Genomic DNA, 57,027 nt, shown 5'->3' with positions numbered 1-57,027 from the left:
AGCTAAAAGAATAAGGATAACAAGCCCAATTAAAGAGAGCACAAGCCCTGCAATGGCTAATCCTTTAGGAGTTTTAGTAACACCTATACCTGAAAGGACAAGTCCTAAAAGCCAGATAATCCACCCTAAAACAGGAACCCAACCTAAGAATACAGCTATTAAAGCTAATACGAAACCAGCAGTGCCTATTCCGTTGCTCTTAGAGGAGTTTTGGATAATGATGGTTGGGTTGTTTTCTTTAGCAGTTTGCTGTTCTTGAGAAACAGATTGCTCTTGTGTTGAAGTTGTATTTTCTTCCATAAAAAACTGAAAATTAAAATTACTCCCTACTCTGTTAAAGGCTTTTCGGGGTGTCGCCTTTTGCTATTTAAAATCGGTTGCAAAGATATGAAATATTATGATATGAAGGAAATTATTTTAACAAAAAATTAAGTTTTCTTTTATAACAAGTGTTTTTTCCACTCTTTCCAATGGTATTTCTTGGCGTAGATATACAATAAAAGAGGGAAGCAGAGCAATAGAGGAGCCCATACACTGAAGCCTAAAGAGGGTTCTGAGACATCACGCAAGACGGAAGGAACTTGGAAAACTGTCCAGTCGGAAGTTACTAAAAGAGCTGTAAAAAGGTTGTTGGCGGTGTGAAACCCTAAAGCTAACTCTAAGCCATCGTCCATTAAGGTAGTGATACCTAAGAACAAACCTGTACCTATGTAATAGATAAGCAAGCTGTATCCTAATTTTTCTACCTCGGGGTTGGCAATGTGCATTAGTCCGAAGGTGATAGAGGTAAAAAGCAAAGGAAACCACGCATTACGCATAGCAAGTCCTAAGCCTTGCATTAGGTAGCCTCGAAAGAATATTTCTTCAAAAGCGGTTTGCAGAGGAATGAACAGCACTACTATCACGAGTAGTTTTAAGAAAGGTATCCACTGAAAATTCCAAATATAATCATCGGGGTTAAAAAATAAGTAGTCGATACAAGTTATGCCTATGGTTACGCCTCCCCACAATAAGAAAGCAAACCAAAAACGCTTCCAACTGATACGGGGTCGCGCCGTGATAAGTGCTACCAAAGGCTGGCGATGTATGAACTTCACCCATAGTAACAATAACCCTAAGAAGATAGCAAAGATAACTAAGTTCTCAAACAAGAATTGTAATTCTCCTTTTTGGGCAATTTCCGACTGTATAAGTGTAGTAGTATCAAAAAACTGTGCTACTAAAAAGTTCAACCCTGTAAAGGCAAAGAACAGGGTTGGAACTATAATATAAAGCCACTTAGGGCTCTGTGATAATCTTCCGTTTTTAAGATACATAGCTTTATTGTGTAATGATTCCTATTTCGGCATACGATACTCTATTGGTATCATCTACAGTTTTGGTAGCGGTAAGCTTGATATAACGGGCTTTCTCGGCAGGGAAGGTAATGCGTTGTTCAATAGGATTGTTCTTGATATTGCCAAATTCTCCCTCACTTAGCTTCTTCCAATGAACATTATCAGCGCTCACTTCAAAAATGTAATGACTGATAGTGCCTTCAGCCCAGCGGTCTTGTGAAGGCAAATAGGTAAATCCTTTTAGGTTTAACAGCTCTCCTAAATCAATAGTAATGGCAGTCGGTGTATTGCCCTTTTCTTGAGCAAACCACGTATTAGGTTTCTCATCAATTACTTTCTGGATATCAGAGGAAGCAGAAGATAACACTTTCCACTTTGCTTTGGGGATATCCAATGCGTAAGAAGCTACTTCACTGTACAATTGCTGCTTGCGGTCATAGGCTACAAATTTTAAAGAAGTAGGCTGAGTAACGGGGAAAGGAGCTGTATAACGCAACGACTGTTCAGTAGGCTGACTGCCGTCTAAAGTATAATAAATTTCAGTTTCAGTATCAGCGGGAGTGAGGGTTACTAGACCATTCTTATCACGAGAAAGCTGAGGAGTTACCAATAACACAGGTGCATTGTATAACCCTATATTGCTAATCAATGGCGAACCTTTAGCTTCTAAAACTGTGAAACGTACCTTAGTAGCTGTTACTGATGGGAAGCGTAGTAATCGCTTGTAGCCAATAGTTGTTTGTTCATCTATAGTTTCCCATTTGCCATCTTTTTGGTATTCTAATTTAAACTTCTTTACACGTTGCCCCAATGGGATATACTCTTGTGCCATAAAACGGTTGAAGGTAGTAGGCTTGGTAAAGTTTAGTTCTATAGAAGCTTCTGTTACTCCTTCGTCGGTTGTCCAATAGGTATTTTTATCACTATCGGTAGTTTTTTCAGCTTTAAATTGCTTGTTATTTTTACGAATATTAGAAGCCGTTACAGAGGCATCAGTTACGAGGTTACGTGCAAAATCTGCTTCTATAACTTTTTTGAGTTCCATAAGTCTCTTGATGTCATTTTCGTGTACTAAGCCACGTCTATCCACGGGAAGATTCAGTAATAAGTTGTAACCGCGACCTACTGAAGCGTAGTATATGTCTACCATTTTTTCTAATGGACGCACTTGGTGGTCTTCTCGTGCGTGGTAATACCAACCTGGGCGAATAGATACATCAGCTTCGGCAGGAATCCAATTTACGCCATTTTCATCACCTTCACCCAAATGATGTAAGTGGTCTTTTCCTTGTAGAGAAGGGTTAGAGGTAAAAGGATTCCAGTTAGTACGAGTACCAAAGCCTTTTTCATTACCTATCCAGCGAATATCCGGACCTTCATCACCAAAGATAGTAGCATTAGGCTGCAATTCGCGTACTATGGCAAATGTTTTATCCCACTGATAATAAGTATGAGCATCAATAGTACGAGTTTCGTTAGCTCCACCGTAATAACCTGAACCACCGTTGGCACCGTCAAACCATACTTCAAATATTTCACCGTAATTGGTAAGTAATTCTCGTAGTTGGTTATGGAAATAGGTAACGTAGGCTTCTCTACCATACTCAGCGTGGTTTCTATCCCAAGGTGATAAATATACTCCAAATTTAAGTCCTGCTTTGTGGCAGGCTTCTGAAAGCTCTTTTATAACATCGCCTTTGCCGTTTTTCCAAGGTGAGTTTTTTACAGAATGCTCGGTGTACTTTGATGGCCATAAGCAGAAACCATCGTGGTGCTTAGCCGTGATAATAACACCTTTCATACCAGCGTCTTTAATCACTTTCACCCACTGATTTACATCTAATTCGGTAGGGTTGAATAAAACAGGGTCTTCGCCACCTGTGCCCCATTCCATATCGGTAAAGGTGTTCATATTAAAGTGGATAAAAGCATAATATTCCATCTCGTGCCACGGCAACTGACGTGCGGAAGGAATAGCTCCCACTGACTTGGGGGCTTCAATACTTTTGCAAGCCACCATAAATAAAGCGGTGACTAATAAGATTAATTTTTTCATTGTGTACAGTATTTAAACTTCTTTGTTATAAAGTTTTCATAAGTGGTGCAAAGATATAGAATATTTTTTTACTATCAAAATAAAATTCTAAAGATTGTACCTTGTATTAATATCTCAATAAAATTATTTTAACTTTTCTCTTGTGTTACTATGTGTTACTAAATAAAAAAGAGGCTATTCTCTTATGAAAATAGTCTCTTAAATGTTTTTTTCTTTCCTCTTACTGATTAGAGAACTTTTGTATCGCTTCTTCTAAAACATCGTACACTCGGTCTAATTGAGCATCTGTAATGATGTAAGGGGGCAAAATGTAGATAATATTTCCCACCGGACGCAGTATTACGCCCTCTGAGATAAAGAAGTTGTACAGTTTATCCCTGAATGAGCCGTAGTAGTCAGTATTTTGAGAGGTTTTGAGGTCGAATGCCAAAATAACACCTAAGGTACGTGCATTCTCTACCGATGGATATTTCGCAATACGGGCTAAAAACTCCTGATGACGGCGTGCAATGCGTTTTAAGTTGGCTTGCATTTCGTCACTTTCCAATATGCGAATAGCTTCTAAGGCAATCGCACAGCCCGTGGGGTTTGCCGTAAAGGTATGTCCGTGGAAAAGAGCTTTGTTCACGTCTTCACTGTAAAAACCGTCGAATATCTCTTGGGTAGCAGTAGTTACTGCAAGCGGAATCGTTCCTCCTGTAAGAGCTTTCGATAAGCACATAATATCGGGTTTATGAGTGAGATAGTCCGAAGCAAAAGTGCGCCCTGTACGCCCGAAGCCTGTCATTACCTCGTCGGCAATGGTAATCACACCATTTTCTTGTGCGATATGAATCAGCTTGTCTAAGGCATCAGGTTCATAGATTTGCATTCCTGAGGCTCCTTGTACTAAGGCTTCAAATATAAAGGCGGCAGGGTGATGTTCGGCAATCACTTCTTTTAGTTTTTTAGCAGCTGCATCGCTTCCTTTTTTGGGTAACGGTATGCGCACTACTTTCAACAAGTGTTCTTTAAAAGCATCAGCAAAGAATGAAATACCCGAAGCTGCCATAGCGGCAAAGGTATCTCCGTGAAATGCATCTTCAAAAGCAACTACCGTAAAGCGTTTCTCGCCTTTATTGAAAAAGTACTGTAAAGCCATCTTGATACCTACTTCTACTGCTGTCGAACCGTTGTCCGAGAAGAATACTTTCTGTTGGTTTTTAGGCAGGATACTGATGAGCTTTTCAGCAAGCTCTACCGCAGGTCGGTGTGTAAAGCCACCAAAGAGTACGTGCTCTAACTGGGTGAGTTGTTTGTAGGCAGCTTGGGCTAATCGCTCGTTGCTATGCCCATAGGGGTTCACCCACCAACTGGCAATGGCATCTATGTATTCTTTGCCGTCCTCGTCCCAAAGGAGAGCATCTTTTCCTTTCACGATTCCGATAGGTTTGGCAGCCGTTTGATGTTGGGTATACGGGTGCCACAAATGTTTTTCGTCTCGCTGTTGTAAATTCATTTTTTCGATTGTATAATGGTTTTGGTTATAATATCTTTTTCCATATTCCAGCCTCTCGCCGGACTGTATTCGCGCCCGTACAAGATGATTTGCACGTGCAGTTTGTTCCATTTTTCTTTGGGGAAGAGTCGTTTGGCATCTTTCTCTGTTTGCACTACCGAGCTACCGTCGGAAAGTTTCCAGCGGTGCATCAGTCGGTGTATATGGGTATCAACGGGGAAGGTCGGAATGCCAAAGGCTTGTGCAAGAACAACGCTGGCAGTTTTATGTCCTACTGAGGGGAGAGCCTCTAAAGCCTCAAAGGTTTGAGGAACTTCGCCGTTGTATTTGTCTATGAGTATTTGGGAAAGCCCGTGAATACCTTTAGATTTCATAGGGGCAAGCCCTAAGGGTTTGATAATCTCCTGTATTTCGTCTACCGAAAGTAGTACCATATCATACGGATTGTCCGCTTTGCTAAATAGAATAGGCGTGATTTGGTTCACCCGTGCATCGGTAGTTTGTGCCGATAAGAGTACGGCTATCAGTAGCGTATAAGGGTCTTTGTGTTGTAGGGGTATAGTAATTTCAGGATAGATACTTTCCAGTGTATCAATGATAAAGTTTACTTTTTCAGCTTTTTTCATTTCTCTTCTCTAATAATACAACATTCTCTACGTGGTAGGTTTGTGGAAACATATCCACGGGCTGAACTTTGGTTACTTTATAAGTTACATCAAGCAAGGAAAGGTCTCGCGCTTGCGTTGCACTATTGCAACTTACATATACTATCTTTTTGGGGGCTATTTGAAGAATTTTAGCTACTACATCTTTGTGCATACCGTCGCGAGGAGGGTCGGTGATAATCACATCAGGGGTGCCGTTTTCTTCTATAAAAGTGTCGTTGAAAATGTTTTTCATATCTCCCACGTAAAAAGTAACATTCTCAATACCATTGGCAAAAGCATTGTCTTTGGCATCTGCTATAGCCTCTGGTACAGCTTCTACCCCTATCACTTTTTTCGCTTTTTTGGCTACAAATTGCGCAATAGTGCCCGTCCCTGTATAAAGGTCGTACACTAATTCATCGCCCTTTAAATCGGCAAAGTTACGAGCTACTTGGTACAGCTTGTACGCTTGTGCCGAGTTAGTTTGGTAAAACGACTTGGCATTGATTTTAAATCGCAACCCTTCCATTTCCTCATAAATACAGTCAGTACCTTTATAGCAAATAAGTTCTTGGTCATAAATAGCATCGTTGCCTTTGCTATTGATACAGTATTGCAAAGAGGTAATCATCGGGAATGTCTCTGCAATATGGTCAAGGAGCAGTGTAATTTTAGGGTCGTTGCGGAAGAACTGTATCACTACCATTATTTGCCCAATGGAGCTAATGCGTATCATCATAGTACGCAATAAGCCTGTTTGTTGTCTCGGACTGTAAAAAGGCATTTCGTTCGCCAAGGCAAAACGCTTTACCTCCAAGCGTATCGCGTTAGAAGGGTCGGCTTGCAAGTAACATTTGTCTATGTCCAAAATCTTGTCCCAAGCTCCTGCTATGTGAAAACCTAAGGCATTCCGATTGTCTATTTCGTCGGCTTTCTTAATTTCATCGGGAGTAAGCCAGCGCATATCCGAAAAAGAAAACTCCATTTTGTTGCGGTAGTAATAAGTCTCGTCAGAGCCTATGATAGGCATCACAGCAGGAATTTCTATCCTACCTAACCGTACTAAGTTGTTTTCTACTTCTTTCTGCTTGTAAAATAGCTGACTTTGGTAGTTCATATCTTGCCATTTGCAACCGCCACAATAGCCAAAGTGAGAACATACGGGCGTTACTCGTTGTTCTGATAGTTGGTGATATTTAGTTACAAAACCTTCATAATAAGCCGATTTCTTCTTGGTGGTCTGCACATCTACTACATCACCAGGAATAGCGTTACTTATAAATATCACACGTCCGTCAGGGGCTTTAGCAATGCTTTTGCCTTTGGCTCCTGCATCAATCACGGTTACATTTTCAATGGTTATATGCTTATTTTTGCTCATTATGGGTGCAAAGGTACAAAATAATTGCGAATTACAAATGCTTTCATTATATTCAAACTTCCTCCAAGATTCTCCAATATTCCCACTAACCTACTAATTTCCTAATTATTCCTTCTTCTTTCCGTCATACTTCCCCCTATTGCCTATGGCCTGATGCCTAGTGCCTTTTCTCTTTCTTTCGCCTCGTAACCCCGTTTTTAACATTTTTGATGTTGTCGTATTATGATGTGAATCAATCATTTATATACCCTTTCTATACCAATCGTCCAAGATTCGTATAAGCTTCCTATAAGCTCTCTATAAGCTAACTGTACCCTCCTTACACCCTTTTTTCATCAAAAATCCTTCCAACTCACTTTTTATATTTTTCGTTTTCCTCCGATAACTCAGACCAGTCCAATTTGTCCGACAAGTCAGACCCGTCAAAAAACCTTTTTTATCACTACCCATTTGCTAATTTCCTAATTCTCTAATTTTCTATTGCCCGTCGTGCTACGACCTTTGCCAAAGTTAATGTTCCAAAAAGTTACTTCACAAGGCACAGCCTCATTCCTCTAACTCAAGCTCGTACCCCATTTACTAATTCTCTAATTTTCTAATTTTCTCATTCTCTAATTTTCTCATTCTCTAATTTTCTCATTCTCTAATTTTCTCATTCTCTAATTTTCTCATTCTCTCATTTTCTCATTCTCTCATTTTCTCATTCTCTCATTTTCTCATTCTCTCATTTTCTCATTGGTATTATTGGCGTTACCTTTCATTTATATCATCAATTACGTCCTATTGAAGTCTTTTTTGTATTTTTGCAACGCTATTTATAGAAGAAATATGTACGATAAAGTCCGAGCCATAGTTATTTCAAGTCTCAAATACAGCGATAACAGTCTTATAGTGAAGTGCTTCACTCAAACGATGGGTACTCGTAGCTATTTGTTACAAGGCGTTTTAGCACAGAAGAAAGGGAACTTAAAAACAGCCCTTTTTCAGCCTTTTATGCTGTTAGAACTGGTGGCTACCCATAAAAATAACGGTACGTTAGGACGTGTAAAGGAAGCTAAGATAGCCGTCCCTTATTACTCGTTACATACTGATATGTACAAGAGTGCTGTAAGTATGTTTCTTTCTGAAGTATGTGCTTTTGTTTGCACATCTGAAGCTCCCGATGAAGAAATGTTTTTGTTTTTAGAACAGAAGCTCCTTTTTTTTGATAGAAACGACTTCTCTGCCAATTTTCACTTAAAGTTTCTGCTTGATATCACTCGCTATCTTGGCTTTTACCCCGATACCACTCACGAGCATTTGCCCTCCTTTTCGTTGGAAGACGGTATTTTCACTACTACCGATGAAAGCAAATACACCATTGCAGGCACTACCTTGTTGCTATTCAAAACCCTCCTACACACCGATTATCCTCAGTTATCAACCGTTAAAAGCAATAAGAACGAGCGCAATGCATTGCTTTTTCAACTGCTTAAATACTACGAATGGCACTTCCCCAGTTTTAGACAAATAAAATCATTAGAGGTGCTACAAACGCTCTTTTAGCACTATTTTAACATAATACAATGCTGTTTTTTACTCCCACACTTAGCTAAAGTTTTAAACTTAGCCAAAGTTAATCATAACTAACAGTCTGTTAGATTTCTTATCTCAAATTTCCACTAATAAAAAAAACTCCAAGTAAAATCTTTTTTACTTGGAGTTTCTTGCGTTTATGAATTTATTGGAACAAAAATATTAAATGTCGATAGCTTCACCATAAGCAGCTGCTACTGCTTCTTTTACACCTTCGCTCATTGTAGGGTGTGGGTGTACCGCTTTGATGATTTCGTGTCCTGTAGTTTCCAATTTACGAGCTACTACCGCTTCAGCAATCATATCAGTAACGCCGGCGCCAATCATATGGCAACCTAACCATTCGCCATATTTAGCATCAAAGATTACTTTTATGAAGCCTTCAGTAGTACCCGCTGCATTTGCTTTTCCTGAGGCAGTGAATGGGAACTTACCTACTTTTATTTCATAGCCTTTTTCTTTAGCTTGTTTTTCGGTCAGACCTACTGAAGCAATTTCAGGAGTGCAGTAAGTACAACCAGGAATATTACCATAGTTAAGTGGTTCTACGTGCATTCCTTTAATCTTTTCAACGCAAATAATACCTTCTGCTGAAGCTACGTGTGCTAAGGCTTGACCAGGAACTACGTCACCAATAGCGTAATAACCAGGAACATTAGTTTGGTAGAATTCATTCACGAGGATTTTATCGCGTTCAGTTTTGATACCTACCGCTTCCAAACCGATATTTTCAATATTTGTTTTGATACCTACGGCTGAAAGCAAGATATCAGCTTCTAAAACTTCTTCGCCTTTGGCTGTTTTTACAAATGCTTTTACACCTTTGCCAGAAGTATCTACTTTGGTTACCTCAGCCGAAGTCATAATATTGATACCTGATTTTGTAAGGCTCTTTTCTAATTGTTTAGAGATATCCTCATCTTCCACAGGAACAATATTAGGCATAAACTCTACAATGGTTACTTCAGTACCCATAGCGTTATAGAAGTAAGCAAACTCAATACCGATAGCCCCACTACCTACTACAATCATTTTCTTAGGTTGCTCAGGGAGCGTAAGTGCTTGGCGGTAACCGATAATTTTCTTGCCGTCTTGAGGTAAAGCAGGCAACTCGCGTGAACGTGCTCCAGTAGCAATAATAATGTGGTCAGCACTGTATTCAGTTACTTTGCCATCTTTATCTTTTACGTCTACTTTCTTGCCAGCTTTTAGGGTACCATAGCCCATTATCACATCTATTTTGTTCTTTTTCATCAAGAACTGCACCCCTTTGCTCATTGTAGCAGCTACCTCGCGGCTACGTTTGATAACCGCATAAAAATCTTTGTCAAAAGACTCTTTTTTTACGGTGATACCATAGTTCTCAGCGTGCTTTAGGTATTCAAACACTTGCGCTGATTTTAACAAAGCTTTCGTAGGAATACAACCCCAGTTCAAACAAATACCACCGAGGTTTTCTTTTTCAATAACAGCGGTTTTAAACCCTAATTGAGAAGCGCGAATGGCAGTAACATACCCACCAGGACCACTTCCTAATACAATAACGTCGTATTTACTCATTTCTTTTAAAATTTATCAAGTTTGATATTAGGCTACAAAGTTACGAATAATATTTTGAATAAAAGCTACTTTAATCACTTTTTTATTTATATATAATTTTATATGTTTGAATAATAGCTATTTAAATCCTGATTGTCCGAAGTAAATCTCATTTACTTTATTGAAGTCTAAAAATCATAAAAACTCTAAAATCATTGCGTTTTTTTCAAAGTTTTATTACCTTAAAAAAGCAATTAGTATTTAGTTTTCTAAGATTATAACTTTGTCTTAGCTTCAGTTTAGCTTCGTCATTTGTTCGTCATTTGTTCGTCATTTGTTCGTCTTTTCTTCGTTCATTGTTCGTCTTTTCATTACCTGCCCGTGCGGCTCGCACCGTCATTTGTTCGTTCATTGTTTGTCTCATTTTTCCGTTACTACCCTCCCTCTCCTTGGGAGAAGTCTCCGAATAGGAGAGTATGTGGCTGGGGTGAGGATATTTTGTTCGTTCATTCTTTTCCTAAAAATCGGAGTTTTTCACCATTTGTCTAATTCAAAACGAAGAGAGCAAGAGGGTTCATAGCTATATGTTTTTTGCGAGAAGTTCTACAACCTTGTTGTTCGGGAAAAACTCTTTTAATACTACTTTCAGTACCGTATAGGCGGGAATAGCCACTACCATTCCTGTTATCCCGAAAAGCGTACCACTGATAAGGGTAATGAGGAAAATCTCTAAGGCAGTAGATTTTACTGAATTAGAGAAAATAAGCGGTTGAGAAAAGAAATTATCAATAAACTGACCTATTATGAACCCTATCAACACATAGATAGTAGTAGGCAGACTTACCGTCATAAAATCGTTTTGTAGGTTGCTACTCATTGTAAGCAAAGCCATTAATATAAAACCTATCATTGGGCCTATATAAGGAATAAGGTTCAGTAAAGCGCATAAAAGGGCTATGATAAACGCATTTTCTACCCCGAAAATAAGCAATACTATGGTGTAAATTATAAAAAGAATGGTAAGCTGTAGCATTAATCCTACAAAATAACGCGACAATAGGTTGTTTATTTTGAAAATAGAGGTTTTAAGTTTGCGTTTACGTTTAGGAGAGAAAATAGAAAGCAATGCGATAAGTATTCTGTCACCGTCTTTCATAAAGAAGAAGGTAATAAAAAGTACCGAGAAGAATCCTACCCCAAAACTACTGATAAACGAGATAAAAGAGTTTAAGAAGTTAGGAATATCGATAAAATTCAACATCTCTTGTACTCCAAAAGAGTAATCTTCTCTCTGAAGTCCCACCTTGCTAAGAGTTTGGTGGAGAAGGGCGTCAAGATTGTCCTTCAGCAAGTCTATATTAAGACTTGATAGGTTCTTACCTTGCGAAATAAGCAAAGGGATAAATAAACTGAATACCCCAAGGCTCAATATCACGAACAATAACATTGTAAGAACCACACATAAGGTTCGGTTTTTTATTTTCAGTTTTTTGTAAAAAAACTGTATAAGTGGTTTGCCCATCAGTGTCAGTACCAGCGATACAATAAGGTAAATTATAATAGATTGTAGCAAGTAAAGGGTGTAGAGCCCTAACACTACCAAAACAATAATTCCTACGGCACGCAATATACCATTTGCTATTTCTTTTGAGTTCATAAACGGTTTTTATATTTTACAAATATCTCTTTATTTTCTATTTCTAATTTTCTAAGTTTACTCAGTTCTAAAAAGTCTTGTTCTTTATCAATTCCTACAAACTTCCTACCTAACAAATTAGCTGCAATACCTGTAGTAGAGCTACCTGTAAAAGGGTCTAATATCCAAGCATTAGGTTTGGTAGAAGCTAAAATAAGCCTTGTAAGTACTGACAAGGGTTTTTGAGTAGGGTGTTTGCCACACGTTTTTTCCCAAGGAGCAATAGCGGGGAAACGCCATACATCTTTCATTTGCTTATTACCATTGAGTTCTTTCATTAGTTTGTAATTGAAGTAATGAGGCGTTTTTTCTTCTTTTCTTGCCCAAATGATTTGCTCTGTAGAATGAGTAAAGTACCTACAAGAGAAGTTAGGAGGAGGATTAGTTTTCTCCCAAGTAATAATATTAAGTATTTTAAAGCCTAATTCAGTAAGTATTTGTCCTATTGAAAAGATGTTATGCATTGTACCACTAATCCAAATAGTAGCATCTTCTTTCATCACTTCGCGTACTAAAGTAAGCCATTGTCTATTAAAATCATTTACAAAAACTATTCCTTTTGATTTATCCCAATCTCCTTTATTAACGCTTACAATCTCGCCATTATTTACAGTAAGTCCTCCGTTTGATAGAAAATAAGGAGGATCTGCAAAGACCATATCAAATTTGTGATGAAACTGTGGTAACAGTTCCATCGTATCTCCGTGAAGGAGGTAGAAAGATTTATCTTGGGATTTGAAATAGAGGTTAAGCATTATTCAGGGACAGGCAAACCTAATTTTATTAATGGAATATACTCAAAGAAATAATAACAATGTACACTATGAATATAGTCTAAAACATCTTTGTATTCAGGCTTCCTAAACCAATCACTTAATAGATAAATGTATTCTACTTCTATATTTGCTTTTGATAAAAGTTTTTGATATTGTTTCCTTTTAAAATCACAAGTTTGTAATTTTTCATCTACTGAACCTGCTACTTGTTGAAATTTGCATTCAATTATGAATAATGTATTTGCTATAATTACAAATATACTATCATCGGGCAGTAATCTTTTAGAAATTAATTGTTTCCAATCAATATTTAACTCTTTTAGGAAATCATAGAAACCGTATTTTTTAAAAATTCGTCCGACAAGTTCACCTTTATAGAGAACTTTATTTTCTTTTACTTCATAACCTTTTTGAGAGTTTAGAAATTCTGCTAAATCAGTTTTACCTTCAAAAGCTAAACCAGTTTTTGTATTTCCTCCTCCTTTTCCTCCATAAATCATATAGTCAAAAAATTATTAGTATAGTTGTTAATTAATAATTCATTTAGTATCCCTCGTTTTTTAGGGTTAGCATTGATACTTCTTTTGGCTAATACGCGTTTTATTTCAAAGTTAGCATATAGTTCATCAAAGAAATGATTGTTTTCGTCTTTTCCTTTTACATCTGAATTGCTTAGTATCCAATAGTGATTCAAGTTATTGAGTTTATAACAAAAGTCTCTTAAACGAATTTGTTCGCTATCGTCAAAACTGTCCTTTGCATACGCATTGAAGTTTGAGGTTTCACTCAAAGGTTTATAGGGAGGGTCGAAATAAAATAAAGTATTTTCTTTGGTATAATGAATAGTTTGCTCAAAGTCTCCACAAATAATTTCTACCTTTTGCAAAGCCTTGCTTACTGCTAAAATATTCTCTTTATCACAAATCATAGGACGCTTGTAGCTACCTATAGGTACATTAAACTCATTTTTACTGTTTACTCGATACAGACCATTAAAACAAGTGCGATTTAAGAATATAAATAGAGCTGATTGCATTACCTTTTCTTCACATTTGCTATTGAATAAAGCTCTTTTTTGGTAATAGTATGCCTTTTTAGCCTCTTGTTGCTCTTCCAAAGCGTGATATTCTATTTGCAGACTATTAAGAATAGCAATTAGCTGTTCAGGATTTTCAGCAATGGCTCTATAAGTATCTATCAATTCTTTGTTAATATCATTGATAACTGCTTTTTTCATATTAGGAAACTCACTGAGCAACCAAAATAACACAGCACCACTCCCTACAAAAGGTTCTATGTAGGTAAAATTCTCATTATGAACAAAAATAGGTAAATTATTTTTGATTTGTTCTATGAGCTGTGTTTTACCTCCTGCCCATTTTAAGAAAGGTTTTGCTATGTGATTTGTGTTTTTTCTCATTCCTAATATATTTATTTATTAGTGTTTTGACGACTAATTAGCCAAAAATCTAATAATACGAGGGCAACCATAGCCTCGACAATAGGTACTGCACGAGGTACTACACAAGGGTCGTGTCTGCCTTTACCTTGCATTGTTACGATGTTGCCGTGTGTATCGAGTGCGGGTTGCTCTTGCATAAGAGTAGCTACGGGCTTGAAAGCTACTCTAAAATAAATATCCATACCGTTGCTGATACCGCCTTGTATCCCGCCTGAATAGTTGGTTTGGGTAGTGCCATCAGGGTTAAAAAGGTCGTTGTGCTGGCTACCGCGCATTGCAGTACCTGCAAAACCACTGCCGTATTCAAAGCCTTTAACCGCATTGATAGAGAGCATCGCTTTGCCAAGCTGTGCGTGGAGCTTATCGAATACAGGTTCACCTAAACCTACGGGTACTCCTTTTACTACACAACTTACTACCCCGCCTACTGTGTCACCCTCCTTACGAATGGCTTTGATGTAGGCTTCCATTTGTTCCGCTAAGGTAGGTTCGGGACAGCGTACGGTATTTGTTTCGGCTATTGCCAAGTTGAGTTCGGTATAGGGTTTGGTAAGGGTAAGCTCACCTACACTTGATACATAAGCGGTAATTTGTACACCTTTCAGTATCTGTTTGGCGATAGCTCCTGCTACTACCCGACAAGCTGTTTCACGCGCTGATGAGCGACCGCCTCCACGATAGTCACGTATACCGTATTTCTGTTGATATACATAATCGGCGTGGCTGGGGCGGTATACTTCGGCTATATGGCTATAATCCGCTGAATGCTGATTTTCATTTTCAATAATAAAGCCAATGGGTGTACCCGTAGTTTTGCCTTCTAAAATTCCTGAGAGAAAGCGTACCTTGTCGCCCTCTTTACGTTGCGTAACAATCGCTGACTGCCCTGGTTTTCGACGGTCGAGTTCGTGCTGTATGGCTTCAAAATCTAAGGTTATATTAGGTGGACAGCCGTCTATAATTCCTCCTAAGGCTTCGCCGTGCGATTCACCAAAGGTGGTGAGCCTAAAGAGTGTACCTATACTATTTCCAGCCATTATAATTCTTTCATTTTGGTTACTAAGGTCTCCATAAACTTGCTGATAGGTGTCTTTACCATCATTGCCATTACGGGGTTGAAGTTGCCTTCGAAGAGTAGTTGTACCTCACTCTCATTGTTCGATACTTCGGTAATATTGGCAGTAAGCTGAAAAGGAATCTTACCTTTTGCTTCACCTAATACCAACTGACTGCTAGGGGTACTACTTTTCTTTTCTAAAGAAATTTCAGGCATTCCTTTTAAAGCAAACACAAAAGACTGCTCGCTGAGCATTTGGAACTTACTAATATTATCAGGCATCAGTCGTTCAAAATTAGCTACATTTTCTAAAAGTGCAAAGAGGTCTTTAGCACTTTTTTCTACAATTGTTTTTTTACTTTCTAAGTTCAAAATAATGATTAATGTTTAATGATAAATGGTTAATTATTTTTACTTAACTAAGACTGTTTCCCAGCCGTCGTATTCGCCGTGAGTATCGAGAGCGAGGTCTATCAAGTCCCACGTATCGGGGTCGATGTTGTCTACACTATTTGCTTTACTGAGGATAAGGCGGTAACCTAAATCTTCATTAGGGTCTTCACCCTCTTCGGGCTCTATTTTACCTCTGTTATATACTGAAAAACCTAAGGTTTCAGCTTTTGCAATAGCACTATTCATATCCTTTTCAGTTTGGAAATACAACCAGTGTTCAATAGGGCGCTCTTGGTCGGTGTGGTCGCCTGCTTCTTCACAATGTTCTTGCAAATTACTATTGTGAATGCTTTGCATTTCGTAGATATTAGGGAAAAGAAACTCAAAGTAAATCTTCCAATCAGTATCGTCAGTAGTTTTGATTTGAGTGCTGTAATCAGGGTGTTTGGTTACTACTGATTGCAAGCGTTTTTCTAAATCAGAAGTATTTTCGGTATAAAAATACCACGTGATAGTGCCTTGATAAGTGACAATACCCGCTAAGATATCACTTTCATTAAGCAAAGGCATTACTTCTTCATCTTCTATCGTATAGAGGAAGTCACGTTCTCGGTTATTTGAAAAACCGTTTTCATCAGGTTCTTTTAGCTCAAAAGTAAGGCGTACGCTTTGAGGGTATTGGGTGATAGGAGCAATTTCCTCTAATCCTAAATTGAGGCGGAATACAGCGGGGTTATCTTCTAATCTGCCGATATAGACAGTCCAGTTTTCTGGAATTTGAATATTTTGCATATCATTTGTTATTAAAAAATAGGATTCTACTTAAAGGCTCTTTACAATCTTCTGTCCCATCTATTCTTATCAAAGTTGTGCTTTTTCCAGTACAACATAATTAGGAAGCCTATGAGAGCCCCTCCTACGTGTGCAAAATGAGCGATATTACCACCGAAAATAGTAATTCCTCCTACAAATCCCATTATTAAGTCTAAGGCTACGAGTAAAGGGATAAAATAACGAGCCGCTATAGGGTAGGGGATAAAGAACAACATCAGTTTGGCATCGGGGAAGAACATTCCAAAAGCTACTAATATACCATAAATAGCACCTGAAGCACCTACGGTAGTAGATCTAAGTACATCATACATACTTTGGAAGGTGCTGTGATTGATGATATTGCCCCAATTAGGATTGTATTTACCTTCTGCAATAATTTCTAAAACTTCATTAGCAGGCACACCAGCTTCCGCTAAAGCATTGACAGCTTGATGTACATAGTAGTAATTTACTCCCGTATGAAGTAAGGCTGCTCCTACGCCACAAGAGAAATAGAAGAATAGAAACTTATTGCGCCCCCATATGTTTTCTAAAGGTGTCCCGAAAGCCCATAAGGCGTACATATTAAAGAGCAGGTGTGTGAAATCAGCGTGCATAAACATATAGCTGATATATTGCCACCAGTGAAAAGAAGGAGTTTCAAAATGGTGTAAGGCAAAAGTACCGACTATATTTATTTGAGGTAAAAATAGTCCTTTTTCATTCAATGCGGTAAGTATTAATACTATCGTATTGATAATAATCAGATGTAGTACTGTTTTAGATATTCTGTCCATTTTAGTCTTTAGTTATTAGTTGTTAGAGATTGGTTAATTAGCAATGTTCATAATGCTTATATTGTCTATCCAACTCGCATTTAAAATAGGTTTTCTATTTCATTTACTGAAAGGTTGTAATAAATTCGCTTTCCAAAAGGCGAAATTAATACTTCTTGACAACTAAACAAATTATTTATCAAAGTTTCTTGTTCTTCCTCACTGAGTACTTGTCCGGTTTTTACAGCTAAGCTCTTGCATAAAGCTTTAGCAAAGGCTTCTTTCTGAGTGTTTTCGGTAGAGGGTAATGCCTCGATATGCTGTTGCAAGAGTTCGTTGAAAATATTAGGAATCTCACTATCGGTAAGGTGCAGAGGAATCCCACTTACTACAATCTTGTCGGTTTCTATGGTAAACATAAAGCCACTGCACTCAAAGAGCTCGCGCAGTTGTGCAACCACTTCCAACTCGTGTGGTGCAAAAGGCAGTTCGTAGGGGAACATCAGTTGCTGACTTGCACTATGTGTGGATTGCAGATGCTTCATAAAATCTTCGAACAAGATACGTTGGTGCGCTCTGTTGATATTGATGATGATAAGCCCTCCTTCCAAAGTAGTTATGAGGTATTTCTTTGCCAAAGCAATAATTTTCTTACCTTGGCTTCGTGTAGGTTCGGTTTCAAAGAGAGAACTCACGATAGTTTCAGGGTTTGAAGTATTAATAGAAGATTCAATGCCCGTGTACAAACTCTCCCACGTAGGAGCTTTTTTGCTGTAAGAGCCGAAATTACTATGGCTATCGCTTCCACTGCTTCGGCTTACATATTCTTCTTTAAATGGGTTGAAATTGGGGTCTACTTCTATCTTAGGAAACTCTGGGGTTTTATCCTTGTAGTTATAAGGAATATCGAAAGTAGGGTCTTTGCTAAAATCGAGGATAGGGGAGATGTTAAACTGACCCAAACTGTGTTTTACTGCCGACTTCAGTAGGGCATAAATACTATGCTCTTCTTCAAACTTAATTTCGGTTTTCGTAGGGTGAATATTGATGTCGATAGTTGTGGGGTCTACTTCCAAACTGATGAAATACTCCGCCTTCTGGTCGGTGTGGATAAGACCTTCGTAAGCCGAAGCAATTGCGTGGTTGAGGTATTGATTTTTCACAAACCTATGATTGACCATCAAAAACTGCAAGTTTTTAGTCTTTGCTAAATACTCAGGTTTCACGATAAATCCGCTGATTTGCACCAAAGGTGTATCTTCGGCAATGATAGGCACTAACTTTTCATTGGTTTTGCTTCCAAAAAGATGTACAATGCGTTGGCGGAAATTGGTAGCTGGCAGGTTGAACAGCTCGTTGCCATTGTTGTACAAAAAGAAATGAATTGCAGGGTGTGCCAAAGCAACACGGTGAAACTCATCGAGTATATGGCGGAATTCCACTGTATCCGATTTTAGAAAGTTGCGACGCGCTGGAATGTTGAAAAAGAGGTTCTTCATCGCAATACTCGTACCGGTAGGGCATACGCAGGGCTCTTGGCGCGTAATCTTACTGCCTTCGATGTGTATTTCGGTACCCAACTCGTCCTCTGGGCGCTTGGTTTGCATCTCTACGTGCGCAATTGCCACTATGGAGGCAAGGGCTTCCCCGCGGAAACCTTTAGTTTGCAAATGGAAAAGGTCTTCAGCTTTTTGTATTTTGGAGGTGGCGTGACGCTCGAAAGCCATACGCGCATCGGTAGTACTCATTCCCACGCCGTTGTCAATCACCTGCACGAGGGTCTTGCCTGCGTCTTTGATGAGCAGTTTTATTTCGGTAGCACCGGCATCGATAGCATTCTCCATCAGCTCTTTGACTGCTGAGGCGGGACGCTGAATCACTTCGCCAGCGGCTATCTGGTTGGCTACGTGATCGGGGAGTAATTTTATAATATCTGACATTTTATTTAGGTAAAAGATAAAAGGTAAAAGGTAAAGTGCGAGGTCGTAGCACGACAGGCACGTGCGAGCCGCACGGGCAGTCGTAGCACGACAGGCAGATAATGAAAAGACGAACAATGAACGAACAAATGACGAACAAATGACGAACAAATGACGAACAAATGACGAACAAATGACGGTACGAGCCGCACGGGCAAATGAACGAATGACGAACGATGAACGAACAATAAGTGTATGAAAACCGAAGGAATCTTCTATTTTAGTTGAAAAAAAGAGCTACTTTTTATGCTGTAAAACAGAAAATTTTGTTTTTCACACTTCACGTATCGGTATTTAGTTTTACTTCTTATCTGGTACAAAATTTGTGCAAATATAAAAAAAGTATTACTTTTGTGGAAAATTATTTTCAATATGAAACACTTGTTTATCTCTATATTCATAGCTATCAGCTTGTTATCTTGTGCTAAAGAACCTGTTACTAATGGCAATGAGGTGTCTTTTACGGGCTCTGACTATACCGGTAACGATACCGATTTGCGCGTACGCGATTTTATTTGGAAGGGGCTTAACACGTATTATTTGTGGCAAGCCGATGTGCCTAATTTGCAAAATAACCGTTTTGGTAGTTTGGCTGATACCAAAGCAGATAAAAATAAGAGTTATACTCAATTCTTAAAGAGTTTTAGCAATCCTAAAGTCCTTTTCTATAAAGGGTTACTTAATAGATATGAAGAAATAGACCGCTTTAGTTATATAACAGATGATTACACTCAGCTTGAAAATCAATTCAAGGGGATTACTGCCAGTGTGGGTATAAACTACGCTTTTGGTTTTGTAGACGAAACAAAAACTAGAGTTTATACTGTAGTGCGTTATGTAGTGCCTAAATCGGAGGCAGAACAACAAGGTTTGCAACGGGGGGATTTGATAACCACTATCAACGGGCAATTACTTAACCGTTCTAATTATTTTCAACTGTTGCAAAATACGGCTGTCATTTCGTTTTCAACCTTTAGAATTGTAAATGGCAAAGCAACTCCTACAGGGAAAACCTATACTTTAAATCAAAACCAAACCCCTGAAAACCCTGTACTTATTCATAAAGTATTCAACAAGGGAGGTAAAAAAATAGCTTACCTGATGTACAATGCTTTTACAGCTGATTTTGATGAGGCACTGAACGATGCTTTTGCGGAGTTTAAAGCAGAGGGGGTTACTGACTTAATACTCGATTTGCGTTACAATGGTGGGGGAAGCGTTAATTCGGCTACTTACTTAGCATCGATGATTACAGGTCAGTTTAACGGACAGGTGTTTGCGGTAGAAAAATGGAATAGCAAGTTGCAACCTTTTAGAGGGAATGAAAGAGAGTATTTTACGTCTAATATGGTAAAAGGCAGTCGGCAGGTGGCTATCAATAGTCTGCGACTTAACAAAGTGTATGTAATTACTTCGGACGGGACAGCTTCAGCCAGTGAATTGGTTATCAATGGTCTTAAAGCCTACATAGATGTAGTGCAGATAGGTGAAACCACAATGGGTAAGAACCAAGGATCGGTGACTGTTTACGACTTTACCGATAAGCAGCGAAAAGTTAAAAACCCTAAGCACAAATGGGCGATGCAACCTTTGGTGATGAAGATAGAAAATGCTAAAGGCATAGGCGATTACGTAAATGGCTTAGAACCTAATGTCCAGATTAGTGAGATTGTAAATGATTTGGGGGTATTAGGCGACGAAACTGAACCCCTTTTGGCTCGCACCTTACAAGAGATTACAGGGAATGTTGCCGGGAGAGCTTCGCGATCAGCGTCGAAAGAAACTTTTTACTTTGAGAAGCTTGGTACTTCTACCTCTGGCTATTTTGGCTTGAATGAAATGTACAAATGAATCGATTTTACGAACTAACTATATCTAAAATCACACAACTTACTACTTCATCGGTAATGATTACCTTTGAAGTACCTGAGTTATTGAAGAAAGTATTTCACTTCGAAGCTGGCGAATACCTTACTCTCCAACAAACGATTGGCGGAGAAAAGGTGCGTCGTGCTTATTCTATTTGCTCTGGAGTGAACGAAGGTGAACTGAGCGTAGCCGTAAAGCGCGTGCTTAATGGTGTGTTCTCTACCTATGCGACGACCCAACTCAAAGCAGGTGATGTATTAGAAGTGATGCCGCCTAAGGGTTCTTTCGTATTCTTCTACGACATCTTTGGCAATCGCGATATTATGCTCTTCTCGGCAGGAAGTGGCGTAACCCCTATGATGAGCATTGCTAAAACAGCCTTGTCTAAAACGAATATCAAGGTAGTATTTGTCTATGGCAATAAGTCTAAAGAGGAAGCTTTGTTTTTTGATGAAATAGAAGCCCTCCGCATTCAGTACCCCGAACGCTTTTTAGTCCACTACGCTTTCAGTCAGCAGCCTTGGGGCGACCACTATACGGGGCGCATCAACGATAGGATAGTAAACGAGATTTTTGCCAAATACAAAGATCTTAACTGGGGGCGTTACTATGCTTGTGGTCCTACGGAATTGGTGAAAAACCTCCGTGAGATACTCTTGTTAAGAGGGATAGACAAAGACCGCATTTTTACAGAGCTTTTTGAGGCATCGCCAGCTGAGATAGATTACAGCACCCTACAAGGCAATGTTGCCATTACTCTTGAACTTAACGGACAGACACACAGCTTTGAGAGTGCGCGCAACCAAACACTTCTCAGTTCGGCACTCTTACGTGGCTACGATGCACCTTACTCTTGCCTGAACGGCGTGTGTAGTAGCTGTATCGGTAGGGTAGAGGAGGGAGAAGCCAAAATGGCTAAGAATGAAACCCTCAGCGAAGAAGAAGTATCCCAAGGTTATATTCTCACCTGCCAAGCTTATGCGATGACCGATACAATAAAGGTTCGCTTTTAGTACAATGTTAATTAATTACTCATTTTAGTTTTGAAGTTGTTATTCTTTAAAGAAAGAATCTACGAACTCATATTTGTTAAAAATTTGTAAGTCGTCTATACCTTCTCCTACTCCTATGTATTTTACAGGAATCTGAAATTGGTCAGAGATGCCTATTACCACACCTCCCTTGGCAGTACCGTCCAATTTAGTAACAGCCAAAGCGGTTACTTCAGTGGCTTTGGTAAATTCTTTAGCTTGCTCAAAGGCATTTTGTCCAGTAGAACCATCGAGTACTAACAGCACTTCGTGAGGTGCATCAGGAATGACTTTCTGCATCACGCGCTTGATTTTAGAAAGCTCGTTCATTAGATTGATTTTATTGTGCAAGCGTCCTGCTGTATCAATAATTACTACATCAGCATTTTGTTTTACCGCCGAACTAAGGGTATCATAGGCTACCGAAGCAGGATCGCTACCTAACTGCTGTTTAATCATTGGCACTCCGGTACGGTCTGCCCACACTTGTAGTTGGTCAATCGCAGCGGCGCGGAAAGTATCAGCAGCACCTAATACTACTTTCAAACCTTTTTTAGTAAACTGACTTGCTAGCTTGCCAATAGTAGTGGTCTTTCCAGCTCCGTTTACCCCTACTACCATCATCACATAAGGTTTTTTTTCAGAAGGTAAAGTAAAGTCTGTTGCTTCTCCTGTATGAGTTTCTGATAGAAGTCCTGCTATTTCTTCACGAAGGATAGTATTCAGTTCAGAAGTATTTAAGTACTTGTCTTTAGCCACACGAGTCTCTATACGGTCAATGATTTTAAGAGTAGTATTCACTCCTACATCACTGGCAATAAGCACTTCTTCAAGGTCATCAAGCACCTCTTCATCTACTTTCGATTTCCCAACGAGAGCCTTTCCTAAGCGATCAAAGAAGCTGTTTTTAGATTTCTCTAAGCCTTTATCTAAGGTTTCTTTCTTTTCTTTTGAAAAGATATTTTTCAGAAATTGCAATGCCATAGCTTATTGTATATTTTAGGATATGAGTGCAAAGGTAGTAAAAAAGTTTATATATGCAAAAAAGCCGTCTCACGACAGCTTTTTTAAATATGATAAAAATAGAGAAAATTTAATTATTTCTTCTTCAAAAATTCATCAACGAGCTCAGGAGCCATTACGCTTTCTACGAAAGTATAAGCACCTGTTTTAGGTGATTTCACCATTTTGATAGCTTTAGTATGCTTCTTAGATTTACCTTGTAGGGTTGCTACTGTTTTCTTTGCCATAACGTTTTAATTATTTAATTTCTTTATGAACAGTTACTTTCTTGAGGATAGGGTTGAACTTCTTAAGCTCTAATCTATCTGGGGTATTTTTTTTGTTTTTGGTAGTGATGTAACGTGAAGTTCCTGGTAAACCAGACTCTTTGTGCTCAGTGCACTCCAAAATAACCTGAATTCTATTTCCTTTTTTAGCCATTTTAGTATTCTTTTAAATTAGTTAATATATCCGTTACGTTCTACTTCTTTAAGCACTGCATAGATACCTTTCTTGTCGATAGTTTTAATTGCAGTTGCCGATACTTTTAGGGTAATCCAACGATTCTCTTCTGGAATGAAGAAACGTTTTGTACGGAGGTTTACATTGAATTTACGTTTAGTTTTGTTCATTGCGTGTGACACGTTATTGCCCACCAATGCTTTTTTGCCTGTTAAGTCACAAACTCTTGCCATTTTTTTCTCTATTTATTAATGTGTTATTTATATTCAGGGCGCAAAGGTATAACTATTTTTTGAAACGGCAAAACTTTTTTCTCTTTTTTCAGATTATTTTTGTGTATACTAATTTATTATATACTGTATTCCAGTCGTTTAATTAATTTGAAATTATTATTTAAATATCTGAAAACTACTGTTTTTCACACATAAAACAACCCCATCTTCATATACCCTTCGCCGTTGCAGTATGAATTCTACTAATAACCTTCTTCTTATTTCCACCTTAGATTTATCTTTTCTTCGTTCATTGTTCGTCTTTTGTTCGTCTTTTGTTCGTCTTTTGTTCGTCTTTTGTTCGTCTTTTCATTATCTGCCTGTCGTGCTACGACTGCCTGTGTGGCTCGCACCGTCTTTTGTTCGTCTTTCCTATAAGCTTCTCCTAAATTAATCATTAACCATTAATCATTAAATAAGGCTTCTTTCTACATTATTTTATTCTCCCACCCCATTTGCTAATTTGCTAATTGACTCATTTACTAATTTTATCTGCCCGTGTGGCTCACACCCGCCTGTGTGGCTCACACCATCATTTGTCATTAATTTAGTATTATTGGCATTTCTGGTATTATTAATATTATTTGCCATTTTGCTAATTATTTGTACTTTTGTGCCCTATAATCATTTAAACAACAGTATATTCAATGAAAATAAACGATTTACTAAACATAGCAAATACTTACGGTAGCCCTGTATATGTATATGATGCCCAGAAGATTGCTTCTCAATATAACCGACTTACCAATGCCTTTGCCTCAGTACCCAAGTTGCGCATCAACTATGCAATGAAAGCCCTTTCTAATATTTCTATCTTGAAATTGATGAAGGACTTGGGGGCTGGTCTCGATACCGTTTCTATTCAGGAAGTACAGTTGGGATTGCTGGCAGGTTTTGACCCTCAGCAAATTATTTTTACGCCTAATGGTGTCTCAATGGACGAAATTGAGGAGGCTATGCGCTTAGGAGTACAGCTCAACATCGATAATCTTTCGTTCTTGGAGCAGTTTGGCACACAACACCCTGAGATACCCGTGTGTATTCGTATCAATCCACACGTGATGGCAGGCGGTAATAGCAATATTTCGGTAGGGCATATCGATAGTAAGTTTGGTATTAGCATTCATCAAATACCGCATATCTTGCGCATCGTCGAGAATACAAAGATGCACATCAACGGTATCCATATGCACACAGGTAGTGATATTTTAGATATTGATGTGTTCCTATACGCTGCCGAAATACTCTTTGAAACCGCTAAACACTTTAAGGATTTACAATTTATCGACTTTGGCAGTGGCTTTAAAGTGCCTTATAAAGAGGGAGATATACAAACCAATATAGAAGAGTTGGGCGAACGTCTCAGCAGTCGCTTTGCTGATTTCTGCAAGGAGTACGGTCGCAACCTTACATTAGCTTTCGAACCTGGTAAGTTTTTAGTAAGTGAAGCAGGCTACTTTTTAGTAAAGGTGAATGTAGTAAAGCAAACCACTTCTACGGTATTTGCAGGCATCGACTCTGGTTTCAATCATCTTATCCGACCAATGTTCTACGGGGCTAATCATTATATCGAAAACATTTCTAACCCCGAAGGTAAGAATCGTTTCTATTCAGTAGTCGGGTATATATGCGAGACCGATACCTTTGCCTCCAACCGACAAATAGCTGAGATTACTGAGGGCGATATATTGTGCTTTCACAATGCAGGTGCCTATTGCTACACTATGGCGAGCAACTACAATTCACGCTTGCGTCCAGCAGAAGTATTGTGGCAGAATGGGGAAGCTAAACTTATCAGAAAGGCAGAAACCTTCGAAGACTTACTAAGAGGACAGATATATTAACAATAAAAAAGGCTGTCCGAAAAGTCTTAAAATCGCATTTGCGTCGCTACACTTTGCCAAAGTTTCAGATTTTGGCAAAGTTCATACTTCTTTTATTGTCTGTGTGGTTCGCACTTATTGCCTGTGTGGCTCGCACTTTTTGCTTGTGCGGCTCGCACTGTGGCTCGCACTATAAAAACCGGTTGTGCCAGCTGTCTTCCAAAGGCACTTCCCAATTCTCTTCGCATTCTATTTTAGTATTTACCAAATTGTTGAACACTATAGTCTGTGCCGATACTGCTTTTTCTTTTACCATTTTTTTGAAATCGGCAAGGTTTTTATAGGCGATGTGTTCACCTTGACGGTAACTCACATTCATACGGTCAAGCAATGTAACGTTGTATTGGGCTTCAAGCTCTTGAATAAAGTGCGCTAAAGCATCAAGAGAACAACCTCCTACACCGTGGGCATCGGGTAATGCTCCTATAACTATAAATCGGTTATAGCGCAATTCAAATGATGATAGCAAATCCTTACCGTGCACCATCCAGTGGTTTATAAATTCTTCTAATTGTGTATGCAGTTGCTTTTGCTCTTCTTCTGTAAAGCTACGGTTGCATTGGTATACCCACACACGGGCATCATCGGGGAGTTCTTTAAAATCTCTATACACTTATCTAATGATTAATTGTTAATAATTAATTCACAGTTTGCCCCTCTCCTTGGGAGAGGGGAACGGGGTGAGGACTTACTTCTTCATCAGCCTATCCAAGTTTCTCTTGTTATCACGGTCTTTAATAGTTTCGCGTTTATCGTACAATTTCTTACCGCGTACTAAGGCTATATCCATTTTAGCCAAGCCTTTTTCGTTAATAAAGAGTTTGAGAGGTACGATGGTAAGTCCGCTATTTTTCACTTCTTTATTGAGTTTGCGAAGTTCTTTTTTCTGCAAAAGCAGTTTGCGTTCACTTTTTGGGCGGTGGTTGTAATAGGTGCCAAAGTCATATGCTTCAATGGTAGAGTTGATTACGAAAAGCTCTCCTTTATCGTTAAACTCGCAAAAACTCTCAGCTATCGAGGCTTTTCCCATTCGTATAGACTTTATTTCGGTACCCACGAGCACAATCCCCGCCGTGTATTTGTCGAGGATTTCATATTCAAATTTTGCCCGTTTGTTGAGTATTTGTACTGTTTTCTGAATCATAGCACAAAAGTAGTAAATTTGTTACATATAGCAAGCCTTTTTTAAGTTTTTTTGTACTTTTGCCGAAAATCACTCTTATGAAATACCTCTTACAACTTTTTATATTATTATCAGTGTCCTCACTTTTAGCACAGCAGAATGATTTTGTGCTCCTCAGAAGCCTTTCTAATGACTTTGTATTCGATATGAAATACGCCACCCCCGATAATTTTCTCAAACAAGCAGTATATGATTGTGGAGAATGCTATCTCCGCAAGAGTACTGCAAAGGCTTTGGTAAAAGCTAATGAAGAGTTTAAATCGTTGGGATACCGCATTAAATTGTTCGACTGCTACCGACCGCTTTCGGTACAGAAAAAGATGTGGAAGATACTTCCAGGTACCCACTACGTAGCAAACCCCGCGAAAGGTTCTAAACACAATCGCGGGGCTGCTGTCGATCTTACCCTTGTAGATGCACAAGGCAAGGAATTAGATATGGGTACTCCTTTTGATTTCTTTGGTAAAAAAGCACATCACACTTGCACGACCCTCCCTAAAAAGGTACTTGAGAATCGCAAGTTGTTGAAGGGTGTACTCAACAAATATAACTTTAAATCTATTTTCTCAGAGTGGTGGCACTATGAGTACCGTCCCGAAATGCAATCTAAAGTCGAAGACTTCCAATGGCAATGTAAATAAAATGTCTCTTCTGTTGTGCTACGACTCTTCACACACTTTGCCAAAGTTTCTAATTGCTTGTCGTGTTACGACTATTTTAAGTTTTGAGGTACTTCCAAAATCTCTATACTTTTCACTCTCATAGCGTTTTGCACCAAGTGTCTTGTATATTCAGGATAAGGCTTTCCCGCTGCGGGGGCTCCCATATTACATTCACCATCAGAGCCTCCTCCTCCGTTAATCCACAAATAAGCATCGGCGTGTGCACCTGTGGTTTTGGTAGTGCTACGCGGGCCTAAAGCTGCATTAAAGTTATTGCAAGAGTTATAAGGAGCATTTGCATTTTGGTGTTTAGGTCTATTAATACCACTGCGCCCTGTGTCAATCACGTAATGCACATCTTTAAAACCTTTAGAAGCTAAGTAAGTTACAAATCTCTCGGCTCCGGCTTGTTCTTCGGCAGTGCCTCCTAAGCCCGAAACATTCAGTGCGAAACCACGCATATATTTTAAACCTCCATCTATAATAGCATTGGCAACAGCTTCAGGGTGTTTTGTGACCAAATCAGAATTCCCAGCGTGAATATAGCTCACTACATTAGGGTTGTTCTTATTTAGTTTTTCAGCGGCATAATTAAGCAGTTCAGCACGCTCATTGTATTTAGCTGAGCCTCTTGGGTGACCGCAGTAGTTAATGGCATCAGGTTCAATAATAACCACCGCACGGCGTTGTCCAATAATGGCACTTACACGGTCTATCCACTCTTTGTAAGAAGCAGCATTAGGGTGCCCTCCTTTTGAAAACGACCCACAATCGCGATTGGGAATACCGTAAAGCACCACAATAGGCGTTTTGCGAGCGCGTTCTGCTCCCTCAACGAAGTTTTTAAGCCAACGGTCATTTTTCTCTTTACCACCACTACCAGGACTAACACCGCCGTCATACCAACCTCCGCAGGGCGTACCATACACTTGGTAATACAGCTTTTTCAACTCGGCATTTTTTTCATTTTTTACTACGTCTAACCGAGAGGGCTCCAAGTAAAAATCCCAGTCATAAGCTACCGGCTTTTTACCTTGTGGTGGGTTAGGTGGAATAGGAGGAGTAACCGGAGGCGTAATAGGAGGTGTAGTAGGGGTCTGAGTAGTAGGAGTTTGTGTAGTAGAGGTTTGCGTTGTTGGAGTCTGTGTAGAGGGGTCGCTCTCTTCCCCTGATTTTTCACAGGCGGTCATTACCCATAAAAAAGCTACTAAGGATAGTAATTTATTCATAATCATTAATCTTATTTATCTGTATTATTCTTATCTTTGCAATGATAAAGGTTATTTTATAATTGCCTGTCGTGTTACGACTATTTTAAGTTTTGAGGTACTTCCAAAATCTCTATACTCTTTACTCTCATAGCGTTTTGCACCAAGTGTCTCGTATATTCAGGATAAGGATCTCCCGCTGCGGGGGCTCCCATATTACATTCACCGTCAGAGCCACCTCCTCCGTTAATCCATAAATAAGCATCGGCGTGTGCACCTGTGGTTTTGGTAGTGCTACGCGGGCCTAAAGCTGCATTAAAGTTATTGCAAGAGTTATAAGGAGCATTTGCATTCTGGTGTTTAGGTCTATTGATGCCACTGCGCCCTGTGTCAATCACGTAATGCACATCTTTAAAGCCTTTAGAAGCTAAGTAAGTTACAAATTTCTCGGCTCCTGCTTGTTCTTCAGCAGTGCCTCCTAAGCCCGAAACATTCAGTGCGAAACCACGCATATATTGTAAGCCTCCATCTATAATGGCATTGGCAACAGCTTCAGGGTGTTGTGTAACCAAAACAGAATTCCCAGCGTGAATATAGCTCGCTACATTAGGGTTATTCTCTTTTAGCTTTCTTGCACAATAAGTAAGCAAATCAGCGCGTTCTTTGTACTCAGCCGAGCCCTTTTTATGTCTACAGTAGTTAATAGCATCGGGTTCGATAATTACTACTGCACGGCGTTTTCCAATAATGGCACTTACGCGATCTATCCACGCTCTGTAAGAAGCAGCATTAGGATGTCCACCTTTTGAAAACGAGCCACAATCGCGATTGGGGATACCGTAAATCACTACAATAGGCGTTTTGCGAGCGTGTTCAGCTCCTTCAACAAAATTCTTTAGATAGAGGTCGCTATCCTTACTGTTTGGGTTAATTCCATCATACCAATCTCCGCAGGGCGTACCATACACTTGGTAATACAGTTTTTTCAACTCGGCATTTTTTTCATTTTTTACTGCATACAACCGAGAAGGCTTCAAATAAAAATCCCAATCATAAGGTATTTGAGTTTGCGTATTTTTGGGCGTATCTTCCCCTGATTTTTCACAGGCGGTCATTACCCATAAAAAAGCTATTAAGGCTAGTAATTTCTTCATAATCTTTAATCTTATTTATGTGTTAATTTGGCAAAGGTAGGAATTTATTTTCATTTACCCAAAATTATTTTCTAATTAATTTTTCCAGTCGTTTTTCTCCGTTTGCTCTCCGCTTTTTCACCACCTTGTCTCTACTTTTCCTTTGTTCATTGTCTATTTTCCCGTGTGGCTTGCACCGTCATTTATTCGTTTATATGTACGAACTTTGCCAAAGTTTCAAACTTCGGCAAAGTTGAAATCTACTAATAACCCTCTTTTTATTTTTATCTTAGCTTTAACTTACCCCCACTTTTCCTTCGTCATTTCTTTATCTGCCCGTGCGGCTCGCACCGTCATTTGTTCGTCATTTGTTCGTTCATTGTTCGTCTTTTCTTCGTCTTTTGTTCGTCATTTCTTCGTCTTTTGTTCGTCTTTTCTTCGTTCTTTGTTCGTCTTTTCTTCGTTCTTTGTTCGTCTTTTCTTCGTCTTTTGTTCGTCTTTTCATTATCTGCCCGTGCGGCTCGCACCGTCTTTTGTTCGTTCATTGTTCGTCTTTCCTATAAGCTTTTTATATCTACATTATTTTATTCTCCCGTCCCCATTTGCTAATTGACTCATTTACTAATTTACTAATTTTATCTGTCTGTTGCGCTACGAGCTCACACTTTACCTTTTACCTTTTATCTTTTATCTTTTACCTTCAACAATTGGCATTGTGGTATTAATAGCACATTTGCTAATTTCAAATAAATACTGTACCTTTGCCAAAGTTTTTTTGATAGCTTGTCGTATAACGACTTTGGGCAATGCTCAAAATAATATGAAAGTTATAGTAATTACTAACGTCTGAAAAAACTAACAACCGATGAAAGGAATTATATTAGCAGGCGGTTCAGGTACACGCCTTTACCCCATTACTAAGGGAGTTTCTAAACAATTGCTCCCTATTTACGATAAACCAATGATTTACTACCCATTATCGGTGCTGATGCTTTCGGGTATTCGCGAGGTATTGGTAATTTCTACTCCTCAGGACTTACCAGGTTTTGAGCGCCTCTTAGGTGACGGTTCCGACTTCGGCATTCGCCTTAGCTATGCCGAGCAACCCAGTCCCGATGGCTTGGCTCAAGCTTTTATCATAGGCGAAGAGTTTATAGGCGATGACGATGTGTGCCTGGTATTAGGAGATAATATTTTCTACGGACAGAGTTTCTCGAAAATGCTCGCTCAAGCGGTAGAGAATGTAAAGAAAGAACACAAAGCTACTGTCTTTGGTTATTACGTAAAAGACCCTGAACGTTATGGAGTAGCTGAGTTTGACACCGCGGGTAATGTGCTTAGCATTGAGGAAAAACCCACACAGCCTAAATCTAACTATGCCGTAGTAGGACTCTATTTTTACCCCAATAAAGTAGTGAAAGTAGCCAAAAGTATCAAACCCTCAGCACGAGGTGAATTGGAGATTACTACGGTGAATCAAGAGTTTCTAAACGACGGCGAATTAAAAGTACAACTTTTAGGGCGCGGTTTTGCGTGGCTTGATACGGGTACTCACGATTCACTTAGCGAAGCATCAAACTTCGTAGAAACCTTAGAGAAACGTCAAGGACTCAAAATCTCTTGTTTGGAAGAAATAGCCTATCGTAAAGGTTGGATTACTGCTGAAAAGTTGCAAGAGTTAGCAAAACCAATGCTCAAAAACCAATACGGGCAATATCTTTTGCAATTAACGATGAACAATAGATAATTTGCTTTTCCAGATAATCTAACGCCTAAAACCTAACCTCTATCTATGCTGGCACGAGCTTGTAGCTCGTGCTTCCTAACATCTAATCTCCTAAAAAATGGCAAAACTAAAAACAGCATATTTCTGTCAGAATTGCGGAGCACAATACAGCAAATGGCAAGGACAGTGTTACGTCTGCAAGCAGTGGAATACCATTGTGGAAGAAGTCGTACAGAAAGACACTGCTCCTGCTTGGCAAGAGAAAGAATCACCTATCAAGAGTAAAGCTCCTAAGTATATCTCTATTTCGCAAATCGATACACAACAGGAGGCGCGCCTCAATAGCAACAACCACGAATTGAATAACGTTTTGGGTGGTGGAATTGTACCGGGGTCGGTTACTCTTTTAGGGGGTGAACCTGGCATTGGCAAGAGTACGCTACTGCTACAAATAGCTCTTAACTTGCCTTATCGTACCCTCTACGTATCGGGGGAGGAAAGTGAGAAACAGATAAAAATGCGCGCTGACCGCATTCCGCATAAGCTCGATAATTGCTTTATCCTCACTGAAACTAAGACGCAAAATATCTTTCAGCAGATAAAAGAACTCTTGCCCGAAATCGTGATTATCGACTCTATCCAAACCCTTCAATCTGATTATATAGAGGCATCAGCAGGGAGTATTTCTCAAATTAGGGAATGTGCCTCCGAACTGATTAAGTTTGCTAAAACTACTCACACTCCTGTAATACTCATTGGGCATATCACTAAGGACGGACAAATAGCAGGACCTAAGATATTAGAGCATATGGTCGATACGGTTTTGCAGTTTGAAGGCGACCGTAATCACGTGTACCGTATCTTGCGTTCACTGAAAAACCGCTTTGGCTCTACTTCCGAACTAGGTATTTACGAGATGCTTAGCAACGGATTGCGTGAGGTAAATAATCCTTCGGAGATTCTCATTTCCAAAACCGATGAGACGATTAGCGGTACCTCCATAGCTGCCACTTTGGAAGGTATGCGTCCGCTGATGATTGAAATACAAGCACTCGTAAGTACAGCGGTATATGGAACACCACAACGCAGTACTACGGGCTTCAATGCCAAACGCCTCAATATGCTTTTGGCAGTGCTTGAGAAACGCGCAGGATTCCGCTTAGGAGCTAAGGACGTCTTCCTTAATATTACCGGAGGCATTACTATCGACGACCCCGCCACTGACTTAGGAGTGGCGATGGCTATCCTATCTTCTAACGAAGATATAGCAATTGAAAAGGACGTCTGTTTTGCCGGCGAAGTAGGATTAGGCGGTGAAATACGCCCTGTACAACGCGTAGAGCAACGCATTACAGAAGCTGAGAAATTAGGCTTCAACACTATTTTTGTATCAAAATATAACAAAATAGCCCTTAAAAATACTAAAATTAGGATTGTAAAAGTTGCCAAGATAGAAGATGCAATACAAGAACTATTTGGATAATAAAAACGCCTTATGTTGAAAAAACTTTTTAAAGATACCATTATCTACGGCATTGCTACTGTACTCCCTCGTGTGCTTACCCTATTGCTCACAAGGTTGTACGTGAATAAACTCGATACTGCCGATTTTGGTATCTATTCAGGGTTGTTTGTCTATCTTATCTTGGGGAACGTACTGCTATCATACGGTATGGAAACAGCTTTCTTCCGCTTTATGAACAAAGGCGAACGGAAGAAGAAGGTACAATCTACTGCACTTACTTCTCTTACAGTCAGCTCTTTGTTTTTCCTGCTGATTGCCTACTTATTGCGACACTTTATTGCCTCCTGGCTGAACTACGATGTACAGTATATTGTCTTTGCCATTTATATATTAGTACTCGATGCCTTAGTGGTTATTCCGTTTGCGTGGCTCAGGAACAAAGGCAAAGCCAAACTTTATGCTATTGTTAAAATAGGGAATACAGCAGTGAATTTAGCTCTTAACATTTACTACCTGAACTATTTACCTGCTGAAACCCTTGCTACCAACGGTGGTGTATATTATATCTTTTTAGCCAACGTAATAGCGAGTTTAGCGACTTTCATTGTCTTGTTGCCTATCTATTTCAAAATACATTTCCGTTTTGATTATCGACTTTGGAAAGAGATGATGATTTATGCTTTCCCTGTATTATTGGCAGGTATTGCTTTTGCCGTAAACGAAGGTTTTGACCGAGTGTTCTTGCGTATGCTCCTTCCCGCTGATACTGCCGATGGAACTATAGGTATTTATTCTGCTTGTTACAAAATGGGGGTATTTATGAACCTCTTTGTTACTGCTTATAAACTTGGTATAGAACCTTTCTTTTTCAGCAGTGCACAGGATAAGAATGCGCCTAAAACCTATGCTCGTATCACTGAATATTTCATTGTTTGCGGAGGCTTTATTTTGCTCTTTATTACCGTATTCACTGATGTTTTTAAACTTATTTTGATACCTAACAAAGCCTATTGGGAAGCCCTTTGGATTGTACCTATTATCTTGTTAGCTAACCTTTGTTTGGGTATTTACCACAGTCTTTCGGTGTGGTACAAAGTAACCGACCGTACCAGTTTCGGGGCTATCGTATCCTTAGTAGGAATGGCTATTACGGTAGTGTTCAACTTTGCGCTTATTCCTTGGCTCAGTTATAAAGGGGCGGCGTTAGCAACACTCATCACCTATGGGGCGATGATGTTTATTTCGTATTACTACGGACAAAAATACTATCCGATACCCTATAAAAAAAGGAAGATAAAAATCTTCCTTGGAATGAGTGTTGTTTTCTCATTTGTAAATTTCTATGCTTTTGACAATAGTATCTACATAGGCACCTTACTTTTGCTTATTTATGGTTATTTAGCGAGTTTTACTATAAAGCTCAAATCTACTCTTCCTAAACAACCGTAAAAAGGTTCATCTTTTCTTCTTCTTTGTTGCGCATTAGCGCACTGTCTTCCGGTGTTTTATCCTTATAACCGCAGAGGTGTAACAAGCCGTGTGCCAATACCCGCAGGAGTTCTCTTTGGAACGGCACTTTAAAGATGTTAGCATTCTCCTTTACACGTTCTACCGAAATATAAATATCCGAATGGAGCACTTTGCCCTCAGAATAATCAAAGGTGATGATATCGGTAAGGGTGTCGTGTTGCAAGTACTCTACATTTATTTTGTGCAAATACTCATCATCGCAAAAAATATAGTTGATATTGCCCACCTCTTTACCTTCGGATTGGGCTACGCGTTTCACCCAACGTTTTACTTCGTTTTTCTTAAAAGGAAAGACAAAGGGAGTTTCGTTAAAAAAAGAAGTCATAATAATTATTTTTCTTTAGGCTTATAGGTACTGATACCTAAAAGTGCGTAAATGGGTGAGAAATTAATGAGAATGGTTACCAAAAGCAATATAGAAACGCCTGATAACACGGAAGCAATGGTAATAGAAAACTCGTTAAAATACCCCAATATCGCAGTGATAACGATAATGAGCAAACGGATATTCTTGTCCAAAGTGCTAATATTTCTTTTCATATAGTCACATTTTTTAATTTGTGGCAAATGTACTTCTTTATTTTGAATAAAGCAAAGATTTTAAATAATTATGCACTCACTTTTGCACTATCTCAAATTATTTACGCAAACTTCATAGATTTAGTAGGTGATATTTTGGTAATCACATAGGTAGGAATGAGTAGCATTAGCAAGCACAATAGCAAAACGCCTATATTGAGCAATAACACCCACAGAGGAGTGAAAGCAATCGGTACTTCGGTTACATAATAGGTGGCAGGGTCTAACTTGATAAGGCTGTAACGCTGTTGTAACCAGAGCAATAAGAATCCTAAAACATTCCCCCATAAGAGTCCCAAGCCTATGATATAGGTAGCATTATACAAAAATATCTTGCGGATACTGCGGTCAGAAGCACCTAAGCTCTTTAAAGTACCTATCATTGGTGTTTTCTCCAATATGAGCACGAGAATAGCCGTAATCATATTAAATCCACCAACAACTATCATTATCCCGATGATGAGGTAAATATTGAAATCGAACATACCAAGCCATTCGAAGATAAAAGGAAACTTCTGAATGATAGTTTGCGAATCGAGGAATGAACCTACCTTGCCGTACACTTGTTTGCCTACTTCTTCTATACGGTCAAAATCTTTGATAAAAAGCTCGAAATTGCCTATTTGGTCAGGTTGCCATTTATTAATTTTCTGAATATGACGTATATCAGTGAAGACGTACGACGCATCAAATTCTTGAAAGCCACTATTGTAAAGTCCTACGATTTTAAAACTACGTTGGTTAGGAGCTTGGGCAGCTTCGTCTTTTAAAAAGATAGCTTGGCAACGGTCGCCCAGTTTTAGGTGCAATCTGTTGGCTAAATAGGTAGACATTAGCACCTCATCGGTTACTTCTTCACTCGCTACATTAGGGGTGCGTCCTTCGGTAATAAAATCGCGAATAAGCGACCAATTGTAGTCTTTTCCCACACCTTTAGCGAGAATCGATTCATAAGTGGTTTCAGTACGGATGATACCACCTTTGGTAGCTACTGCTTGAATATGGGTAACTTCGGGTACTGCTGAAAAAGTAGGGTAAAAATCTTGTTGTAACTTAATAGGTTTAGTACTAACCTCTGATATATTATTGCTATAATCAAAAATCTGAATGTGCCCGTGAAAGACTACCAACTTCTCCCTAATCTTGCGTTGCAAGCCAATACCCGTAGCAATGGCAATGAGCATCATCACCATACCCACAGCAATGGCAGCTATTGCCATTTTGATAATTGGGGAAGAAATTGTACCTTTGTCCCCTTTCGAAAAAATAACTCTTTTTGCTATGAAATATTCAACATTCAAAACAATAATGCCTTTTAGAAGTGCCAAAGTTACACTTTTTTTCTTATGTACGCTTATATCGTGCAAAAATAATGGACAGACACAAGGTAATGCTTCTGTGCAAAACACTGAAAAACAGACGAAAGAAGTGGTGGTAGGCGCTAACCGAATGTATCTTTACATTAAGGATTTACGCGCTAAAAATATAGCTATCGTTACGAATCAGACTGGGATTGTGAAAGCCGAAAAAGGGAATTATGTGCATTTGGTGGATACGTTATTAAAGAAGAAAGTATCTATCAGCAAGGTTTTTGCTCCTGAACACGGATTCAGAGGGGAAGCCGATGCAGGTGAAGTAGTGAAAGACGGCAAGGACTCTAAAACCGGCTTGCCTATTGTATCGCTCTATGGTAAAAACAAAAAACCTACTGCTGAGCAACTGAAAGGTGTAGACCTTGTACTTTTTGATTTGCAAGATGTAGGGGTGCGCTTTTACACTTATATTTCTACTTTGCATTATGTGATGGAGGCTTGTGCTGAACAGCATATTCCTGTAATAGTACTCGACCGTCCGAATCCTAATGCGCATTACATTGATGGAGCGGTGTTGCAACCTGCTTTTAAGAGTTTTATTGGGATGCACCCTGTACCCGTGGTTTATGGAATGACTATTGGCGAATATGCTCAGATGATAAATGGTGAAAAGTGGTTGCAAGCAGGCGTTACTGCTGACCTTAAAGTGATTCCTCTTGCCTATTATACACATCAAACGTCTTATAGCTTACCGGTAAAACCTTCGCCTAACTTACCTAATGATGTATCGGTGAACTTGTACCCAAGTTTGTGTTTTTTTGAGGGGACAAATGTGAGTATGGGGCGCGGTACCGATATGCAGTTTCAGATTTATGGCTCTCCTTATTTTGATAAGACGGCTTTTAGCTTTACGCCACACCCTAATGCAGGCGACAAGAATCCGAAGTTTAACGGTGAGCTATGTTACGGTGAGGACTTGAGAAAAACGCCTCGTTTGGATAAACTAAATCTCACTTGGCTTAAAAAAGCTTTTGAGCAAGGCAAAGGAGTGAAAACACCTTTCTTTACTTCATCGTTCAATAAGATTGCTGGTAATGATATATTAAAGAAGCAAATAAGCGAAGGGAAGACCGAAGACGAAATACGCCAATCGTGGAAAAAGGATATAGAGCAGTTTAAGGAGATGAGAAAGAAATATTTACTATATCCATAATTAATACTATAATGCCAATAATGCCAATAATACTAATTGTTGAAGATAAAAGGTAAAGTGCGAGGTCGTAGCACGACGGGCAGTGTGAGCCACACGGGCAGATGAACAAAAGACAAACAAAATATCCTCTCCCCAACCCTCTCCCAAGGAGAGGGAGTGTAGTAACGGAAAAGTGAGACGAACAAAAGACGAACAAAAGACGAACAAAAGACGAACAAAAGACGAACAAAAGACGAACAAAAGACGAACAAAAGACGAACAAAAGACGAACAAAAGACGAACAAAAGACGAACAAAAGACGAACAAAAGACGAACAAAAGACGAACAAAAGACGAACAAAAGACGAACAAAGAACGAACAAAGAACGAACAAAGAACGAACAAAGAACGAACAAAGAACGAACAAAGAACGAACAAAGAACGAACAAAAGGCGGAGGAAAAGTGGGGGTAAGTTAAAACTAAGATATAAATAAGAAGAATGTTATTAGTAGATTTCAACTTTGCCAAAGTTTCAAATTTTGGTAAAGTTTGTATATATAAATGAACAAAAGACGGTGCGACTCGCACGGGCAGATAAAGGAACAACGAAGGGAAGGTGAATCTAAGGCGAAGAGTAATTAAGGTTGTTTAAAAAATAAGAAAGGGTTTAAGTGATTTATAAATCACTTAAACCCTATTTCTAATTAACTAATATTCCTATTTTCTAAAAACGTACCCCTACGCCCAATTGTATTTGTTGGGTGGTTGCTTTTTCTTTAAGGGCGTTACTAATATCACTGTAACCCCATACATAGCGACCGTAAGCAAAAAGAGGACCTAAATTTACTTCGGCTCCTGCTACTAATGAAAAATCAGTATCTTTAAAGAGCTTTTCTCCGTTTTCCCAAGTACTTTGGTCGCGGTTGGCAAGGAAACTAAATTGAGGTCCTGCGTGTAGTGAAATCAATCCGTTAGGGTTGTATTTGAAGAGTACTGGTACACTTACGTAGTTCAGTGTTTTTTTCTTTTCGAACTTATCGTTCCAAACAGATTGGTAGCTATCGCGGAGCTCTGTATTGGTTTGACTAAAGAGTACTTCCCCCTGTAGCCCCCAGCTATCATTGAAATCGAATTCGACGAAACCACCTAATTGATAGCCCAATTTAAAGTTTTTGTCATAGGCTACACCTTCTACTTTACCTAAGTTAGCACCTGCTTTTGCTCCTAAGTGAAACTCTTGAGCATAGGTAGCGGTGGTGAGTAGCATTATCGCAATAAAAGCTGTTAATTTAGTGATTTTGTTTTTCATACGCTTAATTATTGTTTAATGATTCAGTATAGTTATTCCAAATAGTGTGCCAAAAAAAATAATTTACCAAATTGCAAATTTGTAAATTAGCAAATTATATACTACTTTTGTGGCGTGAAAATATAAAGCTAACAGACCAATGATCATACATCATTTAGGCGAAGAGCCTTCCGTATTAAACCGATTTATCGCCCAGTTGCGTGATGTAAATATTCAAGCAGACCGTATGCGATTCCGTAAAAATTTGGAACGAATAGGGGAGGTGTTGTGTTACGAGATGAGTAAGTTTCTACACTATAAAACGGAAACAATTACTACACCTTTGGGCGAAAAGAAGGTACAACTTCCGAAAGACGAGATAGTAATTTGCTCTATTTTGCGTGCTGGTTTGGCATTGCATCAAGGCTTGATGAACTACTTTGATAATGCTGATAATGCGTTTATCTCGGCTTATCGCAAACACACTTCCGAGACTGATTTCGATATAATGGTGGAGTATCTGGCTTCGCCGTCCTTAGAAGGTAAAATCTTATTCTTAGCTGACCCAATGCTGGCTACAGGGCGTTCGTTTGCTAATGTATTCAATGCGCTGAAACCTTTAGGAACACCTAAAGAGATACATTTATTTGCTGTTATAGGGGCACAGCAGGGGATAGAATACTTGGAAGATAAGTTTCCTGAGACTACTCATTTATGGATTGCTACCATAGATGCTCACCTTAACGACCACGGCTATATAGTACCAGGTTTAGGTGATGCGGGTGATTTAGCTTTTGGTAATAAAATGGAGTAGAAGCCCTATGCCAGGCATAGATAATAGTGACCATAGTACGATTTCTTTTAGCCACCATACGCGTATTTTCTCTACATAAAGAGCAAAGAGAATGGCAATAGGGGCAAAGATGTATATCACTTCTTTGGAAAAGAATACTACTATAAGTCCTATCCAGAGGAATTGTATTACTACTAATGAGCTGATACTGTGATAAACACTTCTGAAATAGTATACTGCTAATGCCACTAAAAGAAGGAGCGCTAAGCTACATACTGCTATTGTTGTAGCAATGGAATGAGAAGAAAAGTTTAGAAGATTATTTATATCTGAAGTGATGAGATTTGTAAAATCATCAATAGGAAAAGGCTCTTGAAGTATTAATAAAATAGCCCCTAATAAGATGCTAACAGTAATGATTGCTAAAAGAGGTATAAACCAATAACGGCGTTTTTCAGCTCCGTAAAAGAGTAGAGAAATCCATACATTTAGCAAAAATATTAAAGCCCAAGGGTGCAACAAGCCTGCACAAATGATTAGTAGAGAAGTATCGAATAGTTTTTGTGGAATGCCTTCACCTGTTTTAAGAGTAAGTACACGCCACAAGGCTACAATGATGAGTAAGTTAGCACCTACTAATTTCACTTTATCAAAAAGGGTAGGGAAGAGCACTACGAAAATACTAAAGAAGGCTATAGAGTAACAGTTTTTGGTGTCAGTAAGTTCATTCCACCGGTCTATTTGGTGAAGTAATAATAAAGAAAGAAAGAGTAATACAAAAGTACTCATTAAAACAGTGAGATGAGACACGTCACTGAGAGGAAGTTGTAGTATTTTAAATTGAAATAGCCCATCACCTATCAATAGTGCTAATAGCACAATGATAAATGTGATGGGCTTTGTATTTTCAAAACGTACTGATAGCATTAGTTACTAATAGTTAAAATATTACCAGCTACTGAAACATTATAATTTAGTAAAGGATAAGGTTTGGCAATTTGTCCAATAGCAATAGGAGCTCCTGATATTAAATTGTAAACTGTTTTACCACAAGAACATTTGGCAAAAGTATAGTCGTGACCAGTCTTCTCATAGCTATTTTCATCTTCTATAGCCCTTATGCCAAACAGGCGACTATGACACTCTTGTAAATTATGATTAGGACAAGTAGCCTCCCAAGCACGATATCCTCCATTACTATAACAAGTTACAAAAAATCCTTTAATACCTCTGTGAGGTATAAAAACCGTATTCATAGGTGTTTTTAAACTGTTATAGAGAGGTAAACTTATATCGATAGTATAGGTGAAATGTACTTCTCCTAAGTTAGGGTTGCGCGTTTGCCGTTCTTTCTCGCAAGAAAACAATCCAATCAAAAGTATTGCATATATCAGTCTATACATCTTGTTACCTATTATTTAGCTTAAAATTGATACCCTACTCCCATTGAGAGCGTTCTATTTTTAAAGTCGTAAGAATTAGCAATACCCGTACTTATGAGGCTTGCCTCATCGCCTTCAAAGATATTAGTGAGTCCTTGTACCCAGCGTATTTCGAAAAACCAACCTGCATCAGTAGTGTAACCTATCCCTGCAGTCATAGCTACATCTATAATGTCTATGGCATCTGATTTTACACGAGTTACGGGTTCTGTACCATTGAAGTAGAAATTAGGCTGGTCAACGCGATACTCTATCTGAGGACCTACGTGCAGATTAATACCCTTTCCTACATTGAATCGTGCCATTACAGGAGCCGAAAGATAATCAAGAGCCAAAGTAGCATTCCCATATCTATCAGATTTTATTTGTGCACCACGACGATTGTAGATACCTTCTATCTGTAAAGAGAACAATTTAGATAGGGGAAACTCTAAAGTAACCCCAGCATAATAACCGTGATATGGTTTAAAACTTGCCTCACTACTTACATCTCCTTTTAAGGTAGCATAATTGTACCCTGCTTTCACTCCTATGTATTGTGCTTTTACATTGTAAAAAGCAAACAAACATATGGCTAATAATACTATTTTTCTCATTGTTTATTATTTTTAGATGTTAGTCGTTTGTTGTTAATACTATAATTTTTTGGTAGAGATAATCTTCACGGGGCAGGCTTTTTGTGCTTTCTCACAATCCTCAAAAATACTATCGTCATAACTTTTTAGGGTGAAGAAGCCTTTCTTTTCAGTGGAACGTAATAATACGCTCTTGCCATCTTTTTTCGACATCTGGAACTGCTCAGGAGCCATCTCTACACAGTAGTTACAGCCTATGCATTTTTCACGCTGTAAGGTTACTATTACCATATTAAACTAAATCTGCCAATCTGCTAATTGATATTTGTTTTTACTATTTTATACAGTTTATCTGATAACCTTATTCTGAAATTGGTTTTGATAGTACAAGAATCACCTTTCTTAGCTCTTTCAGCAGGAGTATCGTTTACCATCATTGAGGTCAGCTCTATTTCTTGAACGCCTGTTGAAGGTCCAGTGATAAGTAATTTGTCGCCTATCTTTATATCAAAGGCTTCAATAGCAAACTCAGCTATACCAGTCTTAGGGAAATAGTGTTTACCTTGCCCAATGTACACTTTCTTTTGGGTAGCATTAGAGCCTGGGTTTTCACTCCATTCACCGAGCTTTTGCCCTAAATAATATCCACTCCAGAAACCACGATTGTACACCGTTTTGAGGGCTTCTATCCAGCTTTCAAATTTTTCTTTACTGTATGTGCCTGCGTAATAAGCATCTATTGCTTCTCGGTAAGTGCGAATAACGGTAGCCACATACTCAGGAGCGCGCCCACGTCCTTCAATCTTTAATACCTTTGCCCCTGTGTCGATTACTTGGTCTAGGAAGTCAATCGTGCAGAGGTCTTTAGGCGACATCATATACTCGTTATCCAATTCTATCTCAAAACCGCTTTCTTGGTCGATTACGGTGTATTTCTTGCGACAGTTTTGCTTGCAAGCTCCGCGATTGGCTGATGAGTTGTGTGAGTGCAAACTCAGGTAGCACTTGCCTGATACCGCCATACAAAGTGCCCCGTGTCCAAATATTTCTATTTCTACCAAATTGCCCGAAGGTCCTTTGATTTGCTCTTTTTCTATCTGCTCACATATCTTCTTGATTTGTCGTAAGCTCAGTTCACGGCTCATTACCATTGTATCAGCAAACATCGCGTAGAAGCGCACGGTTTCAATATTAGTGATATTGATTTGGGTAGAGATATGTACCTCCATTCCTATTTGTCGAGCATAAGCTATGACTGCCTGATCCATAGCTATTACAGCTGTAAGACCTGCTTTTTTGGCAGCGTCTAATAGTGTTTTGATGATAGATAGGTCGTGGTCATAAATAATAGTATTAAGGGTGAGATAAGTGCGAATGCCCTTAGGAGCACAACGGCGCGCTATTTCATCAAGGTCGTCAATCGTAAAGTTGATACTTGCCCTTGCGCGCATATTCAGCTGGTCTACCCCAAAGTACACTGAGTCGGCACCATTGTCTATCGCCGCTTGTAGCGACTCAAAATTACCAGCTGGTGCCATTAGTTCAATTTTTCCTGAATGAGTCATTATATAGTGAGTGAGGGGGCAAAGATACGAAAATAAAGTAGAATTTGAAAATTGTAATGCATAAAATTAAGTAAATAGCGAAAATACTCTTAATATGCTAACTTGTCAGTGGAGTAAAATATTAATGTTCTTCCAGCTTCTCCGTTAGTTCAAACCAGCGTTCGGTCTTTTCCTCTATCGCAATAAGCGTCTCTTGCAAGGCTACTGATTGTTCTTGTATTTCATTACTGCTAAGACTTCCTTCGGCAAAAGTAGCTTCTATAGCAGCTTTTTTCTCTTCTAACTGCGCTATTTCTTTTTCTAATCGGTTGTATTCCTTCTGCTCGTTGAACGATAAACCTTTCGTTTCGTCCTTGCGCCAAGTGTTTTTGGAAGCTTCTTTCTTGGGAGCATCGTCTGTCGGAGGAACGCTCTCTTCGTACACGCGGTAATCGGTGTAGTTACCAGGGAAATCCTCTACTTCTCCATTACCTTTGAAGACAAAAAGGTGGTCTACTATTTTATCCATAAAATAGCGGTCGTGTGATACTACCACCAAGCACCCTGGATAGTCTAACAAAAAGTCTTCTAAGACGTTCAGAGTAACAATATCGAGGTCGTTCGTAGGCTCGTCTAAAATCAAAAAATTGGGGTTTTGAATGAGTACAGTACATAGGTATAAGCGTTTGAGTTCCCCTCCGCTGAGTTTCTCTACATAGTCGTATTGCTTTTTACGGTCGAAGAGAAAGCGTTCCAATAGCTGCCCTGCTGAGAGAGTGCGCCCTTTAAGTAGAGGAATGTAATCGCCATACTTTTGTATCACTTCTATTACCTTTTGTCCTTGTTGTACCTCAATACCATCTTGGGTATAGTACCCGAACTTAATAGTGTCTCCCACTACTATTTTACCACTATCAGGCGTGATAGACGAGGTGAGCAAGTTGAGAAAGGTGGATTTGCCCGTGCCGTTCTTACCTATAATTCCCACTCGTTCGCCCCGCAAGAAATTATAATTAAACTTATTGAGCACGCACAAGTCTCCGAAGCTCTTGCTCACATTGTGAAACTCCACCGTCTTGCTTCCCAATCGCTCCATATTGATTTCGAGCTGTACCGAGTGCTCCTTCCGACGCTTGTGGGCTGCCTCCTTTATCTTATAAAAATCGTCTATACGCGATTTCGATTTGGTAGTCCGTGCCTTAGGTTGCCTACGCATCCAGTCGAGTTCCTTTACATAAAGGTTTTTAGCCTTCTCTACCGAAGCCTGCTCTTGTGCTAATCGCTGTTCTTTTTTCTCTAAGAAATAGGAGTAGTTCCCTTTGTAGCTGAATAGTTCGCCATTGTCCAATTCCAGGATTTCATTGCACACGCGTTCCAAGAAATAACGGTCGTGTGTAACGATGAAGAGTGTGAGGTTTTCTTTGGCAAAGTACTGCTCTAACCATTCAATCATTTCTAAGTCGAGGTGATTCGTAGGTTCGTCCAATATCAGCAAGTCAGGTTTGCTAATAAGTACATTGGCTAAGGCGAGACGCTTTTTCTGTCCTCCCGAAAGGTTTTTCACTTTCAGTTGGAGGTTGTCTAATTTTAGACGGAAGAGTATTTGTTTGTATTGTGTTTCAAAATCCCAGGCATTATGGCGTTCCATCTGTTCAAAAGCCTTTTGATAAGCCATTTCGTTTTCAGGGTGCTGTAAAGCGTGTTCGTACTCCTGAATCAATCGTAAAATAGGATTGTCGGTTGCGAAAATAGTCTCTTCTACTGTTAGTTCTTCGTTAAAAGAGGGATTTTGTGAGAGAAAACCTATATGTATGCCCTTGCGGAATACTACTTGTCCGCTATCGGGTTGGTCTTTGCCTGCAATAATATTGAGTAAAGTAGTCTTCCCTGTACCATTTTTAGCGATAAAGGCTATTTTTTGGTCTTTATTGATGCCAAAAGAGATGTTTTCAAGAATTATGCGTTCGCCAAAGGCTTTTGATATATTTTCTACGGATAGTAAGTTCATTTAATTTAGATAATAAATTAAAATTAATTTGTGATGTTTCTATCTGCTTGGCTATACGCCCAAGGGGCTCCGTTGTTCTCTATATTAGTCATCATCACATTGAGTTCGGTAGGGGCTGCCGATTCTTCCATTACCAAATACTGCCTCATATCCATAATAATAGATAACGGACTGATGCTCACAGGGCAGACCTCCACACAAGCATTGCAAGTGGTACAAGCCCATAGTTCTTCAGGAGTAATGTAGTCGCCTAAAAGTTGTTTGCCATCGGGTTCAAAAGTACCGTGTTTGTCGATATTGCGCCCTACCTCTTCTAAGCGGTCACGTGTTTTCATCATAATCGCGCGAGGAGAAAGCTTTTTACCGGTGAGGTTCGCCGGACATTCATCGGTACAACGCCCGCACTCGGTACAAGTATAGGCGTTCATCAGCTGTAACCAAGTGAGGTCGGTCACGTCCGAAGCTCCAAACTTATCAGGAGGGGCTGTGTCTTGTGGTGTTGCAAAAGGGTCGGCATTGGGGTCTAACATTAGTTTCACCTCTTGTGTTACCGCTGGGTTTACCTTAGAAGCTCCTAACGGACGAATAGGTGCGTAGTACGTATTAGGGAAAGCTAACAGTATGTGTAGATGTTTGGAGTAATATAAGTAGTTTAAAAAGCATAAAACCCCAGTAATGTGTAACCACCAACAACTGCGTTCTACAACTATAAGAGTGCTTACCGAAGCGTTTCCTAACAAGGGGCGTAACCATTCGCTCACAGGAAAAGAACCTGCTTGCACATAGTGGGTTACGTGTAATGTTTGTAGCTGACCATCGGCAGCGTTCATCAGTAGGAAAAGACTCATCATTGCCATTTCGGCATAAAGGATATTGCTTGCATCTTTTTTTGCCCACCCTCTGATTTCTGCCTTGCGAAAGCGTGGTAGTTTTAGTACGTTTCTCCTTATCCAAAATACGGTTACTGCTACAATCACTAAGAGAGCTAATACCTCAAAAGAAGCTATCAAGAAGTTGTAAAACACCCCTAAGAAGGCAAATATGCGGTGGGTTCCTATGATACCGTCAGTAATAATCTCTAAAAGTTCGATGTTGATAATCAAGAAACCTGCATATACAATAATATGCAAAACACCCACTATGGGGCGCACCAACATTTTTCGTTGCCCTAAAGCGAGCCACAACATATTTTTGAGTCGCTCTTTGCGGTTGCCAGAAGTGTCTTCCAGCTTGCCTAAACGGATATTCCTAATGAGTTTCCGTATATTATAAATAAAAAAGCCTCCTCCTATACAGAGAAGTATTATAAATACTATGTTAGGAAAGAAGCTCATCAAAACAGTTTATTCTCCTTTTTCTTCGTCTTGAGGCTCGTATGTTTTAGCTTTTTTACCAAAAACGGAGAAATGAAGATAACGCTTAGGATTTAAACGAAGGTCTTGCAAGAGCAATTCGAGCTGTTTAGCCGATTTGTCTAAATCTTTATAGAGCGTTTCGTCTTTTAGTAATTTTCCAATAGTACCCTTGCCTCCTTCTACTTCAGCCAAAAGAGTATTGAGGTTGTTAAGAGTTGTTTGTGCATTGGCAATTACTTTATTGAGTTCAGCTTCCGAAAGCTGTCCTGATACTTTTGATAGATCAGTAGTGATTTTATTAGCATTACTTAAAGTAGCATTCAAATTGGCTTGATTAGCTACCAACATCTTATTGAGGTTTACTGATGCCTGATTTAGGTTGTGCATTGTCGCGCTCAGTTCGGCAATGGCAATTTTTAAATTGTTAGTAGTTTTAGCATCTAAAACACTGTTCACTCCTGTAAGAGTGGTATCGGCTTGTCCTAAAAGGCGATTGAGTTTGTCTTGTGTAGGTTTGATTGACGAAGAGATAGAGGCGAGCATATCTTCTTGTACACGTGCTTCTAATACATCTCCCGATACGGCTATAGGAGCATTATCGAAGGCGGGAATAATTTGCAGTCCTGCACCTCCAAGCAAACTGTTGTAAAGCTCGGCTACACTATTCTTAGAGAACTTAAAATCGTCTGAACACTCCATCGTGATTTTTATCTTGGCACTTTTCTCTTCTAAGTCCACTGCTTCCACACTCCCTACTTTCACCCCATTTACAGTGATTTGTGTACCTGTTTTTAACCCTCCTGAATGAGGAAAATAAGCGTAATAAGTATTCGTTTTATTAAATAATGATTTAGACTTCAAGAAGTTAAAGCCTATATAAAAAGCGGCAATACCCGCCACAACTATAATAGCTGTTTTTATTTCTCTGGATAGTTTCATCAGTTTCTATTTGAATAAGTTTACTTTTCTATTTGTTTAGCTCTTTCTACTGTAATGCGTTTCTTTTGGTAAAAAGCTACGATATAAGCATCTTTATACCCTTTTTTTTTTGCTTTGTTCAGTAGCTCAAGGGCTTCTCTGTGCTTCGAAGTATCACCATAGTAATACACATATACACGCCCATCTTTTTCAACCGATATAGGCGAGAGTCCTTTGAAGTTAAAAGCCTTTGTTTCTAAATTTTTAGGGCTTGATGATATCTGTACTTTATAGCTCAAATCGCTGTTGTTGATAGTGCTATTACTTGTACTTTGTCTTGGGGTATTACTTTTTTCTCTTACTTGTGAAATACTGTCGTCAGGGGTAGTATAAGAACTTTTGTCTTCTATCCATTTCTTGTAAGCGAGTATCGCCTCAGCAATGTTCTCTGCAAACTCTTCTTGCCCCTTAGCCGAGGTGAGGAATTTGCGTTCCTCGTTGTTAGTAAGGAATGCTGTTTCTATAAGAATACTGGGCATATAGGTTTGGTGCAAGACGATGAATCCCGCTTGGCGCACGCCTCTGTTAGTGCGTTTCATCACTCCTGTGAGTTGGTTTTGCACTAACTTAGCTAGCTGAATGCTCTGCTCCAAGAACTCTTCTTGCATAATAGATAGCCCTATTACCGATTCAGGTGAGTTGATATTGTACTTAGCGTATTTCTTTTTGTAATCATCTTCCAAGTAGATTACCGAGTTTTCGGCTTTGGCAACCTCAAAGTTCTGCTGGTTGGCGTGTAGCCCTAATACATATGTTTCCGCACCGTCTACTTGTGTTTCGTGAGCGTTGCAGTGTACTGAAACGAATACATCGGCTTTGTTCCTGTTGGCAATAGCTCCACGCTCATAAAGGTCAATTAGCACATCGGTTTTGCGAGTGTAAATCACCTTTATATCAGGGTAAGCCTCTAACTTTTTGCCTACTAATAATACTATTTTCAGCACCACATCTTTCTCAAAGATGTTTTTCTGTACTACTTTACCGGGGTCTTTACCTCCGTGACCCGCATCTAAAACTACTTTAAACACAGGGTTCTTCTGTCCATAAAACAGACTAAAAGTACTACTGCATAGTGAAAAAAGAAGAATGTATATAAATTTCATTAATATATGTTCTGCTTAAAATTGGTGCAAAGGTAATTATTTTACTCGAATATACAAAAAGCGTGACGTTAAAGTTTCATTTTTAAAGGAATAAAGGAGGTTATCTGCAATAAATAACCTCCTTCTTCTATCAATATATCAAGCAAATTTTATTTTGATTTACCTTGATTCGCCACGCTGTTGATAGCGGCTGCAATAGCTTCTTGGTCGCCTAAATAATAATGTTTGATAGGTTTCAAATTAGCATCGAGTTCATATACCAAAGGTACTCCCGTTGGGATATTGAGCTTTAAGATTTCTTCTTTTGAAAGCCCGTCGAGGTATTGTACCAAAGAACGCAAGCTGTTACCGTGTGCTGCGATAATCACACTCTTGCCTGCTTTAATGTCTGGCGCAATTTCGTTAAACCATATAGGCAACATACGGTCATAACAATCTTTCAAACTTTCGCCTGCTGTTTTTTCTTCTTTGGTAAGTGAAGCGTAACGACGGTCGTGTGAGGGGTGACGTTCGTCTGATTCTTCAATAAGTGGAGGGCGAACATCGTAAGAGCGTCTCCACAAAAGTACTTGGTCTTCACCGTATTTAGCAGCAGTTTCAGCTTTGTTCAAACCTTGTAGCGCCCCGTAACTCTTTTCATTGAGTCTCCAGCTTTTGTGTGTAGGCACCCAAAGGTCGCCCATTGCCTCCAAAGCATTGTTCAAGGTTTTGATAGCTCTTTTGAGCACTGAAGTATAGGCAACATCAAATTTGAAGCCTTCTTCTTTCATTACGCGTCCTGCTTCACGTGCTTCTTGTACGCCTTGCTCTGTTAAATCTACATCTTGCCACCCTGTGAATAAGTTGAGCTTGTTCCATTCACTTTGCCCGTGGCGTAAAAGTACTACTTTATACATATATATTTAATTAATTTTATTCTTATTCTTCTCCTTCTTTTTTACCCAAACCTCTGAGGAAATTGCCTATTTGTTTTTTGGCTTCTTTTTTAGCCTCTTCTTTGGCTTTCTCTTTCACTTTAGTCATTGTGCTGTCTTTGTTCTTCATCAGTCCTCCCACGGTTTTAGTTATTTCGCTTGCTGTACCCGAACTTGTTTTACCTCCTAAAGCCTTTTGTAGTGCGTCAGTGCCTTTAGCGGTAAGGTTGTTAATTTGGTTTTTAGCTATTTGGGTAGCCAAATTTTTTACTACGGCTTTAGCATCGGTGCTTACTTGTGGTTTTTTGAAAGTTCCACCTACGGTTGCTACCACAGGCAAGTTGTTTATCTTTTTCTGGTTTTCAGGAGTCAGTTTTGCTAACAAACCTTCTGCTTCTTTACCCAACATTTGAGGCGGTACATTAAAGGTGAGCTTGTAATTCATCTGTTGGTCAAATCCGTGAGAACCTGCTACCTCTATGGCTACATCTTTATATTTGATAGTAAAAGGCTTGATTTTTACTTTTCCATCTTCAAAATCAACCGCTGCTTTCACATCTTTTAGGTTGAGATTGGCTAAATTTAAACCTGTAAATTGGCTGTCTAAAGCTGAGAGTAGGGGAGAACCGTGGCTGTCAATCTTAGAGTCGATAAGTGCTGCGAATAGGTCGCCCGAGATACTGTTAATTTGAGGAGTTAAATCGTTTTTCAAATTACCTTTTACGTTGATAACCGTATTCACTTTCCCTTGTACAGCTTTAGCAATAGGCGCTATCTTTTCGAGCATAGTAATTTGCGTAAAAGCATCGGATATGTTAAGGCGGTTGAGGTTCAAGTCTACGTCAAAGGTAGGTACTTTTTCTTTGGTCGATACATCTCCTGTAAGAGCTATATTTCCTCCAAAAATATCTGATTTTAAGTTCTCTAAGGTTACTTTTTGGTCTTTTATAATCAGTTTACCCGATACATTACTCAATTTCAAATTGTCGTATAACACCGTATTGGCTTTTGCAGTAAGCGCACAATCTAAGAAAGCAGGTACTTTTATAGCCGCTTCTTTTGTAGAGGTCTTATTAGCTTTAGGTGCTTCTTTGGTTTCTTGTTTCGCAGGAGCAGACGATTCTGTTGCGGGTTGCATAAAATCGTTTACTACTAACTTGTTCGAAGATAGATTAAAGTTTCCTTTGAGTATTTCTTTTCTGAAAGCAAAACCGTACAGATTATCTATCGTTCCAGTAAGGTGTAAGTCGCTATCACCTGTGCGAGCATCAAATTTTGAAAGCCCTATGTGCGACGGATTAAAGGCTACGTTTAAGTTATCAATATGGAAAGGTTTTACAAACTCCTCACCTGCATATACAAACTGAGAAAGCGACAAATTACCTTGCGCTTTAATTTTTTGATAATTCTTAGCCTCTACCGATTTCATATCCAATTGTGTCGCTATATCAGCACGTAAGATTCCTGCCAACTTCTTGTTTAACGAAATAGGGTATGCTTGCGATAAGTTTGCCAAGTTAATAGTCCCTTTTACTGCCATATCCACAAACGGGTTTACTACCACATTGCTCACATTGGCACGAGCCGAAAAATGGTCTTGGTCTATGCTCATCGTAAATTTGTTGAGGTTCACTTTGGTATCGTTGGTAATACCCGTAGCGTTGTTTACTTTTAGGTCGATAGTGATGTCACGCACCGTTTTAGGCAGGTTCGGATATTTAAAAGAAGCATTGTCTGCATACATTTCAAGTCCGAAAGTAGGGATTTTATCACCTACCATATCACCTTTGGCAAACCCTTTCAGGGTCAGATTTCCTGTGGTTTTTACATTCTCAATGCTTTTAGAGTACTCTTCGGGAATGAGCGCTAAAAAGTTTTGAAATGAATTGGTAGGGGTGCTAAAAGTAAGGTCGTAATGTTGTCCTTCCTCCAATAACTGAATAAAACCATCGAATACCAAATCCAAACGATTTACAGTAGCTTTGTTTTGCTTGAAAGTATATTTCTGATTTTTGAGGTCGATGCCCAAAATAGCCTGCAAGGTGATAGGCACTCGCTTCATAAAAGTGCTCTTACCCATTGCAAAAGTTAGGTTGGCTTTCGTCTGAGTGTCTAAGTCCAATACCTCTTCGGCAAAGTTTCCTTTCCCGCTGTGGTAAATATCGGCTACTTCCATAAAGAGGTTGCCGTCGTCCATTTTGAAAGTAAATTTCAGATTTTCTACATTGTACCGCTGAATATCTAGTTTTATAGGTGCAGACTCTTCCTCAGGTTTATCCGAAGGAATAGCGATATCATAGTTGCCTTCTCCCTCCTTGTTAAGGTGTATATACACCGAAGCATCTTTCACATTAGCTCCTAACAAATTGTAGTTGCCCGCTAATAAATCTTTGATGCTAAGCGTTACATCTATGTGTTTAGCAGCAAAAAGTGTATCACCTACGAAAGGCTCTTTGTTTACCAAAACAAAATCGTTGAGGGTAACGCGTGCCTTAGGAAAGTTCTTAAACAGACTAATATCAACATCTTGCAATCCGATGTTCGCCTTTAAGTTTTCATTTGCCATCTCAATAACCTTTTCCTTGATAGTATCTTTAAAGAAAAAAGGAATAGCAATCATTGCGATGATGAGGAGCAATAGGGTTATACCTCCCCATTTCAGTATTTTTTTAGCTATTTTCATTCGTGTTTTAGCAATTATGTTTTCTGAGTGCAAAGATACGAAATAATTAACAATTAGCAATAAATTCTGAAATAATTATTTTGTTCTTTGTTTTTGTAGTCTATCAGAATTGGTCTGCGGATTTTCATCTTGCACTTTACCAAAGTTGAAATCCACCAATATACTCTTTTTTAACTCTCTCTTAGCTTTAACTTCCCTTTGCTTTAGCACCACTCTTCCTTCGTCATTTGTTCGTCTTTTCTTCGTTATTTGTTTATCTGCCCGTGTGGCTCGCACCGTCTTTTGTTCGTCTTTTGTTCGTCATTTGTTCGTCATTTGTTCGTCTTTTCTTCGTCTTTTCTTCGTTATTTGTTTATCTGCCCGTGTGGCTCGCACCGTCTTTTGTTCGTCTTTTGTTCGTCATTTGTTCGTCATTTGTTCGTCTTTTCTTCGTCTTTTCTTCGTTATTTGTTTATCTGCCCGTGTGGCTCGCACCGTCTTTTGTTCGTCTTTTGTTCGTCATTTGTTCGTCATTTGTTCGTCTTTTCTTCGTCTTTTCTTCGTTATTTGTTTATCTGCCCGTGTGGCTCGCACCGTTCATTGTTCGTCTTACTTTTTCCGTTACTACACTCCCTCTCCTTGGGAGAAGTCTCCGAATAGGAGAGTATGTGATTGGGGAGAGGATATTCTGTTCGTCTTACTTTTTCCGTTACTATACTCCCTCTCCTTGTAAGTAGATATTCTGTCCACTGATTCTTCGTTAGAGGTTTAGAGGAAATTTTATTAATCATTTTTGTTCAATTTCTACAGCCAAGCTATACTTCTTTTACTTCACTAATTTAGTGTGTTTTATCTAATATGCTAATTTTCAAATTTGCTAATTTGCTAATTTCTCTCTATTTTTGCATTCTTATAAAGTCTTATAACGAAAAAATGGAGCAGATAAGTGTATTCGATATGCTAAAAATAGGGGTAGGTCCTTCCAGCTCTCACACTTTAGGTCCTTGGCGTGCTGCTGAGGCTTTCCTCAAAGAATTGAGAGAGAAGCACCTCCTAACCCGCACAACCAAAGTGCACGTAGATTTATACGGCTCACTCTCTCTCACAGGCAAAGGTCACGCTACCGATTTGGCAGTAATGTTAGGTCTCAGTGGTGCCGACCCTGAGTATGTGCCTATCGAGAGTTTAGATGTGATTATTACGGCTATTACTAATAATCAAGAGCTCTATTTGGGCAATGAGAGCATCATTAGCTTCAATCCTAAGGAAGACATTATTTTCAATAGAGATTTTTTGCCTTTTCACCCCAATGGTCTTACTTTTACAGCTGAAGGCGAGGGGTTCAGTTATGCTTCTACTTTCTACTCAGTAGGAGGTGGTTTTATAGTAAAAGAAGGAGAACAAGCAACAGCCAAGGAAGATACTCAGCGAAATTTCCCTTTTCCTATTGATAAAGCTGAGCAGCTCATTAGCTATTGTTGCCAAGAAGGAAAGAAAATATCCGAAATCGTCTATGAAAACGAAAAAGCCTTGCGTACTGAGGAGCAAATCCATAGCGAACTGATGCGTATATGGCATACTATGTTGGAATGTACTTATATAGGTTGTCATACCGAGGGTGTACTCCCTGGCGGTTTACACGTGCGCCGTCGTGCTTATGATATCCACAAGAACCTCATAGGGGTAGTAACCTACGATAGTCCAGAGAATTGGCTGAACTCTATCAAGAAAACGAATATCAAGTTTCGCGAAATCCTTAAATGGGTAAGTTGTTTTTCGCTGGCAGTTAATGAAGTGAATGCTTCGTTGGGGCGTGTAGTTACGGCACCTACCAATGGTAGTGCAGGGGTGATTCCCGCCGTGCTACTCTACTACATAACCATCGAAAACCAACAAGCTACCGAGGAGCAGATTCAGCAATTCCTATTGGTAGCGGGCGAAATAGGCAGTCTCTTCAAAAAAGGAGCAACCATCTCAGCAGCTATGGGCGGTTGTCAAGCCGAAATAGGTGTATCTTCCGCAATGGCGGCAGGTGCGCTCTGCGAACTCTTGGGTGGTTCTCCGGAGCAGGTACTCATCGCTGCCGAAATAGCAATGGAACACCACTTGGGGCTTACTTGCGACCCTATTGGCGGATTGGTGCAAATCCCTTGTATCGAGCGCAATGCTATGGGGGCAATCAAAGCAATTAACGCTGCCGAATTGGCTATCGAAACCGACCCTAAGAATGCGAAAGTGCCCTTAGACAAGGTTATCAATACTATGTGGCAAACTGCCAAAGATATGAACTCTAAATACAAAGAAACCTCAGAAGGGGGCTTAGCGGTAGCTGTAAATATGGCCGACTGCTAATCTAACGACTAATAACTAATAATTAATGACAATAAACTGTAAAGGAGAGCTTCTCTCTATGGATACCCCGCGAGTGATGGGAATCCTTAATCATACCCCCGACTCTTTCTACGAAGGAAGTCGTGTAACCGAAAAAACACTCTTACAACGCGCAGAAACAATGCTCGCTCAGGGCGCAGATTTTATTGATGTGGGTGGTTATAGCACCCGCCCCAATGCACCCGAAGTCTCACAAACCGAAGAACTCAGTAGGGTAGTGCCCGTAGTGCGCTCTTTGGTGCAACATTTCCCCGAGATACGTATCTCGGTAGATACTTTCCGCAGTGAGGTAGCACGCCAATCGCTCTTAGAAGGGGCTTGTATTATCAATGATATTTCTGCCGGACTCTTAGATGAGCAGATGTTGGCTACAGTAGCGCAATTTCAGGTGCCTTATATTGCGATGCACCTCGTAGGTACACCCCAAACAATGCAACAGCACACTGATTATAAGGATATCATCAGTGATATGCGCTACTATTTTTCTGAGCGCAAAGCTTTAGCTTTGCAAGCGGGGATTAACGATTTTATAGTAGATGTAGGCTTTGGTTTCTCTAAAACCTTAGACCAGAATTACGAAGTGTTGAAGCACTTAGAGCTATTCCATAGCTTTGGTTGTCCGCTATTGGTAGGTTTTTCCCGCAAGTCGATGTTGTACAAATTGTTAGAAACTGACCCTGCTGGTGCGCTGAATGCTACGACAGTAGTCAATACCATAGCCCTGATGAAAGGGGCACACATTTTGCGGGTACACGATGTAAAAGAAGCTAAAGAATGTGTAACACTCTTTGAAAAAATACAATGAAACTATTCGATATTTTAGACTTTACAATCGTCGATGCGATTGACATAGTGCTGTTTGCAGCTCTCCTGTACTACCTCTACCGATTGATTCGAGGCACGGTAGCCATTAATATTTTTATGGGTATTGTGATTATCTACTTGATATGGAAGATTACCGAAGCTTTGCAAATGCAGTTGCTTAGTAGTATATTAGGTCAGTTCATTGGGGTAGGAGTCTTCGCACTGATAGTTGTATTCCAGCAGGAAATACGTCGCTTCTTGCTCACCATTGGTTCTACCAATATCACTGCGCGCAACAAGTTACACCGTGCTTTTCACTTCTTCAAAGAGAAGGAAATTCTGCTTAATATTGAGAGTTTGATAAATGTATGTCAGAAGTTAGCCAGTACCAATACAGGGGCACTTATTGTTTTGGAACACAATATGCCTCTCGACTTTGTAACCCAAACTGGCGACAAGGTGAATATAGAGTTCTCCGAGCCTATTATCGAAAGTATCTTTTATAAGAATAGTCCGCTACACGATGGAGCCATTGTGATAAAGGGTAATCATATTATAGCTACAAGGGTAATACTGCCTGTTGCAAGTGAAATCAACTTGCCTAAACGCTATGGTTTGCGTCATCGTGCCGCCATTTCTATCACCGAAAAAACAGACGCTACTGCCTTAGTCGTTTCTGAAGAAACCGGACACATTTCCTACTTCAAGAATGGTGCCTTTGTAAAATTCAAGAATAACGATGAACTCATCAAAGCTGTACAATCCGATTTTTAATTGTTTGTCGCGCTACAACCTTTTTCAGATAGCGAGCTTCAAGCATTCACTGGCTTCGGGGCTTCTAGGGCTAATCGTTAAATTTGCTAATTTCCAAATTATCTAATTTTCAAACTAAATCCTTTCTCTCCCATTAAAAATCCTTCTAACACATTACCTGTTGCTACTCTCCCTGCACCTTTAGGTGTTCCCGTAAAGATAAGGTCGCCTTTGCGAAGGGTAAAGAACTGAGATACCTCCGAGATGATAACGTCAAAGCTTCTAAGCATTTGTGTCGTATTGCCCTCTTGTACAGTAGAGCCATTTTTATCTAAGTGAAACTGAATAGAGGAAGAACTCTCAATTGTTTCTTTAGAGACAAACTTCCCTACGATAGCTGAGCCATCAAAAGCCTTCGCTAGCTCCCACGGTAGTCCTTTTTGGCTCAATTCCGCTTGCAGGTCGCAAGCGGTAAAGTCAATGCCCACCGCAATCTCGTCGTAATACTTATGTGCAAATTTTTCCGAAATGCACTTTCCATTCTGGTTGATTTTGAGTACTAACTCTATTTCGTAGTGTAAATCCTTTGTAAAATCAGGAATGTAGTAAGGAATCTCAAGATTGTGAATAGCCGTATCAGGCTTCATAAATACCACTATGGGCTGAACCGTTGTTTTATCAAATATTTCGATAGTCTCGCGGTAATTTTTACCTATACAAATAATTTTCATATTTATTTTAATGTGAGTTTGATATAAAAATACTATTTTTCAATCGCTTTTACGTTGTTACAATTCCTTCTTAGGAATAAGGTCTATGAGACAAAAAGCACCTTTCTTTATTATTTATAATTTGGTTTTCTTTCCTTTGGGAAAGGTTTAATAAAATCTGTGAGAGGTTTTAAAGTAACAAAACACCTATT

At 39.3% G+C, this 57,027-nt stretch carries 58 protein-coding genes (1 of these 58 only partly in view); 14 read left to right on the top strand and 44 right to left on the bottom strand.

The genetic code is table 11. The features are described from left to right. The 7 genes from COCH_RS10930 to COCH_RS12560 form a co-directional block, all read right to left on the bottom strand. Positions 1-300, bottom strand: the 5' portion of a protein-coding gene (locus COCH_RS10930) for a hypothetical protein (RefSeq protein ID WP_009410361.1). The gene continues 48 nt to the left of window position 1, outside the view; 300 of the gene's 348 nt are visible here — the first part of the coding sequence; the start codon lies at positions 298-300; the stop codon falls past the left edge of the window. Between the two features lie 140 nt (positions 301-440). Next, a complete protein-coding gene (locus tag COCH_RS10925) occupies positions 441-1,316 on the bottom strand; it encodes a CPBP family intramembrane glutamic endopeptidase (RefSeq protein ID WP_015783115.1) in 876 nt (291 codons plus the stop codon). 4 nt (positions 1,317-1,320) lie between these two features. Continuing rightward, entirely contained in the window at positions 1,321-3,393 is a 2,073-nt protein-coding gene (locus tag COCH_RS10920; protein WP_015783114.1) for an alpha-L-fucosidase, read from the bottom strand. Positions 3,394-3,613: 220 nt separating this feature from the next. After that, positions 3,614-4,891, bottom strand: a complete 1,278-nt coding sequence (gene bioA / locus COCH_RS10915; RefSeq protein ID WP_015783113.1) for an adenosylmethionine--8-amino-7-oxononanoate transaminase — start codon at positions 4,889-4,891, stop codon at positions 3,614-3,616. Further along, a complete protein-coding gene (locus COCH_RS10910; protein WP_009421392.1) occupies positions 4,888-5,517 on the bottom strand; it encodes an endonuclease III domain-containing protein in 630 nt (209 codons plus the stop codon). The genes bioA and COCH_RS10910 overlap by 4 nt, the downstream gene beginning before the upstream one ends. Continuing rightward, positions 5,504-6,919: a 23S rRNA (uracil(1939)-C(5))-methyltransferase RlmD gene (gene rlmD / locus COCH_RS10905; protein ID WP_015783112.1), complete on the bottom strand. Its 1,416-nt coding sequence runs from the start codon at positions 6,917-6,919 to the stop codon at positions 5,504-5,506. Before rlmD ends, COCH_RS10910 begins: the two co-directional genes overlap by 14 nt. A 297-nt stretch (positions 6,920-7,216) precedes the next feature. Further along, complete coding sequence (locus tag COCH_RS12560; protein WP_041546867.1) at positions 7,217-7,369, bottom strand: hypothetical protein; 153 nt, start codon at positions 7,367-7,369, stop codon at positions 7,217-7,219. Between the two features lie 378 nt (positions 7,370-7,747). Here COCH_RS12560 and recO point away from each other — a divergent pair, with 378 nt between their 5' ends. Next, positions 7,748-8,464 (top strand): DNA repair protein RecO, encoded by a 717-nt coding sequence (gene recO, locus COCH_RS10895; protein WP_015783111.1) that lies wholly within the window; start codon positions 7,748-7,750, stop codon positions 8,462-8,464. Positions 8,465-8,656: 192 nt separating this feature from the next. Here the strand turns inward: recO and lpdA are convergent, their stop codons facing one another. The 10 genes from lpdA to mutL form a co-directional block, all read right to left on the bottom strand. After that, the gene (gene lpdA / locus COCH_RS10890) at positions 8,657-10,054 is read right to left on the bottom strand and encodes a dihydrolipoyl dehydrogenase (RefSeq protein ID WP_009417852.1); all 1,398 of its coding nucleotides are present in this window, start codon (positions 10,052-10,054) and stop codon (positions 8,657-8,659) included. 559 nt (positions 10,055-10,613) lie between these two features. Then, entirely contained in the window at positions 10,614-11,690 is a 1,077-nt protein-coding gene (locus COCH_RS10885; protein WP_015783109.1) for an AI-2E family transporter, read from the bottom strand. Then, positions 11,687-12,484 (bottom strand): DNA-methyltransferase, encoded by a 798-nt coding sequence (locus COCH_RS10880; RefSeq protein WP_015783108.1) that lies wholly within the window; start codon positions 12,482-12,484, stop codon positions 11,687-11,689. The genes COCH_RS10885 and COCH_RS10880 overlap by 4 nt, the downstream gene beginning before the upstream one ends. Continuing rightward, positions 12,484-13,005, bottom strand: a complete 522-nt coding sequence (locus tag COCH_RS10875) for a PD-(D/E)XK nuclease superfamily protein (RefSeq protein WP_015783107.1) — start codon at positions 13,003-13,005, stop codon at positions 12,484-12,486. The genes COCH_RS10880 and COCH_RS10875 overlap by 1 nt, the downstream gene beginning before the upstream one ends. Then, entirely contained in the window at positions 13,002-13,925 is a 924-nt protein-coding gene (locus COCH_RS10870) for a DNA adenine methylase (RefSeq protein ID WP_015783106.1), read from the bottom strand. Before COCH_RS10870 ends, COCH_RS10875 begins: the two co-directional genes overlap by 4 nt. Before the next feature lie 11 nt (positions 13,926-13,936). Beyond that, the gene (gene aroC, locus COCH_RS10865; protein WP_015783105.1) at positions 13,937-15,004 is read right to left on the bottom strand and encodes a chorismate synthase; all 1,068 of its coding nucleotides are present in this window, start codon (positions 15,002-15,004) and stop codon (positions 13,937-13,939) included. After that, complete coding sequence (locus COCH_RS10860; protein WP_002672562.1) at positions 15,004-15,396, bottom strand: hypothetical protein; 393 nt, start codon at positions 15,394-15,396, stop codon at positions 15,004-15,006. The genes aroC and COCH_RS10860 overlap by 1 nt, the downstream gene beginning before the upstream one ends. Positions 15,397-15,435: 39 nt before the next feature. Next, on the bottom strand, positions 15,436-16,209 hold the full coding sequence (locus COCH_RS10855) for a DUF695 domain-containing protein (protein ID WP_015783104.1): 774 nt from the start codon (positions 16,207-16,209) through the stop codon (positions 15,436-15,438). 41 nt (positions 16,210-16,250) lie between these two features. Further along, positions 16,251-17,027, bottom strand: a complete 777-nt coding sequence (locus COCH_RS10850; protein ID WP_015783103.1) for a rhomboid family intramembrane serine protease — start codon at positions 17,025-17,027, stop codon at positions 16,251-16,253. An 80-nt stretch (positions 17,028-17,107) separates the two neighbouring features. After that, positions 17,108-18,946, bottom strand: coding sequence for a DNA mismatch repair endonuclease MutL (gene mutL, locus COCH_RS10845; RefSeq protein ID WP_015783102.1), 1,839 nt, complete (start codon positions 18,944-18,946; stop codon positions 17,108-17,110). A gap of 411 nt (positions 18,947-19,357) precedes the next feature. On the opposite strand from mutL, the gene COCH_RS10840 reads away from it, so the two are divergent. Together COCH_RS10840 and COCH_RS10835 are read left to right on the top strand one after the other, a co-directional pair. Then, complete coding sequence (locus COCH_RS10840; RefSeq protein ID WP_015783101.1) at positions 19,358-20,836, top strand: S41 family peptidase; 1,479 nt, start codon at positions 19,358-19,360, stop codon at positions 20,834-20,836. Then, the gene (locus tag COCH_RS10835) at positions 20,833-21,867 is read left to right on the top strand and encodes a ferredoxin--NADP reductase (protein ID WP_015783100.1); all 1,035 of its coding nucleotides are present in this window, start codon (positions 20,833-20,835) and stop codon (positions 21,865-21,867) included. The genes COCH_RS10840 and COCH_RS10835 overlap by 4 nt, the downstream gene beginning before the upstream one ends. A gap of 39 nt (positions 21,868-21,906) precedes the next feature. Here COCH_RS10835 and ftsY read toward each other — a convergent pair whose 3' ends face one another. The 6 genes from ftsY to COCH_RS12240 form a co-directional block, all read right to left on the bottom strand. Next, positions 21,907-22,869, bottom strand: coding sequence for a signal recognition particle-docking protein FtsY (ftsY, locus tag COCH_RS10830; RefSeq protein ID WP_015783099.1), 963 nt, complete (start codon positions 22,867-22,869; stop codon positions 21,907-21,909). A gap of 113 nt (positions 22,870-22,982) precedes the next feature. Then, positions 22,983-23,135 carry a DUF4295 domain-containing protein gene (locus COCH_RS11755; protein WP_002672546.1) on the bottom strand — a complete coding sequence of 51 codons (153 nt, stop codon included), beginning with the start codon at positions 23,133-23,135 and terminating at the stop codon, positions 22,983-22,985. 10 nt (positions 23,136-23,145) lie between these two features. Next, positions 23,146-23,328, bottom strand: a complete 183-nt coding sequence (gene rpmG, locus COCH_RS10825) for a 50S ribosomal protein L33 (RefSeq protein ID WP_002672545.1) — start codon at positions 23,326-23,328, stop codon at positions 23,146-23,148. 17 nt (positions 23,329-23,345) lie between these two features. After that, positions 23,346-23,582 carry a 50S ribosomal protein L28 gene (gene rpmB, locus COCH_RS10820; RefSeq protein WP_002672544.1) on the bottom strand — a complete coding sequence of 79 codons (237 nt, stop codon included), beginning with the start codon at positions 23,580-23,582 and terminating at the stop codon, positions 23,346-23,348. Between the two features lie 257 nt (positions 23,583-23,839). Next, the gene (locus COCH_RS12245; RefSeq protein ID WP_015783098.1) at positions 23,840-24,019 is read right to left on the bottom strand and encodes a hypothetical protein; all 180 of its coding nucleotides are present in this window, start codon (positions 24,017-24,019) and stop codon (positions 23,840-23,842) included. 40 nt (positions 24,020-24,059) lie between these two features. Beyond that, on the bottom strand, positions 24,060-24,212 hold the full coding sequence (locus tag COCH_RS12240; RefSeq protein WP_015783097.1) for a hypothetical protein: 153 nt from the start codon (positions 24,210-24,212) through the stop codon (positions 24,060-24,062). Between the two features lie 56 nt (positions 24,213-24,268). Here COCH_RS12240 and lysA point away from each other — a divergent pair, with 56 nt between their 5' ends. Continuing rightward, on the top strand, positions 24,269-25,465 hold the full coding sequence (lysA, locus tag COCH_RS10810; protein ID WP_015783096.1) for a diaminopimelate decarboxylase: 1,197 nt from the start codon (positions 24,269-24,271) through the stop codon (positions 25,463-25,465). A 169-nt stretch (positions 25,466-25,634) separates the two neighbouring features. Here the strand turns inward: lysA and COCH_RS10805 are convergent, their stop codons facing one another. Together COCH_RS10805 and smpB are read right to left on the bottom strand one after the other, a co-directional pair. Further along, on the bottom strand, positions 25,635-26,117 hold the full coding sequence (locus tag COCH_RS10805; protein WP_015783095.1) for a hypothetical protein: 483 nt from the start codon (positions 26,115-26,117) through the stop codon (positions 25,635-25,637). A 75-nt stretch (positions 26,118-26,192) separates the two neighbouring features. Then, positions 26,193-26,648, bottom strand: coding sequence for an SsrA-binding protein SmpB (gene smpB, locus COCH_RS10800; protein ID WP_009410605.1), 456 nt, complete (start codon positions 26,646-26,648; stop codon positions 26,193-26,195). A gap of 77 nt (positions 26,649-26,725) precedes the next feature. Between smpB and COCH_RS10795 the strand changes: the two genes are divergently transcribed. Next, positions 26,726-27,328, top strand: a complete 603-nt coding sequence (locus COCH_RS10795; protein WP_015783094.1) for a M15 family metallopeptidase — start codon at positions 26,726-26,728, stop codon at positions 27,326-27,328. Positions 27,329-27,399: 71 nt separating this feature from the next. On the opposite strand, the gene COCH_RS10790 is transcribed toward COCH_RS10795, so the two are convergent. The 3 genes from COCH_RS10790 to COCH_RS12235 form a co-directional block, all read right to left on the bottom strand. After that, positions 27,400-28,578: a glycoside hydrolase family 6 protein gene (locus COCH_RS10790; protein ID WP_041546965.1), complete on the bottom strand. Its 1,179-nt coding sequence runs from the start codon at positions 28,576-28,578 to the stop codon at positions 27,400-27,402. A gap of 80 nt (positions 28,579-28,658) precedes the next feature. After that, positions 28,659-29,711 (bottom strand): glycoside hydrolase family 6 protein, encoded by a 1,053-nt coding sequence (locus COCH_RS10785; protein WP_015783092.1) that lies wholly within the window; start codon positions 29,709-29,711, stop codon positions 28,659-28,661. A 332-nt stretch (positions 29,712-30,043) separates the two neighbouring features. Then, entirely contained in the window at positions 30,044-30,235 is a 192-nt protein-coding gene (locus tag COCH_RS12235) for a hypothetical protein (protein ID WP_041546864.1), read from the bottom strand. 320 nt (positions 30,236-30,555) lie between these two features. Between COCH_RS12235 and rfbA the strand changes: the two genes are divergently transcribed. The 3 genes from rfbA to COCH_RS10765 all read left to right on the top strand — a co-directional run bounded on the left by rfbA (position 30,556) and on the right by COCH_RS10765 (position 34,330). Further along, positions 30,556-31,437 (top strand): glucose-1-phosphate thymidylyltransferase RfbA, encoded by an 882-nt coding sequence (rfbA, locus tag COCH_RS10775; RefSeq protein WP_015783091.1) that lies wholly within the window; start codon positions 30,556-30,558, stop codon positions 31,435-31,437. 97 nt (positions 31,438-31,534) lie between these two features. Then, a complete protein-coding gene (radA, locus tag COCH_RS10770) occupies positions 31,535-32,899 on the top strand; it encodes a DNA repair protein RadA (protein ID WP_009411859.1) in 1,365 nt (454 codons plus the stop codon). Between the two features lie 12 nt (positions 32,900-32,911). Then, entirely contained in the window at positions 32,912-34,330 is a 1,419-nt protein-coding gene (locus tag COCH_RS10765) for a lipopolysaccharide biosynthesis protein (protein WP_015783090.1), read from the top strand. Here COCH_RS10765 and ybeY read toward each other — a convergent pair. From ybeY to COCH_RS10750, 3 genes are all read right to left on the bottom strand, one after another. Then, entirely contained in the window at positions 34,317-34,736 is a 420-nt protein-coding gene (ybeY, locus tag COCH_RS10760) for an rRNA maturation RNase YbeY (protein ID WP_015783089.1), read from the bottom strand. The genes COCH_RS10765 and ybeY overlap by 14 nt on opposite strands. Positions 34,737-34,741: 5 nt before the next feature. Continuing rightward, positions 34,742-34,951, bottom strand: coding sequence for a YgaP family membrane protein (locus COCH_RS10755; protein WP_002672528.1), 210 nt, complete (start codon positions 34,949-34,951; stop codon positions 34,742-34,744). Positions 34,952-35,052: 101 nt separating this feature from the next. Beyond that, on the bottom strand, positions 35,053-36,210 hold the full coding sequence (locus tag COCH_RS10750; protein ID WP_041546862.1) for an ABC transporter permease: 1,158 nt from the start codon (positions 36,208-36,210) through the stop codon (positions 35,053-35,055). On the opposite strand from COCH_RS10750, the gene COCH_RS10745 reads away from it, so the two are divergent. Both COCH_RS10745 and COCH_RS12230 read left to right on the top strand, forming a co-directional pair. Further along, the gene (locus COCH_RS10745; RefSeq protein ID WP_041546860.1) at positions 36,194-37,516 is read left to right on the top strand and encodes an exo-beta-N-acetylmuramidase NamZ family protein; all 1,323 of its coding nucleotides are present in this window, start codon (positions 36,194-36,196) and stop codon (positions 37,514-37,516) included. The genes COCH_RS10750 and COCH_RS10745 overlap by 17 nt on opposite strands. 172 nt (positions 37,517-37,688) lie before the next feature. Next, positions 37,689-37,967, top strand: a complete 279-nt coding sequence (locus tag COCH_RS12230; protein WP_041546858.1) for a hypothetical protein — start codon at positions 37,689-37,691, stop codon at positions 37,965-37,967. A 252-nt stretch (positions 37,968-38,219) separates the two neighbouring features. Here COCH_RS12230 and COCH_RS10735 read toward each other — a convergent pair whose 3' ends face one another. Further along, positions 38,220-38,804, bottom strand: coding sequence for a porin family protein (locus tag COCH_RS10735; protein ID WP_015783085.1), 585 nt, complete (start codon positions 38,802-38,804; stop codon positions 38,220-38,222). A 139-nt stretch (positions 38,805-38,943) separates the two neighbouring features. Between COCH_RS10735 and upp the strand changes: the two genes are divergently transcribed. After that, positions 38,944-39,597 carry a uracil phosphoribosyltransferase gene (gene upp, locus COCH_RS10730; RefSeq protein ID WP_002672507.1) on the top strand — a complete coding sequence of 218 codons (654 nt, stop codon included), beginning with the start codon at positions 38,944-38,946 and terminating at the stop codon, positions 39,595-39,597. Here the strand turns inward: upp and COCH_RS10725 are convergent. From COCH_RS10725 to COCH_RS10675, 11 genes are all read right to left on the bottom strand, one after another. Next, positions 39,571-40,503 carry a hypothetical protein gene (locus COCH_RS10725; RefSeq protein ID WP_015783084.1) on the bottom strand — a complete coding sequence of 311 codons (933 nt, stop codon included), beginning with the start codon at positions 40,501-40,503 and terminating at the stop codon, positions 39,571-39,573. The genes upp and COCH_RS10725 overlap by 27 nt on opposite strands. Continuing rightward, entirely contained in the window at positions 40,503-40,979 is a 477-nt protein-coding gene (locus tag COCH_RS10720) for a hypothetical protein (protein ID WP_015783083.1), read from the bottom strand. The genes COCH_RS10725 and COCH_RS10720 overlap by 1 nt, the downstream gene beginning before the upstream one ends. A gap of 20 nt (positions 40,980-40,999) precedes the next feature. Continuing rightward, on the bottom strand, positions 41,000-41,614 hold the full coding sequence (locus COCH_RS10715; RefSeq protein WP_009419506.1) for a porin family protein: 615 nt from the start codon (positions 41,612-41,614) through the stop codon (positions 41,000-41,002). 39 nt (positions 41,615-41,653) lie between these two features. Further along, positions 41,654-41,884, bottom strand: a complete 231-nt coding sequence (locus COCH_RS10710; RefSeq protein WP_002672503.1) for a ferredoxin — start codon at positions 41,882-41,884, stop codon at positions 41,654-41,656. 23 nt (positions 41,885-41,907) lie between these two features. Then, positions 41,908-43,158 (bottom strand): peptidase U32 family protein, encoded by a 1,251-nt coding sequence (locus COCH_RS10705; protein ID WP_015783082.1) that lies wholly within the window; start codon positions 43,156-43,158, stop codon positions 41,908-41,910. A 121-nt stretch (positions 43,159-43,279) separates the two neighbouring features. Then, entirely contained in the window at positions 43,280-45,145 is a 1,866-nt protein-coding gene (locus COCH_RS10700) for an ABC-F family ATP-binding cassette domain-containing protein (protein ID WP_015783081.1), read from the bottom strand. Positions 45,146-45,168: 23 nt separating this feature from the next. After that, complete coding sequence (locus COCH_RS10695) at positions 45,169-46,479, bottom strand: (Fe-S)-binding protein (RefSeq protein WP_015783080.1); 1,311 nt, start codon at positions 46,477-46,479, stop codon at positions 45,169-45,171. 9 nt (positions 46,480-46,488) lie between these two features. After that, the gene (locus COCH_RS10690; protein WP_009411846.1) at positions 46,489-47,439 is read right to left on the bottom strand and encodes an MlaD family protein; all 951 of its coding nucleotides are present in this window, start codon (positions 47,437-47,439) and stop codon (positions 46,489-46,491) included. A gap of 20 nt (positions 47,440-47,459) precedes the next feature. Next, a complete protein-coding gene (locus COCH_RS10685; RefSeq protein ID WP_009411845.1) occupies positions 47,460-48,581 on the bottom strand; it encodes an N-acetylmuramoyl-L-alanine amidase family protein in 1,122 nt (373 codons plus the stop codon). Positions 48,582-48,730: 149 nt separating this feature from the next. Next, positions 48,731-49,477: a 2,3-diphosphoglycerate-dependent phosphoglycerate mutase gene (gene gpmA / locus COCH_RS10680; protein WP_002672496.1), complete on the bottom strand. Its 747-nt coding sequence runs from the start codon at positions 49,475-49,477 to the stop codon at positions 48,731-48,733. Positions 49,478-49,499: 22 nt separating this feature from the next. Next, positions 49,500-52,178, bottom strand: coding sequence for an AsmA family protein (locus COCH_RS10675; protein ID WP_015783079.1), 2,679 nt, complete (start codon positions 52,176-52,178; stop codon positions 49,500-49,502). Between the two features lie 912 nt (positions 52,179-53,090). On the opposite strand from COCH_RS10675, the gene COCH_RS10670 reads away from it, so the two are divergent. The 3 genes from COCH_RS10670 to COCH_RS10660 are packed head-to-tail and all read left to right on the top strand — an operon-like array spanning position 53,091 to position 56,126. Next, the gene (locus tag COCH_RS10670) at positions 53,091-54,509 is read left to right on the top strand and encodes an L-serine ammonia-lyase (RefSeq protein ID WP_015783078.1); all 1,419 of its coding nucleotides are present in this window, start codon (positions 53,091-53,093) and stop codon (positions 54,507-54,509) included. A gap of 25 nt (positions 54,510-54,534) precedes the next feature. Further along, positions 54,535-55,353, top strand: coding sequence for a dihydropteroate synthase (gene folP / locus COCH_RS10665; protein WP_015783077.1), 819 nt, complete (start codon positions 54,535-54,537; stop codon positions 55,351-55,353). Further along, positions 55,350-56,126: a diadenylate cyclase gene (locus tag COCH_RS10660; RefSeq protein ID WP_002672484.1), complete on the top strand. Its 777-nt coding sequence runs from the start codon at positions 55,350-55,352 to the stop codon at positions 56,124-56,126. The genes folP and COCH_RS10660 overlap by 4 nt, the downstream gene beginning before the upstream one ends. A 98-nt stretch (positions 56,127-56,224) precedes the next feature. Here COCH_RS10660 and COCH_RS10655 read toward each other — a convergent pair whose 3' ends face one another. Beyond that, positions 56,225-56,836: a fumarylacetoacetate hydrolase family protein gene (locus COCH_RS10655; protein WP_015783076.1), complete on the bottom strand. Its 612-nt coding sequence runs from the start codon at positions 56,834-56,836 to the stop codon at positions 56,225-56,227. Between the last annotated feature and the right edge of the window lie 191 nt (positions 56,837-57,027).

The sequence above is a fragment of the Capnocytophaga ochracea DSM 7271 genome, from assembly GCF_000023285.1.
GTDB lineage: Bacteria > Bacteroidota > Bacteroidia > Flavobacteriales > Flavobacteriaceae > Capnocytophaga > Capnocytophaga ochracea.
This window is presented reverse-complemented; position numbering and strand designations above follow the sequence as displayed.

Excerpts from the sequence above, each read along its gene's own strand:
- lpdA (WP_009417852.1), bottom strand. The coding sequence starts at position 10,054 with ATGAGTAAATACGACGTTATTGTATTAGGAAGTGGTCCTGGTGGGTAT.
- COCH_RS10745 (WP_041546860.1), top strand. The coding sequence starts at position 36,194 with ATGGCAGCTATTGCCATTTTGATAATTGGGGAAGAAATTGTACCTTTG.
- mutL (WP_015783102.1), bottom strand. The coding sequence starts at position 18,946 with ATGTCAGATATTATAAAATTACTCCCCGATCACGTAGCCAACCAGATA.
- rlmD (WP_015783112.1), bottom strand. The coding sequence starts at position 6,919 with ATGAGCAAAAATAAGCATATAACCATTGAAAATGTAACCGTGATTGAT.
- COCH_RS10840 (WP_015783101.1), top strand. The coding sequence starts at position 19,358 with ATGAAACACTTGTTTATCTCTATATTCATAGCTATCAGCTTGTTATCT.
- COCH_RS10750 (WP_041546862.1), bottom strand. The coding sequence starts at position 36,210 with ATGGCAATAGCTGCCATTGCTGTGGGTATGGTGATGATGCTCATTGCC.
- rpmB (WP_002672544.1), bottom strand. The coding sequence starts at position 23,582 with ATGGCAAGAGTTTGTGACTTAACAGGCAAAAAAGCATTGGTGGGCAAT.
- COCH_RS12560 (WP_041546867.1), bottom strand. The coding sequence starts at position 7,369 with ATGGGTAGTGATAAAAAAGGTTTTTTGACGGGTCTGACTTGTCGGACA.
- COCH_RS10725 (WP_015783084.1), bottom strand. The coding sequence starts at position 40,503 with ATGCTATCAGTACGTTTTGAAAATACAAAGCCCATCACATTTATCATT.
- folP (WP_015783077.1), top strand. The coding sequence starts at position 54,535 with ATGACAATAAACTGTAAAGGAGAGCTTCTCTCTATGGATACCCCGCGA.
- radA (WP_009411859.1), top strand. The coding sequence starts at position 31,535 with ATGGCAAAACTAAAAACAGCATATTTCTGTCAGAATTGCGGAGCACAA.
- COCH_RS10735 (WP_015783085.1), bottom strand. The coding sequence starts at position 38,804 with ATGAAAAACAAAATCACTAAATTAACAGCTTTTATTGCGATAATGCTA.
- COCH_RS10705 (WP_015783082.1), bottom strand. The coding sequence starts at position 43,158 with ATGACTCATTCAGGAAAAATTGAACTAATGGCACCAGCTGGTAATTTT.
- COCH_RS10655 (WP_015783076.1), bottom strand. The coding sequence starts at position 56,836 with ATGAAAATTATTTGTATAGGTAAAAATTACCGCGAGACTATCGAAATA.
- COCH_RS10920 (WP_015783114.1), bottom strand. The coding sequence starts at position 3,393 with ATGAAAAAATTAATCTTATTAGTCACCGCTTTATTTATGGTGGCTTGC.
- COCH_RS10765 (WP_015783090.1), top strand. The coding sequence starts at position 32,912 with ATGTTGAAAAAACTTTTTAAAGATACCATTATCTACGGCATTGCTACT.
- COCH_RS10670 (WP_015783078.1), top strand. The coding sequence starts at position 53,091 with ATGGAGCAGATAAGTGTATTCGATATGCTAAAAATAGGGGTAGGTCCT.
- COCH_RS10785 (WP_015783092.1), bottom strand. The coding sequence starts at position 29,711 with ATGAAGAAATTACTAGCCTTAATAGCTTTTTTATGGGTAATGACCGCC.
- COCH_RS10690 (WP_009411846.1), bottom strand. The coding sequence starts at position 47,439 with ATGAAACTATCCAGAGAAATAAAAACAGCTATTATAGTTGTGGCGGGT.
- recO (WP_015783111.1), top strand. The coding sequence starts at position 7,748 with ATGTACGATAAAGTCCGAGCCATAGTTATTTCAAGTCTCAAATACAGC.
- COCH_RS10835 (WP_015783100.1), top strand. The coding sequence starts at position 20,833 with ATGAATCGATTTTACGAACTAACTATATCTAAAATCACACAACTTACT.
- COCH_RS10660 (WP_002672484.1), top strand. The coding sequence starts at position 55,350 with ATGAAACTATTCGATATTTTAGACTTTACAATCGTCGATGCGATTGAC.
- gpmA (WP_002672496.1), bottom strand. The coding sequence starts at position 49,477 with ATGTATAAAGTAGTACTTTTACGCCACGGGCAAAGTGAATGGAACAAG.
- COCH_RS10715 (WP_009419506.1), bottom strand. The coding sequence starts at position 41,614 with ATGAGAAAAATAGTATTATTAGCCATATGTTTGTTTGCTTTTTACAAT.
- ybeY (WP_015783089.1), bottom strand. The coding sequence starts at position 34,736 with ATGACTTCTTTTTTTAACGAAACTCCCTTTGTCTTTCCTTTTAAGAAA.
- bioA (WP_015783113.1), bottom strand. The coding sequence starts at position 4,891 with ATGAATTTACAACAGCGAGACGAAAAACATTTGTGGCACCCGTATACC.
- COCH_RS12245 (WP_015783098.1), bottom strand. The coding sequence starts at position 24,019 with ATGATTAATTTAGGAGAAGCTTATAGGAAAGACGAACAAAAGACGGTG.
- COCH_RS10710 (WP_002672503.1), bottom strand. The coding sequence starts at position 41,884 with ATGGTAATAGTAACCTTACAGCGTGAAAAATGCATAGGCTGTAACTAC.
- rfbA (WP_015783091.1), top strand. The coding sequence starts at position 30,556 with ATGAAAGGAATTATATTAGCAGGCGGTTCAGGTACACGCCTTTACCCC.
- COCH_RS10700 (WP_015783081.1), bottom strand. The coding sequence starts at position 45,145 with ATGAACTTACTATCCGTAGAAAATATATCAAAAGCCTTTGGCGAACGC.
- COCH_RS12240 (WP_015783097.1), bottom strand. The coding sequence starts at position 24,212 with ATGGCAAATAATATTAATAATACCAGAAATGCCAATAATACTAAATTA.
- smpB (WP_009410605.1), bottom strand. The coding sequence starts at position 26,648 with ATGATTCAGAAAACAGTACAAATACTCAACAAACGGGCAAAATTTGAA.
- COCH_RS12235 (WP_041546864.1), bottom strand. The coding sequence starts at position 30,235 with ATGAACGAACAAAAGACGGTGCGAGCCGCACGGGCAGATAATGAAAAG.
- COCH_RS10850 (WP_015783103.1), bottom strand. The coding sequence starts at position 17,027 with ATGGACAGAATATCTAAAACAGTACTACATCTGATTATTATCAATACG.
- COCH_RS10720 (WP_015783083.1), bottom strand. The coding sequence starts at position 40,979 with ATGTATAGACTGATATATGCAATACTTTTGATTGGATTGTTTTCTTGC.
- COCH_RS10790 (WP_041546965.1), bottom strand. The coding sequence starts at position 28,578 with ATGAATAAATTACTATCCTTAGTAGCTTTTTTATGGGTAATGACCGCC.
- COCH_RS10880 (WP_015783108.1), bottom strand. The coding sequence starts at position 12,484 with ATGCTTAACCTCTATTTCAAATCCCAAGATAAATCTTTCTACCTCCTT.
- COCH_RS10755 (WP_002672528.1), bottom strand. The coding sequence starts at position 34,951 with ATGAAAAGAAATATTAGCACTTTGGACAAGAATATCCGTTTGCTCATT.
- COCH_RS10925 (WP_015783115.1), bottom strand. The coding sequence starts at position 1,316 with ATGTATCTTAAAAACGGAAGATTATCACAGAGCCCTAAGTGGCTTTAT.
- ftsY (WP_015783099.1), bottom strand. The coding sequence starts at position 22,869 with ATGGCATTGCAATTTCTGAAAAATATCTTTTCAAAAGAAAAGAAAGAA.
- upp (WP_002672507.1), top strand. The coding sequence starts at position 38,944 with ATGATCATACATCATTTAGGCGAAGAGCCTTCCGTATTAAACCGATTT.
- aroC (WP_015783105.1), bottom strand. The coding sequence starts at position 15,004 with ATGGCTGGAAATAGTATAGGTACACTCTTTAGGCTCACCACCTTTGGT.
- COCH_RS11755 (WP_002672546.1), bottom strand. The coding sequence starts at position 23,135 with ATGGCAAAGAAAACAGTAGCAACCCTACAAGGTAAATCTAAGAAGCAT.
- COCH_RS10685 (WP_009411845.1), bottom strand. The coding sequence starts at position 48,581 with ATGAAATTTATATACATTCTTCTTTTTTCACTATGCAGTAGTACTTTT.
- lysA (WP_015783096.1), top strand. The coding sequence starts at position 24,269 with ATGAAAATAAACGATTTACTAAACATAGCAAATACTTACGGTAGCCCT.
- COCH_RS10910 (WP_009421392.1), bottom strand. The coding sequence starts at position 5,517 with ATGAAAAAAGCTGAAAAAGTAAACTTTATCATTGATACACTGGAAAGT.
- COCH_RS10885 (WP_015783109.1), bottom strand. The coding sequence starts at position 11,690 with ATGAACTCAAAAGAAATAGCAAATGGTATATTGCGTGCCGTAGGAATT.
- COCH_RS10870 (WP_015783106.1), bottom strand. The coding sequence starts at position 13,925 with ATGAGAAAAAACACAAATCACATAGCAAAACCTTTCTTAAAATGGGCA.
- COCH_RS10695 (WP_015783080.1), bottom strand. The coding sequence starts at position 46,479 with ATGAGCTTCTTTCCTAACATAGTATTTATAATACTTCTCTGTATAGGA.
- COCH_RS10875 (WP_015783107.1), bottom strand. The coding sequence starts at position 13,005 with ATGATTTATGGAGGAAAAGGAGGAGGAAATACAAAAACTGGTTTAGCT.
- COCH_RS10795 (WP_015783094.1), top strand. The coding sequence starts at position 26,726 with ATGAAATACCTCTTACAACTTTTTATATTATTATCAGTGTCCTCACTT.
- COCH_RS10855 (WP_015783104.1), bottom strand. The coding sequence starts at position 16,209 with ATGCAAAATATTCAAATTCCAGAAAACTGGACTGTCTATATCGGCAGA.
- rpmG (WP_002672545.1), bottom strand. The coding sequence starts at position 23,328 with ATGGCTAAAAAAGGAAATAGAATTCAGGTTATTTTGGAGTGCACTGAG.
- COCH_RS10675 (WP_015783079.1), bottom strand. The coding sequence starts at position 52,178 with ATGAAAATAGCTAAAAAAATACTGAAATGGGGAGGTATAACCCTATTG.